Origin of the sequence: Paralcaligenes ureilyticus (assembly GCF_004346225.1) — a bacterium.
Taxonomy (GTDB): Bacteria; Pseudomonadota; Gammaproteobacteria; order Burkholderiales; family Burkholderiaceae_B; genus Paralcaligenes; species Paralcaligenes ureilyticus.
Genome location: NZ_SMAJ01000009.1, coordinates 1 through 57,671, shown reverse-complemented (window position 1 = coordinate 57,671; position 57,671 = coordinate 1). Strand labels below are relative to the sequence as shown.

Sequence of the window (57,671 nt, the reverse complement as noted above, 5' to 3'; positions counted from 1 at the left end):
TTGCTTCGCCGCTGACATGCAGGCCGGCCGATTCGTGCGGATGGGACGCGCCCAGTGGCGTGCCGACCGCACTGGCCGCAGTCACGACTTGCACAGGCATAAAAGCTTCGGATCGAACGTTCATGATGCCTCCTCAGACCGTCGCCGCGGCGGCAAAAACGCTGACTTGTTGCGAAGACAGCGGCGCCTCGCTGCGGGTTTCCAGAAAGAAGCGATACAACAGATTCTGCGCCGCGGTCAAACGATAGCCGCTGCTGGCCCGCATATCGGACAGCGGAGCATAGTCTTGCCGCAGCGCCTCCATGGCCTGGCGAACATGGGCTTCATTCCATGCCTTGCCCTCGATCGCCTGTTCGGCCTGCGAGGCGCGTTTGGGTGTGGCGGCCACACCGCCGAAGGCAAAACGCGCGCCACGCGCCGTCGTGCCATCGAGGGTAAGGGAAAATGCGGCGCATACGGCCGAAATATCCTGGTCGAACCGTTTTGAGAGCTTGTAGGTGCGAAAGCGCAGCGTAGGCGCGCGCAGCGGCACGCGTATGCCTTGCACGAATTCGCCCGCGTCCAGCGCGGTCTTTTGATAGGCGAGGTAAAAATCTTCCAGCGGCATTTCACGCAGCCGCTCGCCCTGGCGCAGCACAATGCGGGTGCCCAGGGCAATCAGGGCGGGCATCGAATCCCCGATGGGCGAACCGTTGGCGACATTGCCGCCCAGGGTTCCCGCATTGCGAATCGGAAACGAGGCAAAACGCTGGCGCAATTCGTCAAGCTCGGGGTAGAGCTCAACGAGCGCGTCAAACGCCTCGTTAAGGAGCGCCCCCGCCCCAATGTAAAGATGGCGGCCGTCGCTCGCGATTTCGCGCAATTGCGCGACCTGGCCGATATAGATCAGCTGCGGCAGATCGCGCATTTGCTTGGTGACCCACAGGCCCACGTCCGTGCTGCCCGCAAGCAGACGGGCGTCCGGATAGGCAAGACGCAAGTCGGCAAGCTGGCCAAGCGTGCGCGGGGCATAAAAAATCTGATCACCCGCCTGATAGGTAAAGGATGAGTCGCGTTGCAGCGCTTTAAGGGTCCGGGCCAGCGCCTTGCGGTCGAACTCCACCCGGGGCAGCTCGAACATGGCCTGGGCCGCATCGATAATGGGCCGATAACCGGTACACCGGCACAAATTGCCCGACAAAGTTTCGGTAATTTCGCTGCGCGAGGGCGCACCCGCCTCCACATCGTGATTGAGATACATATCCCACATCGACATCACAAAGCCGGGCGTGCAAAATCCGCACTGCGAACCGTGACAATCGACCATTGCCTGCTGCACCGGATGCAGCGCACCATCGGCAAGACGCAGGTCTTCGACGGTGAATAGCGCCTTGCCATCGAGCGCAGGCAAAAACTGGATACAGGCGTTGACCGCGCGCAGATCCACGCCGCCCGCATCGTTCAATTCGCCAATCACCACCGTGCACGCGCCGCAATCGCCTTCGGCGCATCCTTCCTTGGTGCCCGTACAACGCAGATCTTCGCGCAGGAACTGGAGGATTGTTCGCGTTATGGGCTGACCTGTTACCTCTTGCACCTGCCCGCGATGATAAAAGCGGATAGCTTGCGTCTCCATGATACGAATCCTGTTATTTGAATATATTCATCAACATAGCACCATCGCAGGCATTGTGCATGCGTATTCAATGATGATGACTATCACGGCGACCCAATAAGCGCAGGCAACGGGCAAGCACGCATGGACAACGCGCCGGGCGCCCCTGATAATAGCCCGATGCAACGATATCGCGAACAGCTCGAAACCCATTTGCTACGTGTACTCCAGGCCCTGCTGACCGAGCAGAGCGTGTCGCGCGCCGCGCTCAAGCTGGGCCTGTCCCAGCCCGCCACCAGCAATGCCTTGCGGCGCCTGCGCGAAATCACCGGCGACGCCATCCTGGTACGCAGCAAATCGGGCATGGTGGCCACCGAACGGGGCCGGGAGCTCCTGGCTTTTGCCACCGACGCCCTGACGGCGATGGACCGCATCGTGCATCGGCCGGGCGAGTTTTCTGCCCAGACATCGACGCGCGTGTTCCGGCTGGGCGCTCCCGACTATCTCGATGCGGTGTTCCTGCCCAATATTGCCGAAGTGCTGTGCCGCTGTGCGCCACAGGCCAAGATGATCGTGCATCCGATCAACGCCGATTTCGATTACGAACATGCGCTGGAGGGCGGCGCACTGGATGTGGTAATCGGAAATTGGCTGGAACCGCCGCCGCAATTGCACATGTCGCGTCTTTTCGACGATGAGGTGGTGTGCATGCTGGGCATCAAGCATCCGCTCGCGGGGAAGGGCATTTCGATGAAGCATTATCTGGAATTGCGCCACCTGGCTCCTACCCCGTATGTGTCGGAACGCGCCAGCTTTATCGACGGCTGTCTGGCCGAGCAGGGTCTGCAGCGCAATATACAAATGACCATCCCCTATTTCGGGCTGGTGCCCTACATCCTGATGTCGACCGACCTGGTGTTCACGACCGGGCGCCAGCTGGCCGAGCACTATGCACGCTACCTGCCGATCAAGGTCGTGCCGTCTCCATTCAAGTTTCCGCCGATGCGGTTTTACCAGCTGTGGCATTCGCGCTCCCACGAGGCGCCTGAAGTTACCTGGCTGCGGCGGCGCATTGCCGAGGTGGCGGCCGGCCTGGACACAGGCCTGCGCACGCCGCTGCCGCCCGCACCGTAACCGGGTTTGCAGGCGGCGCCATCATTAGTGCATTTTCGGTTGACGTGTTTACGGAACTGAACGCGTTTCGTGCCGCGCTTTTTTTAGCCGTTTGGGGTGGGGTCATTGTTTAGGGTGGGGGTCACTCTATTAAGACGCCGCAGGGCGAGGGGTGGGTACCGTCCGGTCCGTCCAGCGGTCGTGGCGCTACGCGCCCCGACTCCCCGGGTCTGCCTCGTCCAGGCGGGCGTCGGGCGAACTTGTATAGTTTTTTTAGCGCGTTTGGATCAGACTAAAGGCGCTGGGGTGGAGGGACCAATCGCGAACCATTGGCCGGTTTTTTCTGGACCAACTGAGAGAGACAACTCCCACCCCGCCGGCCCATCGTCGATGAAGAATCTAGCCGACTGACAGGTTTCCCTGGCGGCACGGCCGATTTAAGACAAGCTCACGAGCTCCGGCCAATCTCACCCCAGCGTTTGATTATTGTCCAACCGGAGTAGTGTTCATGCAAGAGCTTTTTGATATTGGCGTAGATGTGGCCAAGGCGAACGTGGTCATTGCCGTGCAGGATCATCCCGAATTGGCGTGCGAGCTGGTGAACGAACCGGGTGCGCTACGTCGTTGGCTTGAATCGGTTCCCCCTGAATCGCGTCTGGCGGTGGAGTCCACCGGCCGGTATCACGGGCTGCTGGTGCATTTAGCGCAGCAAGCGGGGTTGCGCGCGTATGTGCTCAACGCCTGGGATGTGTCGATGTACGCCAAGGCGCTGGGCATGCGCGGCAAGACCGATCGCACCGATTCGCAGGTGATTGCGCGCTATATCCGCGAACACCATGCCCGGCTGCATCCGTATGAGCCGGGCAGCGCGGCCCAGCAGGCGATCGATCAGTTGATTCGTCAGCGGGCTCGCGTCCAGGTCAAGCAGCAAAGCTTAATGCGCATCTTGCAGGATCTGCCCGCGTTGGATCCGCAACGCCAGGCCGTGGCGCAAAGCCTGCAGGCGGTGATTCACACGATGGATGCCCAGATTCTGGCGTGGATGCACAGTGAGCCCGCACTGGCCGAGCCGTTTGACCGGCTGCAGACCATCCCCGGGGTGGGCGTACAGAGTGCGGCCTTGCTGACCAGCTTGCTCGGGCGCATCGGCTTTACCAACGCCGACGCGCTGGTGGCCTTTAGCGGCCTGGATCCACGCCCCAAGGACTCGGGCCAGAAGAAAGGCCGACGCCGTTTGTCCAAGCGCGGCGCGGCCTTGATCCGGCGCCAGATGTATATGTGCGCTTGCTCAGCGAGCCGCACGCCGGCCTTTAAACCGGTCTATCAGGCGCTACGCGCGCGCGGGCTGAGCGGTATTGAGGCGATGGTGATCCTGGCTCGCAAGCTGCTGCGCGTGGCGTTTGCCTTATGGCGCCATCAGTCGGTCTTCGACTCGGAGCGTTTTAGGCCAAAAATGACTTGACGAAAACTATAGAATCTCTCTCCGCCTCGCAAAAAGCGCGAGGCTCCGTTCAGACAGCGCCCGACGACACCCCCCGCCTTCCCTTCGTCAGCACCCGGCGCTGGCCGAATGACCGGACGGTACCCACCCCTCGCCCTGCGGCTGCGTTGATGACATGCACCGGGGGATGTGGAGGCCGGCGGGGGTTTGGTCGAGTGAAGTCTACGGGCAACGTCGGAGACAGGCTGCGGGCAACGCAACAGAGACAGGCCGCCGGCAAGTGAATTCCTGACAATACCGTGACGCGAGCCGTCTATGGGGGCCGGGGCGGGGCCGGCGTAAGGCGTGCTCCAGATGCTGACGAAGGGAAGGCGGGGGGTGTCGGCGGGCCATGTTTGAGCGGAGCCGCGTCAGCGGCGTAGCGAGTTTGGCCCGACGCCCGCCTGGACGAGGCAGATCCGGATCAAGCACGCCGTGCCGGCCCCGCCCCGGCCCCCATAGACGGCGTCTTCAAATACCCAAACGTCCCATGCTGGATACAGGTTGACCAAAAACACTCTAGCGCCCGACCCGACAATTATCAGCGCCGGGTAATAAGTAACATCATCTCCATCAGAACTCCCTGGCGCAGCAAGTCCCTAGAATGGCCTGGCATAAAACGCGACCTTGTACAGGAAGATGCAACCGACCATGAAGCGGTTGCCAGACAGCGAAAGGAGACAAACTAATGACTGACCAAGAATACATATTGCCTGCCGCGCAAAATGCGCCCGCCTTGCCAGGCTTCAAACAACGCCTGGAAACCTATTTCGACATGCCACGGCGCGGCAGTTCGCTGCGTCAGGAAACGCTGGCCGGAGCCACCACCTTTCTGACCATGGTGTATTCCGTTTTCGTCGTGCCGGGCATGTTCGGGGAAGCCGGCTTCGATAAAAGCGCGGTCTTCATTGCCGTATGCCTGACCAGCGCTTTTGGCTCGCTGCTGATGGGCCTGTGGGCCAACCTGCCCATCGCGATTGGCTGCGCCATCTCGCTCACCGCATTCACGGCTTTCGATCTGGTCCTGGGAAAAGGCCTGACGCCACCCGTGGTGCTGGGCGCCATATTTTTGATGGGCGTGATATTCACGACCATTTCGGTCACCGGCGTACGGTCATGGATTTTACGTAATCTGCCCGCGGGCGTGGCGCACGGCACGGGGGTGGGCATCGGTTTATTCCTGCTGTTGATTGCATCCAACGGCGTCGGCCTGGTGATCAAGAACCCAGGGCCTGGATTGCCCGTAACGCTGGGACATCTGGCGGGGCTGCCCGCACTGGCCTCCATCGTGGGGCTGGCCGCCATTTTCGGGCTGGAGCGCCGCCGCGTGCCGGGCAGCATCCTGATCGTCATTGTCGTTCTGTCGGCATTGGGCCTGATATTCGACCCCAAAGTCACCTTCAGCGGCATCGCCGCGCTGCCGTCCCTTGCCATGTCGGGGCACGCCTCGCTGGTCGGCTCGATGGACCTCAAGGGCGCGCTGACTCTGGCTGTCATCCCCAGCGTGCTGGCGCTGGTGATGACAGCGGTATTCGACGCCACCGGCACCATACGCGCGGTGGCCGGACAAGCCGGGCAGCTCGACGAGAACGGGCAAATCATCAACGGCGGCCGTGCGCTCGCCACCGATTCGGCCAGCTCGATTGTCTCCGCTTTTCTGGGTGGAGCGCCCGCGGCGGCGTATATCGAATCGGCGGCCGGCGTGGCGGCCGGGGCAAAAACCGGCTTTGCCTCGGTCATGGTGGGCCTGCTTTTCCTGGCGCTGATCTTTCTTTCGCCCCTGGCCGCCCTCGTGCCGGCCTATGCCACCGCTCCGGCACTCATGTATGTCGGCCTGCTGATGTTGGGCAGCATCAGCAAACTAAGCATGGACGACAGCGTCGACGCCATGGCGGGCCTGGTGTGCGCCGTCTATATTGTGCTGACCTGCAATATCGTGACGGGCATCATGCTGGGCTTTTGCACGCTGGTGATCGGCCGCATCGTGGCCGGGGAATTCAACAAGCTGAACGTCGGAACGGTGTCCATTGCCGTGGTTTTGGCGGTATTCTATTTGGGCGGCTGGGCCATTTGAGTGTTGGCCGGCCACGCCACATTCCCTCCAGCAACGATAGAAGCGGCATCATGACGTCAAATCAAACTTCAGCGCCATCCATGGCCGAGCTGTCCCGCCTGCCTCAAGCAGAATTCACGGCTTGCCTGGAAGGCATTTTCGAGCACTCCGCGTGGGTGGCCGAACGCGCCTGGTACGCACGTCCTTTCAGCGACCTTCAAACGCTGCACCAGACTTTGCTGGAGGTTATTCATGCGGCAAGCCACGCCGATCAGCTTGCCTTGATCCAGGCCCACCCGGAGCTGGCGGGAAAAGAAGCCGCTCGCGGCACGCTCACGCAAGCGTCCACCCACGAACAAAAAGGGGCCGGCCTGGATCAATGCAGCGCCAGTGAAATCGCGCGCTTGCGCACTCTGAATGCCGCCTACCGCAAGCGTTTCGGATTCCCGTTCGTGATCGCCGTCAAAGGCCTGCATCGCACCCAGATCATGGACGAAATCGAAGCTCGATGCCGGCACGATCCCGCCACCGAATTTTCCACGTGCTTGCGCGAGATCGGCAAAATAGCGGGCTTTCGCCTGGATGCGCGGTTCAAACCGTCAACGCAACAAGGCTCTTGCGCCGCGGCGCCGAACCTGGCCCTGGAGCCCCTTTCTGCACCCGCCTTCACACCCTTTGGCGATGTCATCGAGATATCAAATGCGGTCCGGCATTTCACCATCAACGATGGCAACACCGAACGCTATCACGACCTGGCCCATATCGACCCGGGCGCAGACGGCCGCGCCATCGTATCCCTGTTTCGGGGCCTGCCGCGCGTCCTTCCCTTTGAAGTAAAAACAATGGAACGCCATCCGCGCGGCAGCCAGGCCTTCATCCCGCTATCGAACCGTCCCTACCTGGTGGTCGTCGCCCCCGCCGGCCCCGCGCCGGGCGCCGGCGACCTGCGTGCCTTCCTGTGCCGGGGCAATCAGGGCGTGAACTATGCGACCGGCGTCTGGCATCACCCCCTGCTGGCACTGGAGAATGTATCGGATTTTCTCGTCATAGACCGCAGCGGCCCGGGCGAGAACTGCGACACCATCACGCTTGCGCAGACGGCGTACCTTCCCAATACCCTTCCTGCTGGTAGATCTCGCGCAGATAGTCAATGAAATAACGCACCTTGGCGGGAAGGTAGCGCTGTTGCGGATAGACCGCCTGTATGTCGTAATGGGGCAAGGCGAATTCGTCGAGCACCGTCACGAGCTCTCCACGCTTGAGTTCGGCCTGTATTTCCCAGGTAGACCGCCAGCCTACGCCCAGCCCCTGCCTGGCCCAGCCGTAGAGCAACTCACCATCGTTGCAGGCCAGGTCGCCATCGACCCTGACGGCAAAAGGCCGGCCCTCACGGATAAAGATCCAGCCGCGCTGCTGGCCCCCCTGCAGATTGAACGCCAGGCAATTGTGATGCGCGAGGTCTTCGGGAACCTGCGGCATGCCATGGCGTTCAAAGTAGCCGGGTGTGCCGCACACCACCCGCCGATTGGGAAACAGCCTCACCGCGACATAATTGGGGTCCCTGACCTCGCCGATGCGTATGGCAAGGTCATAGCTCTCGCGCACCAGATCAACCACGCTGTCCGTAAAGTTGAACGACAGGCGAAGATCTGGATAGCGATCCCGAAACGCCGCCGCATAGGGCGCAACGTGGCGGCGCCCGAATGCGGCCGGAGCGGACACCACCAGATGGCCTCGCACCGCGCGGCGTCCGGCGCTGATGCTGCCCTCGGCGGCGTCAAAATCACGAATCAATTGCTGGCAATTTTCCAGAAACTGCTCGCCCAGATCGGTCAGCGACAAGCCGCGGGTGGATCGGTGCATCAGCTGCACGCCCAGGCGGCGCTCTAACGCGCTAAGCCGGCGCCCCATGACGACAGGCGTCACACCCTCGATCAGCGCGGCCGCCGCAAAGCTGCCCTTCTCCGCCACCAAGGCAAAGCTGCGAATTGCCATGTAACGATCCATTCCGTACCTCAGATAATGGCTGCGAAAAATAATAGCTGTACTGAGCTCAACTTTAACATCACGCCGCCCAATAAATACCGGAAGTATCGATAGAAGTGATGCGTACAGGTCTTCAAACCGCCCGGCGTTTTCTTTATTCTGAATTCCAGATCAATCACCACCCCATCGAGGAGCAATCATGGCTCGAATGAGAGCAGTCGACGCCGCCGCGGCCGTTTTGCAAAAGGAAGGCGTACGCGTTTTATTCGGCGTACCGGGCGCCGCGATCAACCCTCTGTATTCGGCCCTGCGCGACAACGGCCAAATACAACATATTCTGGCGCGCCATGTAGAAGGCGCCGCCCATATGGCCGAGGGCTACACCCGCAGCCAACCCGGCCATATCGGAGTGTGCCTTGGCACCTCGGGGCCGGCAGGCACCGATATGCTGACCGCACTGTACTCCGCATCAGGCGACTCGATCCCCATTCTGTGCGTTACGGGGCAGGCGCCCCGATCCCAGTTGCACAAAGAAAGCTTCCAGGCGGTGGACATCGAATCGATCGCCAAACCCGTCACGAAATGGGCCGTTACCGTCCGCGAGTCGGCGCTGGTTCCCCGCGTATTCCAGCAGGCCTTCCACATCATGCGGTCCGGGCGTCCCGGCCCTGTGCTGATCGACTTGCCGTTCGACGTTCAAATGGGCGAAATCGAATTCGACCTGGATACGTATGAGCCTCTGCCTGTCTACAAACCCTCTGCGACCCGCGCGCAGGCCGCTCGTGCGGTCGAGATGCTCAATAACGCCGAACGCCCGGTGATTGTGTCGGGCGGAGGCGTCTTCAACGCGGACGCGGCCGACCGGTTGCGAGCTTTTGCGGAACTGGCCAACGTGCCGGTCATCCCGACGCTAATGGGCTGGGGCGTTATCCCCGACGACCATCCGCTGATGGCCGGCATGGTGGGCCTGCAGACCGCGCACCGCTACGGCAACGCCACGCTGCTGGCCGCCGATTTCGTCCTGGGTATCGGAAACCGCTGGGCCAACCGCCATACCGGCTCGATCGACGTCTATACCAAGGGCCGCACATTTGTGCATATCGACATCGAGCCTACCCAGATCGGCCGGGTATTCGGCCCCGATTACGGCATCGCATCCGATGCGGGCACCGCCCTGGATCTGATGATCGAAGTAGCGCGCGAGCTCAAGGCGGCGCACCGCCTGCGTGATCGCAGCCAGTGGGCGGAACAGTGCCGCGCCCGCAAGCGCGAAAAAGACATGCAGCGCAAAACCCACTTCGACGCCGTGCCGCTCAAGCCGCAGCGCGTCTACGAAGAAATGAACAAGGCCTTTGACAAAAACACGCGCTACGTCAGCACCATCGGCCTGTCGCAAATCGCCGCCGCGCAATTCCTGCACGTCTACCAGCCGCGCCACTGGATCAATGCGGGGCAGGCCGGCCCGCTGGGCTGGACGGTGCCTGCCGCGTTAGGCGTGTGTGCGGCCCTACCCGAGGCGGAAGTGGTGGCCATATCGGGCGATTACGACTTCCAGTTCATGATCGAAGAGCTGGCGGTCGGCGCCCAGTTCAAGCTGCCCTACCTGCACATCGTGGTCAATAACGCCTACCTCGGCTTGATCCGCCAATCGCAGCGCGGGTTTGACATGGACTATTGCGTACAGCTGTCCTTTGACAATATCAACGCACCGCAAACCAAGGGCTACGGCGTGGATCACGTTGCCGTGGCCGAAGGCCTGGGGTGCAAGGCGCTGCGCGTACACACGCCCGAGCAGATTCAATCGGCCATCGCCCAGGCGCGAGCGTGGATGAAGGAATTCAGGGTGCCGGTCGTCATCGAATTCATTCTCGAGCGCATCACCAACATCTCGATGGGCACGGAAATCGACAACATCAAGGAAAGCGAAGAGCTGGCCCAAACAAGCCTCGATGCACCTACCGCCATCGCCTTGCTGGACTAATTCCATTTCCAAATCAACCGTGAAAGCGCAAGTGTAGCGGCAGCCCTTGTGGCTGCCATCAATACAGCCGCTACATCTGCGTTCCGCTTTCGCGTTCACGATCGATCGAGAAACGGACCACACCATCATCTGCTGTAAAGGAGCCAAATAAACATGCCTAAACTTGCCGCCAACCTATCGATGCTATTTACCGAGGTCGATTTCCTCGACCGATTCAAAGCCGCTGCCGCTGCGGGTTTCAAGGGTGTCGAATATCTCTTCCCCTATGCCTACAAGGCCGACATGCTGGCCGAACAGCTCCACACCCACGGCCTGACCCAGGTTCTGCACAATTTGCCCGCCGGCCGCTGGGAAAACGGCGAACGCGGCATTGCCTGCCATCCCGACCGGATCGGTGAATTCCAGGACGGGGTCGGACAAGCCATCGAATACGCCACGGCGCTGGGATGCAGACAAGTCAATTGCCTGGCGGGCATTGCCCCGGCCGATGTGAATCGCGACACCACCCGCGCCACCTTCATCGACAACTTGCGCTTTGCCGCCGAAAAACTGCAATCGGCGGGGATCCGCCTGCTGATCGAACCGGTCAACACCTTTGATATTCCCGGCTTTTACCTTAACCGCAGCGACCAGGCGCTGGGCCTTATCGCCGAAACCGGCTCGAACAATATTTTCCTGCAATACGACATCTACCATGCCCAGCGCATGGAGGGCGAACTGGCCGCCACGATAGCCAGACACTTGCCGCAAATTGCCCATCTGCAACTGGCCGACAACCCGGGACGCCACGAACCGGGTACCGGCGAAATCAACTATGCCTGGCTGTTGCGCCACATCGACAGCCTGGGCTACGACGGCTGGATCGGCTGCGAATATAAACCGACCGCCAGGACACAAGAGGGCTTACGCTGGATCAACGCCCTGGCTGCCTGAACACACATTACTTTCATTTGAAACTGGAGACTACGACATGGCGAACATCGGCTTTATCGGACTGGGCATCATGGGCGCGCCCATGGCCGCCAATTTGATCAAGGGCGGCCATACGCTATTCACCTACACGCGCGGCAACACACCGCAAAGCCTGATCGACGCCGGCGCCACGCAGTGCGCCAACGGCGCCCAGGCAACACGCCACGCCGACATCATCATCACCATGGTGCCCGACACCGCCGATGTCGACGCGGCGCTGTTTGGCGAAAATGGCGTAGCCAGTGCGCTCACCCCTGGCAAAACGGTCGTCGACATGAGTTCCATATCGCCGGTGGCCACCAAGGATTTTGCCCAACGGATCAATCAGCTGGGTTGTGAATACCTGGACGCGCCGGTATCGGGTGGAGAAGTGGGCGCCCGCGCCGCAAGCCTGACGATTATGGTCGGGGGCCGCGAAGCTACGTTCAAAGCCATCAAACCCTTGTTCGATCTGATGGGCAAAAACATAACGCTGGTCGGCGCCAATGGCGACGGTCAAATCACCAAGGTCGCCAACCAGATCATTGTGGCGTTAACCATTGAAGCCGTGGGCGAAGCCTTGCTGCTGGCCTCCAAGGCCGGTGCCGATGCGGCCAAGGTGCGCCAGGCCCTGATGGGCGGGTTCGCCAACTCGCGTATCCTGGAAGTTCACGGAGAACGCATGGTCAAACGCACGTTCGATCCCGGCTTTCGCATCGCGCTGCATCAGAAGGACCTGAACCTGGCGCTCGTCACCGCCCGCCAGGTTGGGGTATCCTTGCCCAGCACCGCCTTGGCGCAAGAGCTTTTCAATGCTTGCGCTGCACACGGCGGATCGGGCTGGGACCACTCGGGCATGGTGCGGGCCCTGGAGAAAATGGCCAACTTCGAAATCGGCCAAAAGCCTTAACCTCGACACCAACCCGCCTATTACTTCACGCCTGGAGGCTTGATATGAAACCCCTACGCCGCGCCCGCATTGTGGCCACCCTCGGGCCTGCCAGCTCAAGCCCCGAAAGTATCCGCGCGCTGATCGAGGCCGGTGTCGATGTATTCCGGCTGAACTTCAGCCACGGCACTCACGAGGACCACGCACAGCGCCTGAACACCATCCGCGAGGCCGAGCGCGAAGCGGGCCGCCCCATAGGCGTGCTGATGGATCTGCAAGGCCCCAAGCTTCGGGTGGGCCGCTTTACAGGGGGCCGCGCCGTGCTTGCCGCCGGGCAGCCATTCCGGCTCGACCTCGATCCGGCCGAAGGCAACGCCTCGCGCGCAAACCTGCCTCATCCCGAAATTTTTGCGGCGCTTGAAAAGGGCGCCGACCTGCTGCTCGACGATGGCAAGTTGCGGCTGCGCATCGACGATTGCGGCCCCGACTTCGCCCATTCCACCGTTGTGGTGGGCGGCCCCCTGTCCGATCACAAAGGCGTCAACGTGCCCGGAGTCGTTCTGCCCATTTCACCGCTCACCGCCAAAGATTTGACCGATCTCGATTTTGGCCTGTCGCTTGGCGTGGACTGGGTCGCCTTGTCTTTCGTACAGCGCCCGGAGGATATCGCGCAGGCCCGCGCCATTATCGGCAAGCGCGCATGGATCATGGCCAAGCTGGAAAAGCCGGCAGCCATCGAACATCTGGAGGCCATTATCGATCAGGTCGATGGAGTCATGGTGGCCCGCGGCGACCTGGGCGTGGAAATGCCGCCGCAGCAAGTGCCCGTTCTGCAACAGCGCATCGTGCGCGCCGCGCGCGCGGCTGGGCGCCCGGTGGTCGTGGCCACCCAAATGCTCGAATCCATGATCAACTCTCCGGTACCCACGCGGGCCGAGGCCTCGGATGTAGCCACCGCCATTTACAGCGGCGCCGATGCGGTCATGCTGTCGGCAGAGTCGGCCTCGGGCCAGTATCCGGTCCAAGCGGTCGCCATCATGCGGAGCATCATCGGCGAAGTCGAAAACGACCCCGCCTGGCGCACCGGCCTGGAAGCCAGTCACGGCCCGGCGCGGGCCAACACGCCCGACGCCATCTGCAGCGCACTGCGCAGCGTGGCCGAACTGATCGCGCCGGCCGCCACGGTGGCCTATACCGCAACAGGTTTTAGCGCCCTGCGCGCGAGCCGGGAACGCCCCACAACACCCATATTGGCCCTGACTCCGGATCTGGCTACCGCAAGACGGCTCACGCTGGCGTGGGGCATACACCCGTTTCCCTTCGACACGCAGCTCGATAACGTCAGCGATATGATTGCGCACGCCACCTTGATCGCCGTGCAAAAGAAGATGGCGGGAGAACAAGACAAAATCGTTGTCATCGCCGGCCTGCCCTTCGGCCGCAGCGGCAGTACGAATCTGCTGCATATTGCCACGATCAATACAGCGCAATAAAAGCCGGACCGCTGCAAGTCATATAATCACCCGAGACGCAGCATCTGCACGCGCGCACGCGCCGTGGGGATGCCTGCAGGCTGCTTATTCATCTTGCACAAGGAAAACCATGATCAAGCGAACACCCTGCAAACGGCTGCAGGTGGCCGACGTACTGTATCAATTCATCGAGAAGGAAGCGCTGCCCGGCACGGGCGTATCATCCGAAGCCTTCTGGTCGGGTTTCGATCAGCTGGTGCACGACCTGGCGCCTAAAAACAAAAAACTGCTGGCCGAACGCGATCGCCTGCAAGCCGAGCTGGATAACTGGTACCGCCAGCATCCGGGCGCAATCAAAGACGCCAAGGCCTATCAAGGCTTCCTGAAGCAAATCGGTTACCTGCAGGACAGCCCGGCCGCCGTCGCCATCAAAACCAGCAAGGTCGACCAGGAAATCACTCGCCAGGCGGGCCCCCAACTGGTCGTGCCGGTGACCAACGCCCGCTACGCGCTAAATGCCGCCAACGCACGCTGGGGCAGTTTGTACGATGCCCTGTACGGCACCGACGCCATCTCCGAAGCCGATGGCGCGACGCGCGCCGGCGGCTACAACCCGGTGCGCGGCGCCAAGGTCGTCGCCTTCGCACGCCATTTCCTCGACGAGCACTTCCCCCTGTCGCAGGGTTCGCACCTCGACGCGACCGCCTACGCCGTGGTCCATGGCGCACTGGGCGTAACGCTGAAGAACGGCGCCGCCACCGGCCTGGCCGACCCCAAGCTATTCGCGGGCCACCGCGGTGCGGCGCAGACGCCCGAGGCCATCGTGCTCCAGCATAACGGCCTGCACGTCGAAATCCAGATCGACAGAAAACACGCCATCGGCCAGCACGATGCGGCCGGTGTCAAAGACCTGCTGCTGGAAGCGGCCATCACCACCATCATGGATTGCGAAGACTCCATCGCCGCCGTCGACGCCGATGACAAAGTGGGGGCTTACCGCAACTGGCTGGGATTGATGCAAGGCACGCTGACCGAGCAAGTCTCCAAGGGCGGAAAGACCTTCACGCGTGCACTCAACCCCGACCGCAGCTATACCGACGCCGCAGGCCACACCCAGACGCTGCCGGGCCGCTCGCTTATGTTTATCCGCAACGTCGGTCACCTTATGAGCAACCCGGCGATCCTCGATGAGCACGGGGGCGAGATTCCCGAAGGCATCCTGGATGCAATGCTCACCAGCCTGATCGCCATGCACGACCTCAAGCGCGAAGGCGGCAACTCGCGCAGCGGCTCCATATACATTGTCAAACCCAAGATGCACGGACCGGATGAAGTGGCCTTTGCAAGCGAAACCTTCGCCCGCGTCGAAGCCGTGCTGGGCCTGGCGCCCAACACCATCAAAATGGGCATCATGGACGAGGAGCGCCGCACCAGCGCCAACCTTAAAGCCTGCATCGCGCAAGCCACGCAGCGCGTGGCGTTCATCAATACCGGCTTTCTGGATCGCACCGGCGACGAAATGCATACCTCCATGGAAGCCGGCGCCATGGTGCGCAAGGGCGAAATGAAACGCAGCGTCTGGATCGACGCCTACGAGCGGAATAATGTGCAAGTAGGTCTGGAGTGCGGCTTGCGCGGCCACGCCCAGATCGGCAAAGGCATGTGGGCCATGCCCGACCTGATGGCCGACATGCTGGTCCAGAAAGTGGGTCAGTTGAAAGCCGGCGGCAATACCGCCTGGGTGCCCTCGCCCACCGCGGCTACCCTGCACGCCCTGCATTATCACCAGGTCGACGTGCAAGCGGTGCAAAAATCCATGGAAGGCAAGTCCGAGCCCCTGCTCGACCGGCTGCTTGCCGTCCCCGTGGCCGCCGACACCAACTGGTCGGCCAAGGAAATCCAGGAAGAGCTCGACAACAACGCCCAGGGCATACTGGGCTATGTGGTGCGCTGGATCGACCAGGGCATAGGCTGCTCGAAAGTCCCCGACATCCATAACGTGGGCCTGATGGAAGACCGCGCCACTCTGCGTATTTCCAGCCAGCACATGGCCAATTGGCTGCGCCATAAAATCGTAACGCCGGCGCAAATCACCGAAACCATGCGGCGCATGGCGGCCGTGGTCGATGGCCAGAACGCGGGCGACCCGGCCTACCGTCCCATGGCGCCCCATTTCGATGATTCGATCGCCTTCAAGGCCGCGTGCGACCTGGTCTTCAAAGGACTGGAACAGCCCAACGGCTACACCGAACCGCTGCTGCACCGCTGGCGTCAGGCGGCCAAAGCGCGATAGGCCGCGGCCGCCTCAGGCGGCCGTAAAAAACTGCGGGTGGTCGGCGCGGATCTGGCCCATGTACTCCAGGGTTCCGGACAAATGGGTGCGCAGATGCTGCTGTGCACCCGCCGCGTCGCCGCGCTTGATGGCTTCGAAGATCTGGCTGTGATCGCTGACAATCCGGTTGATCTTTCCCGCAGCCGGCAGGTGCAGGCGCCGCAGGCGATCGATGTGGCCGCTGCGGCTGCGCACCAGCTTCCATAAAGCTTCTTTGCCCGTCGCTTCATACATATACCGATGGAACGCCTGGTCGGTTTCGGCAAAGCCGCTCAAATCCTGGCTATCCCGCAACAAAACCTGCCGATCGAGCAGGGCTTTCAAATCCGCAAGCAACTCCGCCGTGTTGTGCAAGGCCAGGTCGCGCACGATTTCAAGTTCAATTGCCCGCCGTAAGAAATGCGCCTCTTCCGCAATATGGGTGTCGATGAGGCTGACCCGTGTCGCCGACTGAGGAAACACATCGATCAACCGTTCCTCGGCAAGCCTCAGCAACGCCTCCCTGACCGGCGTCTGGCTGACACGAAATTGGGCCGACAGCTCAACCCGCGACAGCGGCGTCCCAGGCGGCAGCTCCAGCGAAACAATCTTGTTTCGCAACAACTCGTACAGCTGCGGCGCCACTTGCCGGTATCGATCCAATTCTGTCGGTGTTTTCATAGTTGAAATCAATTAAAAAATTGATAGTTATATATTTTTAATACTTCCTTCTTAATATACTAATATATTAGTATGCTTTCTGGCAAGACATAGTATTAAAAATTTCCATTTACGTGATCAGGAGACAATATGAAAATCACCCAACATATCAGTGCCATTTTAATGGCTGCGCTCACCACTGCGGGCGGCGCGGCTTACGCCCAGCAAGCCCACGAAATAACCATTACCCGGCAGCCGGGCATTTTGTACTTGCCCGCCCTTGTCATGGAAAAGCAGGGCCTGATAGAAAAGGCCGCAGCCAAAGAAGGCGTGAAAGACCTCAAAGTGAACTGGCGATCATTCAGCAGCGGCGGCGCCTCTACCGACGCCCTGCTCTCGGGCAATGTGCAAATCGTCAACAGCGGCGTGGGCAACATGCTGCTGCTTTGGGATCGTACCAAAGGCAAGGTCAAGGGGATTACGACCAATTCGGCCCTTCCTTTGGAGCTGATCAGCCGCGACCCGAAGATCAAAACCCTGAAGGACTACGGCCCCCTGGACAAGATTGCCGTTCCAACCGTCCGGGTGTCGACCCAGGCCATCCTGCTGCAAATGGCATGCGAACAGGTGTTCGGCAAAGACAAATGGTCTCAACTGGACGCCAATACGGTACAGCTCGGCCACCCCGATGCCTCCGCCATGCTGGCCAACCCCAATGGCGAGATCACCAGCCATTTTTCGGCCCCCCCGTTCTTCACCAAAGAACTGAAAATCCCAGGGGTACACGTAGTTTTAAAATCCACCGACATTATCAAGGGCGGGCTGTCGCAATCGACGCTCTTCACCACCACGAAATTCGCCGACGCCAATCCCAAAATCATCAAGGCGGTACTGACGGCATCGAAAGAAGCCATCGATTACATCAAGGCCAACACCGAAAAATCGGTTGAAATCTATCGCGAAATCAGCGGCGACAAAACCAGTGTGGCCGACTTGATGGCCATGCTGAAAGAGCCCGGCATGATGGCTTTCCAGATGGCGCCTGCGGGCTCGATGCAATTTGCGCAGCATATGTACAAAGTCGGCATCCTGAAAACCCTGCCTAAGAAATGGACCGATTACTTCCTGCCCGTTTCCGCTTCGCTCAACGGTAGCTAAAAACAGGAATCCGGAGACCAGAATGTCGCATTTGCTAGAAGTCGATACCGTCACGCTGCGGTACAAAACGCCCGATAGTATTGTCACCGCCACCAACCAGGTCAGCTTCAATGTCGACAGCGGAGACCGCTTCGTATTGCTGGGCGCCTCCGGTTGCGGCAAATCCACCTTGCTCAAGGCGGTGGGCGGCTATCTGACTCCGGAAGAAGGCGAAATCCGCATCAAGGGCAAAACCGTCAAGCGGCCGGGCTCCGATCGCATGATGGTGTTCCAGGAATTCGACCAGTTGCTGCCCTGGAAGACCGTCCTGGAAAACGTCATGTTTCCCCTGATCGAGGCCCGCAAAATGCCCAGAAAAGAAGCCGAGGCACGCGCCCGGGCCTATGTGGAGAAGGTGCACCTGGACAAATTTGCAGACAGCTACACCCACACGCTGTCGGGCGGCATGAAGCAGCGTGTGGCTATCGCGCGCGGCATGTCGATGGAACCCGATATTTTATTGATGGACGAACCCTTTGCCGCCCTGGACGCCCTCACCCGGCGGCAAATGCAGGACGAGCTTTTACAGCTTTGGGAAGGCACCCGCTTTACGGTCATGTTCGTCACCCATTCGATTGCCGAGGCCATACGCGTGGGCAACCGGATCCTCCTGCTTTCGCCGCACCCCGGCGAGGTCAAGGCCGAAGTCAACGACGTCGAGGCCGTGTCGTTCGAAGACGGCTCGGCGGCGGCGCTCGAACAGGAAATACACGAATTGCTTTTTAATCAAACCAACGGGGTGCATGCATAATGGGCCGCGCAACGATCACCATGAAACAAAGCGCGGCCGACAACCCGGCCGCGGGCAAAAGCGCCGTACTGGTACGCCAATTATCGTCCTGGCAAAAGCTCTGGAACAATACGTTTCTTCGCAAAACACTGATCATCGTGCTGCTGGCCGTAGCTTGGGAAGTCTACGGACAGTTGCTCGACAATCCCCTGCTGTTTCCAACGCTGTCGGATACGGTCCGCTCCTTCATCGACAGCATCGGCAGCGGCATCCTGCTCGATCGCGCCTGGACCTCGATCAAGGTCCTGCTGATCGGCTACGTCATAGGCATAACCCTGGCCGGGGTCATCACCGTGCTGGCCATCAGCACCCGCATCGGCACCGACTTCCTGGAAGTCATGACAGCCATGTTCAACCCGCTGCCGGCCATTGCGCTGCTGCCGCTGGCCCTCATCTGGTTCGGGCTGGGCACCACCAGCATCGTTTTCGTACTGCTGCATTCGGTGGTGTGGGTGGTCGCGCTCAATACCCAGGCGGGCTTTCTGGCGGTATCGCATACCCTGCGCATGGTCGGGCGCAACTACGAGCTGCGCGGCTTGCGCTATGTGGCCAAGATTCTTATCCCCGCCGCCTTCCCATCGATATTGACCGGCCTGAAAATCGGCTGGGCTTTCGCCTGGCGCACCCTGATCGCGGCCGAACTCGTGTTCGGCGTGGCGTCGGGCAAGGGCGGCCTGGGCTGGTACATCTTTGAAAATCGCAATCTACTCGATATACCCGCTGTTTTCGCCGGCCTGCTGACCGTCATCATCATCGGACTGATTGTCGAAAATTTCGTGTTCCGCCTGATCGAGAAAAGAACGGTTAGACGTTGGGGCATGCAAAGCTAAACCCACCAGGACAATCAATGAAAACCCCAGATTCACTACGCAGCGCCCGCTGGTTCGCGCCCGACGACCTCAGAGGCTTCGGCCATCGGTCCAGAATCATGCAGATGGGCTACGGCCCGGACGACTGGGCGGGCAAGCCCGTCATCGGCATCATCAATACCTGGTCGGACATTCAGCCCTGCCACGCACACTTCAAGCAACGCGTCGAAGACGTCAGGCGCGGCGTACTGCAGGCGGGCGGCTTTCCCATCGAGCTGCCGGCGCTGTCGCTGGCCGAGCAATACGTCAAGCCCACCACCATGCTGTATCGCAATATGCTGGCCATGGATACGGAAGAACTCATACGCTGCCATCCCATCGACGGCGTCGTGTTGATGGGCGGCTGCGACAAGACCACTCCGGCGTTGCTCATGGGTGCCACCAGCGCGGGCGTGCCCGCCATTTATATTCCCGCGGGCCCGATGCTGCGCGGCAATTGGGAAGGCAAGGTGCTGGGCTCGGGTTCGGACGCCTGGAAGTTCTGGGACGAGCGCCGCGCCGGCAAGATCACGCCCACGCAGTGGCTGGGTATCGAGGGCGGCATCGCCCGCAGCCACGGGCATTGCATGACAATGGGCACGGCCAGCACCATGACCGCCATCGCCGACGCGCTGGGCATGACCCTGCCCGGGGCCTCGTCGATTCCCGCCGCCGACGCCAACCATATCCGCATGTGCGCGGAAACGGGCCGGCGCATCGTCGACATGGTCTGGGAAGACTTGACGCCGGCCAAGATCCAGACCGTCCCCGCCTTCAAAAACGCCATTGCGGTGGCCATGGCCATGGGCTGTTCCACCAACGCCATCATCCACGTCATTGCCCAGGCCAAACGGGCGGGCTGCGACATCAGCCTGGACGACTTCGAACTGGCCAGCCGCAAAATCCCCGTCATCGCCAACGTGCGGCCCAGCGGCGATAAATATCTGATGGAAGACTTTTATTATGCGGGCGGCGTGCTGGCGCTGATGAGCGAGCTGCGCCCTCACTTGAACCTGGATGTCATGACCGTCACCGGCAAAACGCTGGGTGAAAATCTGCAGGGCGCGCAAGTCTACAACCACGACGTGATCCGCAGCCTGGACAACCCTATTTACGCCGAGGGCTCGCTGGCGGTCCTCAAAGGCAATCTGGCGCCCAACGGCTGTGTGATCAAGCCGGCCGCCGCCGAAAAACGTTTCCTCAAGCACACGGGCCGCGCCCTGGTTTTCGACAGCTACCCGGCCATGAAAGAACAGATCAATCGCCCGGACCTCGACGTGACCGCCGACCACGTGCTGATCCTGCGCAACGTCGGCCCCCAGGGCGGCCCCGGCATGCCCGAATGGGGCATGATCCCGATTCCGCAAAAGCTCATCGAACAGGGCGTGCGCGACATGGTGCGCATTTCCGACGCGCGCATGAGCGGCACCAGTTACGGCGCCTGCATCCTGCACGTGTCGCCCGAAGCCTATATAGGCGGGCCGCTGGCGCTGGTTGAGAACGGCGATGAAATCTCGGTGGATGTCGCCAAGCGCACCATACATCTGCACGTTGCGGACGACGAGCTGGCCCGCCGCAAATCGGCGCGCGCCATCCCCGAACCACGCTACGAGCGCGGCTACGGCTGGATGTTCAACCGACACATACAGCAAGCCGATCAGGGCTGCGACTTCGACTTTCTGCAAACCGGATTCGGCAAAGCCGCCGGCGAGCCCGATATCTTCTAGGAGAACCACACATGGCAGTCCTCAGTACCCTCATCATGGATCAGCTTCGACAGGTAAGCGTGGCAACCGTTACCACCACCCTGTACAAACGGGGCTTGCGCAATCAGCTGATTCAGGGCGTCTACCCCGTGGGCGCGGGAAAAAAAGAACGCCTGATCGGCCCGGCCTACACCCTGCGGTATATGCCCGCGCGTGAAGACCTGAACAAGCTCGAAGTGTTCCGCGATCACAGCCACCCGCAACGCAAGGCCGTGGAAGAGTGCCCGGCCGGGTACGTGCTGGTCATGGACAGCCGCAAAGACGCCCGCGCCGCATCGGCGGGAAGCATTCTGGTCACACGGCTGCAACAGCGCGGCGTGGCCGGCGTCGTCACCGATGGGGGCTTTCGCGATTCGCCGGAAATTGGCGAACTGAACATGCCCGCCTACCATCGCAGCCCCGCGCCCCCCACCAACCTGACGCACCATCAGGCCATCGACATCAATGTACCCATAGGCTGCGGCGACGCGCCCGTGTTTCCCGGAGACATTATTTTCGGCGATGAAGAAGGCGTCGTGGTCATCCCCGCACACCTGGTGCAGGAAGTCGCCCAGGAAGCGTTTGAAATGACCGCCTTCGAAGATTTCGTCACCGAAAAAGTGAAGGAAGGGCGCTCAACCCTGGGGCTCTACCCCGCCACCGATCCCAAAACGCTGGATGAATTTGCGATCTGGAAAAAGAAACATAACCGTTGATGACGTAGCGGCGCATACGTTTGAATGGCGTATGCGTTTGTAGCGGCAGCCCTTGTGGCTGCCATTTTCAATAAACAGGGTGCAGGTTATTGCACAAATGGCAGCCACAAGGGCTGCCGCTACAAAACCGCCCGACACGCGAAAATACCCCCTACCCGCGAACCTTCTGCACAACCTCGTCCAGGCGCTTCAACATCAGGTCGACTTCATCGGCCGTCACATTCAGCGCCGGCATGAAACGCAGCAGGTTCGGGCGCGGCGAATTCAGCAGCATGCCGTCGGGCGTCATTAAACGCGCCGCTTCCACAATGGCCGCGCCATCGTCGCGATCGAGCATCAGCGCTCGCAACAAGCCCACGCCGCGCTCGCCCTTCATGCCCCATTTGGCCGATAGCGCAAGCAAACCTTTGGACAACTGCTGGCTGCGGGCATTGACCGACTCCATGAAGCCCGGCGCGGTCAGCGTGTCGAACACCGCAACACCCGCGGCCGTCATCAAGGGATTGCCGTTATAGGTTCCACCCTGGTCGCCATGCACGAAGCACGACACCTCTTCCCGCGCACACAATGCCGACAGCGGCACGCCTGCGCCTATCCCTTTGCCCAGGGTCATGATGTCGGGCGTGATGCCCGCATGCTGGTAGGCGAATAGTTTGCCGGTGCGCCCCATGCCGGTTTGCACCTCATCGACGATCAGCAGCAGCCCTTTTTCATCGGCCAGCTTGCGCAAGGCCTGCAGAAATTCGGTCGTTGCCGGAATGACACCGGCTTCGCCCTGTACGGGTTCGAGCATGATGGCGACCGTCTGATCATCGACCAGTGCGCGCACCGAAGCAATATCGTTCAAATCCGCTTTCGGAAAACCATCGACCTGAGGCGCAAAAATCTTATCCCAGCCGGGTTTTCCGGAGGCCGACATGGTGGCCAGCGTACGCCCGTGAAAGCTGTGATCGAAGGTAATAATCTTGTAGGCGCCTTTGCGGTGCAGCTGACCCCATTTGCGGGCGAGCTTGATCGCGCCTTCGTTGGCCTCGGCGCCGCTATTGGCAAAGAATATGCGGTCAAAGCACGAGGCGCCCGTCAGGCGTATGGCCAGTTCGATCGAAGGTTCGTTGTAAAAAGCCGGCGAAGGATTCAACAAGCGCGTCGACTGATCGGCTATAGCCTTTACCACCGGCGCCGGACAATGCCCCAGGCAATTTACCGCCCACCCCTGCACGAAATCCAGATATCGCTTGCCATTGTGGTCTTCAAGCCAGGACCCGCTGCCACGGACAAACACCAGCTCTGGACGCGAGGTAATTTCCATGAGCGCATTCACGTCCGACCGACTAAATTTCATTTTCAAATCCTTGAAGAAAAAGAAGGGAAAAGGGGAGACCAGGCACTTTACAAACTTCGAACCATTGTGAATTTTAACAATCTTGCCAAAGACCGTATTAATGGGCGCCTGCGACATGTAGCGCCACCCCTTGTGGGTGGCATTCCCCCAACATATCCAACCCCCTACACACGCAACAACCTGCGCACTTGCCGAAGACCAAACACATTCACGGCCAGCCCCAGCATGACCACGGCGCCGCCCAGCCACTGGATCAAATCCAGACGCTCGCCCAGCAAAAACGACGACGACACCAGGCCTATCACCGGAATCAGCAGGCTTAAAGGCGCGACCTTGCTTACCGGGTGCTTGCCCAACAAGCGCCCCCACAACACATAGCCGACAATGGTCGCGACCAGCGCCAGATACGCGACCGAGCCAATTCCCACCACGCTGATATCCTGCAGGCTGTGCCGCATGCGCTGCGGCCCCTCGAATATCCAGGACAGGATCAGGAAAGGAATGGGCGGCAGCAGCGCCGTCCACACGACCAGCCCCAGCATATCGACGCGGCCGATGCGCTTGACCACGATATTTCCGCAAGCCCACGACAACGCCGCGCACAGTGACAGAATGAATCCCAGTACCGGCACGCTACCAGGCTCGGCGCCCATTTGAATCATCACCAGCCCCAGCACCGCCACCGCGATACCCAGGATGTTATGCCGGAACACGCGCTCGTCCAGGACGAGCGCCGCAATCAGAACGGTAAAGAACGCCTGCGCCTGCAGCACCAACGAAGCCAGACCGGCCGGCATTCCCACATAGATGGCCGTAAACAGAAAAATAAACTGCCCGAAACTTAACGTCAACGCGTAAAGGAACAACGCGCGAAACGGCACCGCGGGGCGCTTGACGAAGAACACGGCAGGGAAGGCCACAAACGCAAAACGCAAGGCGGCCAGCAGCAAGGGCGGTATCTCGTGCAGCCCAACCTTGATCACCACAAAATTGATTCCCCAAGCCGTAATCACGGTCAAGGCAGCCAGCCAATCGGTAAGGGGCATCCTGAATCTCGATTATTTTTCAGACCTTATTGTGCCCCAGTCCAAAAACCCCCGCTCGGCGAAGCGGGATTCAAAACAGTAAAATCGATTCGTATGTTGAACGGCAGCCACAAGGGCTGCCACTACAAAAGCGTACCCGCTGAAAATGTAGCGGCACCCCTTGTGGGTGCCATTCAACGTCAGATCCCAAACCTTTCTCACAAGCGCCCCCACCCGCCATGCCAGTCACCGTTCTGAGCCTGCACAGCTACCCCGTCAAATCCTGTGCGGGGCTTACCCACGACCAAGCGCTGATCACTCAGGCAGGCCTGAATCTCGATCGCAACTGGGTGATTGTCGACGAGTACGGCATTTTCATGACTCAGCGCACCTGCGCCAGAATGGCGCTGATTCAGCCCGCCCTCGACGCCCAAACCCTAAAGCTCAGCGCACCCGGCATGCCCGCGATAAACGTCCCTTTGCAGGCTCCCGCCGCTCCGCCCGCGAAAGTGCACGTCCGCATCTGGAGCGCCGACACCCTGGGCTACGATGAGGGCGATACCGTCGCGCAGTGGCTAGGCCAATTCCTGAACCTGCCCTGCCGCCTGCTGCGCGTACACCCGTCCGCGGCCCGCATCGCCAGCGTTGAACACGTCGACGCGTGGCGCAGCAAGCATCAAGAGCTGGCGCCCGGCTTTGCCGCCCGTCATCCATTTGCCTTTGCCGATGGGTTTCCGTTTCTGGTCACCAACCAAGGCTCGCTCGATGAATTGAACGGGCAACTACAGGACAGGGGCCAGCCGGCCGTAGGCATGAATCGCTTTCGCCCCAGCATCGTGGTGCAAGGGCTGGACCCTTACGAAGAAGACTACCTGAGCGGCATGCGCATCGGCTCGCTTCGCTTCGCCTTCGTCAAGCCCTGCGCCCGCTGCCCCATTCCCAATATCGACCCAGCCACGGCGATTTCGGCCGACGAGCCCGGCCGAACCCTGGCCGCGCGCCGCAGCTTTGCCGCCGGTGTGCTGTTCGGGGTCAATGCCGTCGTGGACGGTATTGGAAGGCAGCTGAAAACAGGCGACCTGGTCGAGCCCGAATTCGACGTCTAAACCAGTTGACTGCGTCCGAAGTATTTTTCCAGGCGGCTCTGGACGCGTTCCAGGCCCAGGCACAGCACCCAGTAAATAGCCGCCGCGGCCAAATACAGCGGCAAGGGCTGAAACGTGGTGGCAATGACGTCTTTGGTGGCCAGCAGCAGCTCGGTGACCGTAATCACCGACACCAGCGAAGTGTCCTTGATCAGGCTGATAAGCGTGTTGCTCATCGACGGAACCGCCAGGCGCAAGGCCTGGGGCATCACTACATAATACAGATTCTGCCCATAGCTCAAGCCCAGGCTGTAGCCCGCCGACCATTGCCCACGCCCTATGCCCAGAATCGCCCCGCGCAGGCTTTCTGAAATATAGGCGCCGGCATTCAGGCTCAAAGCCAGAATGCCGGCCGTCAACGGGTCAAACGAAATGCCTATGCTGGGCAGGCCGTAATAAACAATAAACACCTGCACCAGCAACGGCGTACCGCGCATGGCGCTGACATAAAAGGTTGCCGGCCACTGGCTCCAACGGCTGGGCACGACGCGCGCCACGGCAATCAGAAAGCCGATCAGCAACCCGCCCAGCATGGCGGCAAAGGCAAAAATCAGCGTATAGCCGGTTCCTTTTAGAAGAATCGGCGCCGCTACCTCCATCAACTCGAAAAAATTCATTTCGACGGATGCGCCTAGCCGGCCTTGCGCACCTTGCTCACGTCAATGCCAAACCATTTCGTGGAGATCTTGGCAAACTCGCCGTCTTTGAATGAATCCTGCAAAGCCTTGTTGATAGCCGCCTCAAACTTGGGATTGCCCTTTTTGAAGGGAATGCCGTTGAATTTGGGATCGCCCACAATAGCGCCGCCCTTGATGGGGATATTGGACGTCTTGACCAGATAGGCCGTCATCAACTGATCGTTAAGCGCGGCATCGACACGCTTACCAACCAGATCCGACAAGTATTCAGGAGCACCGGGATAGCTCTTCACAACCACGCCAGGCTGCGCCTTGGCCATGGCCTCGTAGTTGCTGCCTTGCGACACGCCCAGCTTCTTGCCCTTGAGATCGGCGAAACTCTTGTACTGGCTGTTGTCGTCCTTGCGCAAAATCAATTGCGGGCTGGAAGCGACATAAGGCACCGAGAAATCAAAGGTTTTCTGGCGTTCAGGAGTAATCCCCACCTGGTTGATGATTACGTCGAACTTGCCCGATTCCAGGCCGGCGAGAATCCCGCTCCATTCGGTTTTGACAAACTGCACCTTCACGCCCAGCTTGTGCGCAATCAGTTTGGCCACATCCACATCGAAGCCGTCCAGCTGCTGGGTTTTGGTGTCCACGAAATTAAACGGTGGGTAGGTTCCTTCCATGCCCACGATCAGGGTGCCGCGCGCCTTGACCGTGTCCAGCAAGCCTGCGGCATGCGCAGACGCCATGGCCAGCCCCGCAAACGCCATCGTCCCGGCGGCCAGCGCATTACGTACGTATTTTGACAATTTCATTTCTTATCCTGCAAGAAAAAGTGAATGCCAGGCATCCGGCGCGCCCGCGCCGGAACTATCCGTGGCACATAGGCCTATGCTAACAACATTGCAGCAACTTGAGAACGATTCGATCATTACTTGAATATAGCCACAAGATATATAAAATACCTTATAACAGCCTGAATGTTATGTTTAGCCGGCCGGCAGCCATTGGGCCGAGCTGCTGCGCAAGGCACAGGCGGGATAATCCCATTGCATGGGCGCCCCCTGAATCTCGCAGGGCGGTTTAAGGCGATGAGCCGGCCCCCAGGCGGTGCGTTCGACTTCAGCACAACAGTCTTGCGGCGTTTCCGGGCCGAGTTCATCCACCGCCCCAGGCCCAGGAAGCGAAGCCAACAGCACCGCGGTGCGGGCCAGCGAAAGGCGCGTCGTCGACCCCTGGCCCACCGCCCGCCGCCGCGTCAGGCCACGCAGCACGGCCGCCGCCATCAGGTAGCCGGTTGCCTGATCCAGCGCCTGGACGGGCAAGGGCGTTGGCCGGTCTGTCCCAAAGCGCTGCATGCCCGTGTGCGCAAAGCCATTGCTCATCTGCACCAGGCTGTCAAAGCCCCGCCGCCCGCTCCACGGCCCGGTCCAGCCATAGGCGTCCAGGCACACATCCACCAAGCCAGGCCGTATCCTCTGACGAGCCTGCGCGCCCAGACCCAGCCTTTCGAGCGCGTCGGGCCGATAGCCGTGCACCAGAACGTCAGCCTCGCCGAGCAAGGATTTGAAGCGCTCCCACTGCGCCGGATCGCGAAAATCCAGCAGCGCGCAGCGTTTGCCCAAGATCACTTCAGGCACCATGCCCGGCTCCACCCAAAAGGGCGGGTCGATACGCAGCACCTGCGCGCCGTAGGCCGCCAGAAAACGCGTCGACACCGGACCCGCCAGTACGCGGGTCAGATCCAGCACCTTGAGCCCGGCCAGTGGCCGCGCCAACGTACCTCGCAGTTCATCGGCCAAACCGCGACCGCCCTGCTCATAATGAAAGAGGGGCTCGCCACTCACGGCCAGCCCCTGCGGATGACGCGCCCATTCCTCCTGCGTACGCATCATGGCCGCGCAGCCGCCGGCCTGAACGATCGCGGTTTCCAGCGCCAGCGCATCCCACGTCGAAATGGCCCGCCGCAGCGTCTGCGGCTCAGGCTCCACCCCCAACACCCGCAGCTCCGCGGCGCGATGCGGCGGCATATTGGCATGCAGGCGAATCCAGCCGTCCCGGGTCCGATAGTCGCCCGTCACAGGATCCCTGGCATCGGGCAACACCCAACCCTGAGGCCGCAGGGAAGTATGAAACCAGAAAGACGCCAGGCGGCGGTCTACGGTGGCGGGCGGGCGCCGGCCAAAGCACATATTCATGTATTCGGTCATAGCCAGGGCCGCCGAGCCGATCGCGGCAACCGCCAACTCGGTGACCGCAAAAGCCGAAGGCAGGGAACCCGACCCGGTGACTTCAAGACGGCCGGCATCAAAGCCGGCAGGCGCGCCCTCGCCAGGCTGCGCCGCCATCGCCTGCAAAAACGCGGAGATCAAAGAAGGACTATCCATGACAAGCTTCCTGAAAACCCATGCCAAACGCTAACACAGCGTCAGTTGAACCCCGTGCTTGAACGCCTCCGTACTCTGCTCCGCATCGGTCTTGTGCGACAAGGTACCGACCCGCACGCCCAGCAGACGGATCCGGTGATCCAGGGTGATGCGCTTGAGGCAAACGCCGGCGGCATGATGGATCGCCTGCGCATCCGCCGTGGCATCGGGCAGGGTGATATCCCGCGTTACCGTGCGAAAATCATCGAAACGCAGCTTGATCCCTATCGTGCGCCCCACATAACCCTTGCGCTGCAAGTCGGCGGCCAATCGAGTGCACAAGTCGAGAAAAATCCCCGACAGGACAGCACGATCGCGCACTACATGCAGGTCGCGCTCAAAGGTAGTCTCGCGGCTTAATGACTTGGGCTCGGAATAGGTCACCACCGGCCGCTCGTCAATGCCATGAGCCACCTCGACCAGCCAGCGCGCATAGCCCAGGCCGAAGTGCTTCTGCAGCAAGGCCGGCGCCGCCTGCGCCAGCTCAGCCACGGTGTTGATCCCCAGACCGACCAGGCGCGCTCCGGCCTTGGGCCCAATGCCATTGATCTTGCGCACCGACAAAGGCCAGATGCGCCGCTCCAGGTCATCCATGCTTAAAATCGTCAGACCATCGGGTTTTTCCAGATCCGAGCCGATTTTCGACAAAAGCTTATTGGGTGAAATGCCAATCGAGCAACACAGGCCCGTTGCCTCCTTGACGGCCGCCTTGATGCGCTGCCCCAGTTCGCGCGTCGGATCGGGGTGGGCCGTCAGATCGATATAGATTTCGTCGATGCCGCGATCCTCAATAGCCGGCGCCACCTCAGCCACCGCCTCTTTGAACAGGCGCGAATAATGGCGATAAGAGGGAAAATCCACAGGCAGCATGATCGCATCGGGGGCCAACCGCGCCGCCTTCATCATGCCCATCGCCGAAAACACGCCCAGCGCACGCGCCTCGTAAGTCGACGTCGTAATCACCCCGCGCCCCACATAGTCGCGCAAGCGGGCGAACACGCGCGTGCCATCGGCCTGCACCTGGGGCTCGGCATGGCTGCCGGCGCCTATCACCACCGGCAGTCCCCTCAACTCCGGATAGCGCAACAACGCAACGGAAGCGTAAAACGCGTCCATATCCAGATGGGCGATGCGGCGCGGCGACGCGGGCGCAGGAGGCGAAATGGGGCTCATGGGTGTGGGGAAGCGGGGCTAAACCTCGTCAAACCGGGCAGCTTGTTTTGATTATTATGGCTCAATTGTTATGTGTGGCGCGCTGAGCGGGTTCTGGCTGCGGTTTGCAACGGTAGTGGCCTGTTCCGACTTGCGAGTGGCATGCGTTGGAACAGGAAATAAACCAAGATGGTTCTGAGCTACTTCATGCTGCTTGCTGCCAAGAAAGGGGTCGCGACCAGCGTTTTATTGCTGGACCGGATGTTGGGGCCGTTCCCTGATACTGATACTCGTTGTGGCCCGACATGGAAACGGTTAAATGGCCGAGTTAGATTGATTGTCTCAAGTGTGTGATTCGTAACTGGCTGGATTCGGCCGAGGCTGTGTGAAAACGTTAAAAAATCTGAGGCGCTAAAAAATCGACCTTTCAGATTGACTGCTATTCAATTTTTTTAGCATTAGGAATGGTCTCCCTACCCACGAATTTTCACGATATTTGAGTTTTCACACAGCCTCGGCCAAAAGCGGCCGTCGTGATGGCACCAAGCGATGTCCGCTCTAGGCTGTAAGCTGAATCACCAATGGCCGCTTTGCGGCACCCCAAAAAATAGTCTGCTTCATTTCCTGCCTGCGGGCTTCCTTCGCACACTCACGCCTCTTGGGCGACCTCTACCATCTCATCAAAGTGCTTCTTGTCTACCTCTTCAATCCATTGGAAGATGTTATTCAGCACACTATGACTCTCTCCCGCAAGGTTCTCAGCGGATTCTTCTGTGATTTCAATAACGTCGCTATGAGAATACTTATTAATGAACCTATAAATCTTTTCCTTCAGTTCGGTTGTGGTGATAGTGCAGCCCTCAAGCCCAGCATCCATTAACTGACTCAGACTCGCGCGACCACGGGGAAACTTGAAGGTAAAGAATGACTCCAACAGCTTTCGGGCGAGGTTGGCGGTCAAGAAGGCTTCATCGCGATCAAGCGTAACCTTTTCCCTATATTTGTATAGCTTCTTGAAGGTGTAGTGATACTCAGACCCGTAATTCTTAAGCGAATCATCAGCTTCAACAAGCAGGGAATGACGGGGTGAGCCCGGCGGGGCATCCAGCCGGTAAAAGAACGCAGTCGCAGGTTTGCTCTTCTGTGCCCTGTTCTTGTTCATTGTCGTAAACCAATCCCTTATCAACTTGAAGTAAGTAAAGTTATGGGTGAGGACAAACAATTGCTTGGCATCTATGCACTGGGTTTTGAGGAAGGAGTAGGCATGAAAAAGATGATTTGAGTCAAAACTTGAAACAGGGTCATCCACAACAACAATTGTGTCTCTGATGTTGTTCCCGTTCTCCTTGAGCTTCGTGATGAAGTAAACGAAAGCAATCGCCGTCTTCTCCCCTTCACTCAGATTTCCATCATGCTCCCCAAGCCCGTTTCTAATAATCTCATAACCCTTCTTGGCTTGATTAAAGCTCAAGCACAGGTCCGAGCGGCCAATAAAGCGATGAAGAACATCGTTGAACTCCTTAGCCCCAACAGTTTCATTCGATAGAAGAGCCTCAAGATTCCCCACCTCTAAGGCAAGCCCATCAATCGCCGTCTTGTCAGCTGCTGTGGTTGCCTCCAAATCTTTGCACTGATTCTCATTGCCCGCATAGTCAACCTCTTGAATCTCCGCCGCGGCAAAATGAAGCTCAAGAGACTTCTTAGCTTTAGAGGTTTCCGAACTGAAGTTGTCCGTCTTATTGTTGTGCTTCTTCACTAGGTCAACAATGGACGACAAGACGGCATTGAAGTACGCCACATCATCCTCACGTACATCCGCAATCTGAATGTCTGTTTTTGAGGGGTCCATGATTTTTGCCTTCAGGGCTTCCCGCCAGCCTTCAATTTGTTCATTGATTTTCTGGGCGGCTTGCTTGTATTTCTCTTCTAGCTTCGTCGCTTCAGTAGCGTACTCTTTATAAAAGCTCGTTGATGCAGGAAGACTATTAGCGGGAGCACCTTGGGATTCAATCCAAGCCGCCGCATTGTTCAATCTCGTTTGAAAGTCAGTGAACTCCTTGCTGAAATGCGCGGCTAAGGCTTCCGCACGGGGTTTAGTAAAAGGTTCGCCGCAGAACTCGCAAGATTCTGACTTGTGGTGCTCATGGATTGCCAAGCCCTCTTGCACCCAATCACGGATATCAGGATTGTCCGTGAGCCGCTCTATCGCCTGATTAATTGCTGTTGTTCCAATCAGGTCGCGGATACGACCGGCAGCCTTATTGAAGTAGCCTTCCTCAATTGCTGCTGAGACGAAGGTAATGCTTAGCAGGAGGTCCGGCTTTGCTGCATTTGTTAGCTCAATGACTTTCTCATCGGAAAGCACCGATTCTCTCTTTAAAACCGATTCACCATTGCTCTCAATAAACTTTGAGAGCTTGCGACGGTCATAGTTCAGATAATAGCTATCGCTGGTGTCAATCGCCTGAAGACCCGTCTTCATCTTTTTAGCCGCACTGGTAAGAAATTTATCCTGCGCTTCCGTCTTTGTGCGGATTTCCGTTAGCTTTGTCGCGTACGCTTTTTGCTTTTCCCCAAGCTCACCCTTCTTCTTCTCCAAAGTCTGAAGGTCATCAATCTTCTCCTTGGCAATGAGAAGAATGCTCTTTACCGACCTGTCCCAATCAATGTTCTCGTGGATGAACCGTTGATTGAATACGTGGATGTTCAGTGATGAAGACGCCAAGGTTGCGTCAGTGAGCGAAGTCCCATCGTCCAGTGCAATAGAGAACTGAGCCCCAGCAAAACGAGGGATCAATGAACGGCTCTCAAGGCAAGAAAAGACATTAGAAAGTGTTGACTTCCCAGTGCCGTTCCAACCGTAGATAAGGTTGTACCTGCCAAACTGCTGAATGCCAGATCCATTGAAGTCGGTGAAGATACCGAACTGCCGAAGGCGATTGATGCGAAGAATCACGTTTAGAGGCTCCCTCAATAGTGGGCCCGTCACGTGCAGGCATCACCAAGTTTTGCTCCCTAAATGTAACCAGGCAGGGTGATTCTGTAACTATCAAAGGGCTAACGTTAACCCTAAGAAGAGTCACACTTTTTGATTCAACTCGTGGAGGGAGGGCTAACCCGCACTGTTGCTCTTGGCCATTGTTGCCTTCGCGCGACCAGTCTTTGGCATGTCGGGCGTTGAACGACAGCTATTGGGCGGCGAGTTCGACGATTTGAGCGACGGCAAGCGCTGGTCGGCAGTGGTTGGTGATAAGCCATCCAACTTCCGCTTTGGGTCCTTAGTCGACTAGTTAAAGCTTATTGGTGCAGTAGTAGGTATAAGCATCTAGTAATTCTGGGCAGTGAGTTCGGAAAAATGTGGAGACCCCGACTTCTTCTTTTCCTTTGGCAGAGGAGATGCGCCGGACTCGATCCAATGCGTCTGACAGGTTCAGTGCAGATAGCCAATTGATTACTTCATCTGCGCTCTTTGGCTCAGGGACGGCCTCATCAAGCATCTTAACGTATCGGATAGCCATAGCTGTCAGTGATGAGACATCCTTCAAGGTCGGAGCATTCTTCTCAAAGTTCTCAAGGGTTCGCTTCGGATCAAGATTTTTGTAGTTTTCGCCAATCTCCTTTACTGCGTCAACGAACATCTTCCGCTGCGCGTCCGTGAGATGTGCATTCGACTTTCGGTGAATAATCCGATTTCGCCAATGTTCAACAAGGGTCACTCCCATGAGGGTGAAATCGTCTTCTAGTCTCAACAGTCGCCAGACGGCCATCAAGCGATCTGCTTTGCTCTTGGAGTCCCAGTCCTCTGGCCTGCCTACGCTTGGGAAGGCTGTGAGGTGGTCCAGATAGGCATTGAGCTCCTCAGAGAGAAACACCAATGTGGATCGAAGTGCAAAAGTCCGCGCTTGACGGCTGGATGTCCGTGGGTCGAGTGGCGACCACGAGATGTCCATCGTTGCGGGCTTTACAGCTTTGCCTGCTTCGACCGCGCTGAGGCCCACCACAATAGCGTTCAGGTGGTGAACGATACGGCCAGTGGCATCTAAAAACGGCTGTAGGGCGGGTGTCGGCATTGGTGTGCGGCCAGGATTCGAACCTAGTCTCCGGCTTTGAGCGAGTTACTTTAATCGGCCGGCGTTTCAACCACTAACTCCCGCACGATCACAGTGTATCAATGGGTCTCGCCTAGTGTAAACCGCATGAGGTCGTAGGCCATATCATTGATTGTGGTCGAAATTGCAGTAGCTCAACATATCCCATCGCAAAGCACAACCGATAACCTTCAACCAAGATCAACCGACCGACGCACAGCTGCCAACACCGCCGCCAATGCCGGACTCTCTTCTTCATCCGCCCAGGCCATACCTATCGGGCCGACATCGTATTTCAATTCCAACGGCAAAACGGAAAAGGCATTGAGTTTGGCGTACAGCCGCGCGGCGCTCCGGGAGACGACATTCAGGCAATCTGTCTTCCCCAGAAGCACCAAGTTCACAGTCGACGAAGCCGATTCAATCCATGGCACCGGCAAATCGAGGCTCTGATCCAGGAAGGTGGCGTCGATCGCGCGGCGCAACTCGGTATGCCGCGGCGGCAGCACCCAAGGATAGCTCAAGGTGTCGCGCCAAACCACGCGTTTCTTTTTCAATAAAGGATGTTGCCGACCGACCACGACACAATGCGGATCCTGATACAAGGCCTCCACGAGCACCGCGCCCGTAAAAGCCCGTTCATCCAGCCTCCCGACGATCAGATCAATCTCCTGTCGTTCAAAGCGGGACCACAACCCGGATGCAATATCTTCGACCACTTCAAGCTGGATCAACTCGGACTGTTGCCTCAAACCAATAATGGCATTGGGCAGCAATTCCGTTCCCGTGACCAGCATCGTCCCGACGCGCACGATGCTTCGCCCTCCGAGGGCAAGCGTTTCAAGCTCGTTTTGCAAATGGTGCGAATTGTTGATCACACGGCGCACATATCTAAGAACCGCAGGCAGATAGGGCGTGGGCTTGATCTGCCGGCCTCGGAAAAACAAAGCAAATCCCAGCGCGTCCTCCGTCTCCGCCAATTGCTGCGATACGGCGGGCTGGCTGCTTCCCAATGCGGCCGCCGCCGCGGTCAGGCTGCCGTGTTCGGCGACCGCCAGCAACACCTCGAAGTGCCGCAACTTCAGCCGACGCAGCCTTAAAGCCATTTGACGCGGATCAGAATTCATATGATTCCTTTATGGTTCTATAGCTTTTTACCTCTATATCTTTATACAGAACAAGTTCATTATTGCCGAATCCACCCTTACAAGGACGAGACAATGAATCGGATCAGAAAATTATCGTTCGGCATCGCACTCGCCATGGCCGCCATCACATCGGCCTCCTATGCCGGAAACTATCCCGACAAACCCATCAAGCTGGTCGTTCCGTTTCCGCCCGGCGGTGGAACCGATATTGCTGCGCGCACACTGGCTCAGAAGCTGACGACCGAGTTGAAGCAAGCGGTTATTGTGGAAAATCGCAGCGGCGCCAGCGGGAATATTGGCGCGGCCGTTGTGGCCCACGCTAAACCCGACGGCTATACCTTGATGCTGACGGCGGCCCCTTTTGCCATTGGCCCGGCATTGTTCAAGACCCTAAGCTTTAATCCTGTCAAGGATTTCACCGCCATTACGCAAATTGCAACGGTGCCGCTGGTCGTTGTCACACGGGCCGATTCGCCGCTCAACACCATGGCCGACCTGATCGCCGCCGCCAGGAAAAAGGACTCGGATGTGACCTACGCCACGTTCGGCGTCGGATCCCCATCCAATTTGAATGGGGAAAAAATTCAGCAACTGGCCCATATCAAAATGACGCAGATCCCGTTCAAGGGTTCAAGCGGGGCCCTGCCCGCAGTCCTGTCTGGAAGAGTCACGGTCGGCATACTGGATGTGGTCTCCATGACGCCCCTGATTAAAAGTGGACGAGTGAAGGCGCTGGCCATCACCGGCCCGGTTCGCTCGCCCGAACTGCCCAATCTGCCGACCCTGAGCCAGGCCGGCGTGCCCTTTGACGCCGTGGGCTGGTTCGGTATGTTTGGGCCGGCGGGCATGCCGCCGGCGGTCGTCGAAACCCTCAACACCGCCGTGAATAAAATCTTCGCCATGCCCGATATGCGCCAGATGATCATCCGAAACGGCTCCATCCCCATATCCCCTCCCACCACGGCCCACCAATGGCAAACCATATTCAACAACGACGTGCAGGTATGGGGAAAAATTGTTCGCGATGCGGGCATCACCATCAACAACTAAGGATTTTGTCTTGAACACAACCCCGCCGGGCGCATCGAACCCATCGAAGCCCTATCAGGTCCAAGTCCGCAGAGACATTGTGTATGGCACGGGCGTGGTCGGCGCGGGCATTGATCGCGGAACGGCCCTGCGAGAGCTGAAGCTCGATCTATATCAACCCGTGCTAAACACCCCTGCCCACGACCGGCCCGCGCTCGTGATGGCCTTTGGCGGCGCCTTTCATCGCGGCTCGAAAGAGGACGACGCATACGGAGACGAGCCGCGGCGAAACAATTCCGTTGCCTGGTATTGCCACGAGTTTGCGCGGCGCGGCTATGTCGCCTGCTCCATCGATTACCGCCTGGTGCCGGAAGACCCGCAGCCCGGCAACACCCCAGTGACATTCAGTCCGAAGAGTTTCCCGCGGTCCAGAGTGGATGTGGTGCGCAAAATCATGGGGCTGCCCAAAGCAAGCGACGACCTGCTGTGGCGAGGCGTCGAGGCGGCCAGCGACGATATGGCCCTGGCCCTGCGGTATATAAAGGCCCAGTCCGCCGAATGGGGCATCGATCCGCAAAGACTGGCCATCGGCGGATTTTCCGCCGGCGCCAGAACCGCCTTGAATGTTGCCTTGGGCGAGAAGGAGCCCGTTGCGGCCGTCATCGCCTTGTCCGGATACATGGATGCACAAGACATTGAACAACACACAGCCTCGAGCCAGAGTTTCCCGCCGCTGCTCCTGATCAGCGCGGAAAACGATCTCGACTATGTTGCCCGCCACACGCCGGACATGGTGGCCCGTTTCAGGGCGCATGGCCTGCATTGCGAACATGTGAAAGTAAGCGGCGCTACACATTTCTATCCGGCGAATTCGCCCGCCGTGCACGACTCGCTCGGCGCGACGACCGTTGAATACGCCATGGCGGCATTCCTGGAACGCGTCATGCCCGCGTAAACGACAACATCCGGGAATGGTGGCAGCATTCCCGGCCAGCTTATACTGAAGCGAGGCAAGTCCGTTGATACGGACTCCGATCAATGCAGCCAAAGAGGAACCGACTCATCATGACCGACATGCCAAGCCTCAGGTCCCATCTTCTGACACTTGCCGCCTATCACGGCTGGGCAAATAAACGGCTGCTCGAACACGTGTCACAGGTCACAGACGCCGATTACCACGCACCCGCCGGGCTGTTTTTCAACTCCATCCACGGCACTCTGAATCATCTTTTGCTGGCTGACCGAACCTGGCTGGGCAGATTCATAGGCAAGCCGGAAAAATTCACCAGCCTGGCGCAGGAAATCGAAGCCGACCGCGAAGCGCTGGCCGAACAACTGGCCGGCCGGCACCTGCTTTGGCAAACGCTGATTGAATCCGCCTCTGCCCAAAGCATGGCGGGCTCTTTGCACTATACCTCCACAGCCGGAGAAAAATCCGCTGCTCCGTGGATGGGAACCATCGCCCACGTATTCAACCACGCCACCCATCATCGCGGGCAGATCAGCGCGGCACTGACCGGCTTGCATCACGCCTGCCCGGAGCTCGATATGATCTATTTTCTGCGGCAACACGGCCCGGCTGCGTCGGCCGTATAGAAAGAAACGCGGCCGGCTCGTCAACGAGCCGGCCGCGTCTCCATACACAATGAGTCAGTTCTTCTTCATGCCCACGGTCTGGGCGACTTCGCCCCATTTTTTGGTTTGATCGGCAATATAGGTTTTGAATTCGGCGGGCGTCATGCCTCCCGGATCAGCCCCCAAGGTATTGAAGACCTGAGCCAGTTTGGGGTCTTTCAAGGCCTCCACGGTGTCCTTGTAAATCGTATCGCGAATCTCTACCGGAGTACCGGTCGGCACCAATATCCCATACCAGGTCTGGAAATCATAGCCGGGCACGCCCGAGGCGGCGATAGTCGGCAAGGTGGGGAAATATTTGGATTGCTTGGCCGTGCTGACCGCCAGTGCCTTGACTGTGCCGGCCTTGATCTGTGCCCCTGCCGAGCCGCTGGTCTCGATCGCCATTTGAATCTGACCCGAAATCAGGTCTGCCATCATGGGAGCGCCCCCCTTATAGGGAACGTGAACCATATCGGTCTTGGTCATGGATTTGAACATTTCCCCGGCCAAATCCTCAGTGCTGCCTATGCCTGCGGATCCAAAATTAATCTGCCCGGGATGCTTCTTGGCATAGTCGATCAGCTCCTGCGTCGAATTGACCGGCAGCTTCTTGTTGACGATAAGAACATTAGGCACCGATGCGACGACCGTGATCGGCTCGAAGTCCTTTTCGAAGTTATAGGGCAGATGCTGATAGATGGCGGGCGCGATCGTATGGGCGATCGTCGCGAGAAAAATGGTGTAGCCATCGGGATGAGCTCGCGCCGCGTAACCTGCTCCCAACGTTCCGCCCGCTCCGGCGCGGTTGTCCACAATCACAGGCTGACCCAGTTCTTTGCTCAGCAGTTGGGCCAGCGGCCGCCCCACCATATCGGTCGTACCGCCCGGACTAAAGGGCACCACCAGCGTGATCGCCTTCTCAGGCCATTTTGCATAGGCCGACGCGCAGAATGCGCAGGCCGCAAGGGCGACCGCGCCCGTCTTTATCAAAGATATTGCTTTCATCGTCTCCGTTCCTTTCAAGTTAATCCGAGCCCAGCCGAAGATGGCCGGGTAGTCTTTTTTCAATTGAATTTTTCAACAAAGCTGCACAACGAAACACGCCATGCGCAAATTTGCCGTAAGGCATGGTCAGGAAAAACGCCATGACTGCCGCCAGATGTACCGCCAGCAACAAGGCCATGGCCGAGGTGTCGCGCAAGACCAGCAACAACAGGCCGGTCAGGCTCACCCAAAACAGCAGCACGATAAAACCCCGATCCATGGGTTTCTGGGCCGCATCGCCCTGCAAGGGATGCCGGCGTAAATTCAACCACAGCAGTCCGGCGGGCCCGATCAACAAGCCGACCCCGCCCGCTGTACCCAACGCCACGGGCGCGCTCAGGTACGGGTAAGGCGCCGGCCAGCCAAGAAAAAAATGATACACCGTCGCGACACTTGTGGCGGCGAAGCACAGCAAAAAACCGTAAAACGTCAAATGATGAAATCGCCGCCGCGCGAGCGAATAGCGATCGTCTTCGTCATTGCAACCCTCGCCGTGCCCGCCGTCCAAGTACTTAAGACTCAGGGCGTCGCCTGCGGCCTCGGCAAGGGCTGCGCCCTGGCCGGTTTGCAACGCCTCGGCCGGCGACACGTCGCGCCAGAATCGCCGCACGCCCAGCCCCAGCGACACCACGGCAAAAAGAAAGACCAGGCCAAACATCGTCGCCAGCAGATTATGCGGAAAAATGGCGTAGAAATTTCCCGCCATCGGCGCGTGAAACAACGAGCCGGTCATGGCCATCGCCAACACCAGGAACAGGGCCAGGCCCAGGGCGGACGCCACCACCAAGGTGACGCCGGCACGCTTGTATAACGCCCCTACGGAGCGAGGCCAGGCGTACTCCGTATAAGTATCGAGCCGAACCTGGGCCAGGGCCTTTGGCACGTTGACGCCGAACTCGTGCGGCGGTGCATACTGGCACGAGTGCAGGCAAGCACCGCAGTTATGGCACAGATTGGCCAGATAATTCACATCGGCCTTGGTAAAATCCAGGCGCCGCGTCATGGCCGGAAAAACTGCGCAAAAGCCCTCGCAATACCGGCAGGCATTGCAAATCTGCATGACGCGAGAAACCTCTTCCTCGTTGCGAGTCAGGTCGATGGGTTGCCAGGCCTGGGCTTCACTCGTCAGGTTCTGTAATGTTTGCATGATCGGCCCGGTTAAGCGAAAACGGCGGAAGAGTGTGCGGCCAGGGCGGCTTGGGCACCGGCAATCCGGCCAAAGGCCGTCCCGATCGACATGCCCACGCCCGCCGTATAGCCCTTGCCCAGTACATTGCCGGCCATGACCTCGCCCGCGGCGAACAGGTTGGCGCTCGGTTTCCCCGCAAAATGCACCCGGGCGCGATCGTCGACCTTGACGCCCAGATAGGTAAAGGTAATGCCCGGCCTGAGCGCATAGGCGTAAAAAGGCGCTGTATCGATGGGGCGCGCCCAATGGGTCTTGACCGGCGCAATGCCTTCGGTATGACAGTCGTCGAGCACCTCGTGGTCGAAAGTCCCGACGCGGCAGGCCTTGTTATAGGACTCGATCGTCGCCAGGAATTCCTTCTCCGGCAAGTCCAACTGCCGGACCAGCTCGGGCAGCGTATTGGCGACGATGCCGGGAAAGACCGGGGGCATGAAACGGCCAACCGCCTTGGCGTCGATAATCGAATAGGCAATCTGATTGGGCTGATGCGCCACCAGCCGCCCCCAGATCGCATAGCGCTTCGGCCAGAAATCTTCGCCTTCATCGTAGAAGCGCTGCGCCTGTTTATTGACGACGACCCCCAGCGAGACGCAATCGATACGCGTGCAAATGCCGCCGTCGTATAAAGGCGCGCGGGCATCGATGGCCACGGAATGGGACTGCGTGGGGTCGCCGATCGAATCGGCCCCGGCATCGAGCAGGTCTTTAAGCAAGACGCCCATATTGAAGCGCGTGCCGCGTATCAGGAAATTGTCGGCCACCCACTCGCCATTGACCTGGCCCCAGGCCTCGCGCAGCCATTGGCGATTCGATTCGAATCCGCCACAAGCCACCACACAGGCCCGGGCTTCGATCCGCTCTTGGCCCACTCGCGCCGCCACGAAACGATCGCCGTCAAGCTCAAGCGATTCCACCGTCGCGTCATAACGTATCTGCACCCCCAGGTTCTCTGCACTGCGATAATACGCATTGAGCAGCGCCTTGCCGCCGCCCATGAAAAAGGCATTGGTATGCGCCAGATGCAGGGTGCCCGACAAGGAGTGCTGGAAGCGCACCCCATGCTTTTGCATCCAGCCTCGACAGGTCGATGATGCCCGTATGACCAGCCGCGCCAGCGCCTCGTTGGTCTGTCCGCCGGTCACTTTCAACAGGTCCTGCCAAAACTCTTCTTCCGGGTAGGAATCGATCAGCACATCTTGCGGCGCGTCATGCATGCAGCGCAGATTTCGCGTGTGTTGGGAATTGCCGCCGCGCCACTCGCGCGGCGCCGATTCAAGCAACAGCACACTGGCCCCGGCCTCGCGCGCCATGAGCGCCGCGCACAGGGCCGCATTGCCGCCGCCTATCACCAACACATCGACCATAATCCCGTTCCCGAATGTCAACCCAAGACTCTATCGGACAGGCCGGTCGACCGCCAGATACCCAATGCTGATGAGGTCTTCACGATTCATGAAGGGTAGCCCCCATCCAGTGCCCTGCGGCGACCAGGGACTTGACCGTATCCAGCAAGACCACGCGCGCAGCCAGAGCCGCCGGAGACAACTCATCTTCGCTCAGACTGGCCAGGATATTGGGGCGCCTCACCTGCGGGTCGGAAATTTCCACCAGGCGCATGGCATCGCCGCTTAACCGCGCAATGGCGGCTCCCGGCTGGATGGTGGCTCCATAGCCGGCGCGCACGGCATCCATCAGCATGGTCAGGGAATCGATTTCCATCACGATGTTGGGCGTGATCTTGTGTCCGGCAAAGGCCGCATTCAGCGCCGCGCGCAGACCATGCGAACCCGTGGGCAAAATCAAGGGCAGATTTCCCACCCGATCAAGGCGAACCCGTTTGGTCTTCAGAGCCTTGGGCAAGGCGGGCGACGAAATCACGAACAAACGTTCGTTCAACAGGGGAATCACGCTCCAGCGCTGCGCCATTTCGGTGTGAAACACGACGGCAAGGTCCAACTGGCGCGAATTCAGCATGCCGGACAAATGCCCCGATAGCGTCTCGACCATATGCAGGCGCACGGCGGGATAACGCTCGCGCATGGCCTGCATGAACGGTATGCCCAATATCGACGCCGTGGTGGGAGCCAGCCCGACACTGACATACCCCGACAGGCGCGCCTGCTGCGCGGCCTGGCTGGCGTGCCCGATATGCCGCAAGGCCAGTTGCGCCTCGCGGAAAAAAGCCAGCCCCGCATCGGTAGGAATCACACCGCTGGGCGTGCGCTGCAGTAAACGCGTGGCCAGCTCACCCTCCAGCCGGCTGATCTGCTGGCTTAGCGCGGACGTGACGACACCCAGCTCGAGCGCTGCCCGGCCCAGGCTGCCGGCCTCTACCGCACACACAAAATATCGTAGCTGGCGCAATTCCATGTCGATCCTATCAAGCAGGGATAAGTGTAGTCAGATTCCGGACGCCTGCCCGGAGTCTTCTGGTAATTACCTAGCCCCAAGCGCGAGCCCGGTTGGCCCTATCCCCTTCAAGACGGGTTCCTTCAGGCCCACGCCTCAAGCGAAAATAAGCATGGCTTTCGATCACGCAAAAAAACTTGCTAATCGCTCAAAAGCACGGGTAGGATGATTAACACGGCGAGATAGCCCGATCGCGGGTAACAAGGCATGTCCTGATTCATTCATACGAATTTAATCCAAGGAGCCATCACCATGAGTCAACCCTCTCTGCACCCGGCCATCGATCATGGCATCAAACCGGGCAATCCGTCGTTTGCCGGCGGCAAGCTGCAATGCCTGTGTCCCGACAACAAAGTGGAAGTCCAGATCGCCTCGCAGGTCGCACACAACCACATGTGCGGCTGCACCAAGTGCTGGAAACCCAAGGGCGCCCTGTTTGCGCAGGTGGCCGTCGTGTCGCGCGACAAGGTCAAGGTGACCGCCCACGCCGAAAAACTGGCGGCGGTCGACGCAAACGCCGTTATCAAGCGCTATGCCTGCAAGGGATGCGGCGTGCATATGTACGGGCGCATCGACAACGAAAAACACCCCTTCTACGGCCTGGATTTCGTGCATACCGAGCTCTCGCCCGATAGCGGCTGGGCACCTCCCGAATTCGCGGCCTTTGTGTCCTCGGCCATTGAAGGCGGCGCCAAACCGGCCGATATGGCGGCGATACGGCGCACCCTGAAGGAAAAAGGGCTGGAGCCCTACGATTGCCTCTCGCCCACGCTCATGGACGCCATCGCCACGCACGCCGCCAAGGCATCAGGCGTACTGCATTAACCGCCACGCCTGTTATTTGTAGATGCCGTCTTGGCTGTCGACGATTTGGCAGCCACAAGGGCTGCCGCTACATGATTCACGGGTACGTTATGTAGCGGCACCCCTTGTGGGTGCCACCTCAGACGTACCGCACTAGCCACTATATGATTAACGAGCTGCCGCGCGGCAGCCCGCTTCCGGCGCAATAATGCCCCAATCAATCACAATCAATGGACTTTTCGCCGTGGACCAGCGCTGCTGCACCACGCCCTTGAAAACGGCCTGATCGTACAATTTCTTTATGCGCGGACCCGGCGCATTGCCATTGGTGGTTTTGCTGTAAGCCACCAGCATGCCGCATTTCATGGCGCCCGCCTTCAGCCATGGCGACTCCTTCAAGCTGCCGTCGATAAACACGTTGGCGGCAGGCTTGACGTGCACGGCGATATTGCCGCCCAGCCACGTGTCGGACGCGACCAGCGTCAACGGCACGCCCGGCACATGCTCACGCCAGACAGCCTGCATTTCCTCCGATATGGCCACGCCCGGAAAAGTGGAGTCTGTCTTGCGCCCCGTGTAATAACCCAAAGGCCCGCGACCCAGGGCATAGCCGCAAGCCATCAGCACATGGATGACGATGACGACGATCGCGGTGCGGCGCAGCTGCACGGCTTCATCGCCATAGAGCCACCAAAAGACGTAAAAACCAAACAAGACAAAAAACGTGCTGGCCCAGGAAGCGCCCAGCGCGGTTCCAAGTGCACCGGACACCAGCACCGTCAGCACGAAGGGGCTAAAGCCCACGATAAGCAGGAACGACCGATCCCAGGCGCTTAACGAAGCCGCATACCGCGATGTTTCCGGCACGGCATCGTGCCCGGCCGCCTTGCCGCGGCGGTCCCAGTAAAGCAAGGCCAGCCAGGCCACGAACATCGGCGCCAGGCGGCCCAGCTGCGTCGTGGCAAAGCCCCAGATATCATTCAGCGAGCTGAAGTTGGCCTCTATCGGCTTGATCGATTCATCCGCGTAATACAAAGGCTCGAACGAATGCTGGAACAGCCAATAAACGTGGGGTGAAATAACCACCAAAAACGTCAGCAGCGCCCACAACACCCCCTTGCAGACACCGGCCTGGCGATAATGTTTTTGCCTGATAAAAAACACAAAAAACGCGGCAAACTGAATCAATGCGCTGTACTTGGTAATAAACGCCATGCCGCAGGCTGCGCCCAGCCAAAGCCAATCCGATGTTTTCCCATAACGCAGCGCGCGATAGAACAACCAGGTCGAAGCGACGATAGACCACAACTGCACTGAGTTATGGTTATAGACTGTCGCCCGCACCGAGAAATAGGCGGTGACAGACACCAGCAACACAGCGATGAAGGCGCGCCTGGGCGTGGTGAACTCGCACCCCAGGAGCCACACAAACCACAAGGCAATGGCCGAGAACAGCTGCCCTGCAAAAAAGGTGAGCCAGATCGGTTTGCCAAACAAAGACGTCAGGCCATACATGAACCAGGCCGGCACCGGCGGATGCTTGTAATAGCCCCATTCGAAACTGGACGCCCAGACCAGTTCTTCCATATTGTCCAGGTCGGGCGACTTGTGGCTGATGCCGCACAAAATCGACCATAAAGCGACCATGCCGATTAAAAACAGCAGGACATAGAACTTTACAGGCCATGTTTTCTTTTCAAGCGCGATCGCGTCATTGACTGCGACGGTAGGGTCAGCCATAAAGTGTATTCAAGCCCAAATTGAAACGATTGTACGACCATAGCCATGAGAGCCCGGACGCTGCGGCCATGCCCGCCCGCCTCATCGATGCGCAGCCAACTGCTGATCGGGGTCGATACGCAGTTCGGAGAGCACTTCCATGGACTCGTCGTCAAGCGTCCCAGGCCCAAGCCGGGCACGATCGATCAGCGTTGCATCCCGCTGTTGCATCAGGCCGTCAATCTGCAGGCGGTAAAGCCTGGTAATCGCAACAATTACTTCATCGATCAGGGCGTGGCCGGTAGACAGGCGAAGGCCGGCTATCATTCGCACGGTTGAAGCCGCGCTCATCATCGCATCTCCCGTAACCCAGCTGTTCACGGTAAACAGGCTCTGCGGCACCCCTTTGGCGTCCAGGCCGATACACAATAGATGCCGGGTGCTCGCCTGCCGGCCTGCCATATCGAGCACCCTGGCGAACTCAGGCTCGCCCACGGCGTCGGCCCACGGCGCCCACGTAGCCGGGCGGGCGAAAACATGAATATGGCCATGTTCAGTCGAACCGGCGCGGTCGGACGGTGCATGGGAATGATAAAACCATTGGTAGCCGTGGCGTTCATCGATCGCATCGTCGGCCGGATAATGCAGCCACTGCTGGGGAGCCTTGCCGTAAAACAGACTATCGAGCAGGTGTGCACCCGTTTTCGCGAGCGTCCGATAACACGTCAACAACCTGGCGCCGGCGGCACGCTGGCCGGCTTCATGATGCCTGCCGATAGCCGTGTCGCCTGTCACTTCATGGAACCGCTCTTGGCGCCACACTTCGGCATGCACTTGCCCATTTTTTTCGCCGAGTGTTTGTCGGCCGGCATCATGGAGCTGCCCATCGCACCCCCCATCGTCCCGCACTTCGCACTACATTTTTTGCTGTTTTTCGCCGAACATTTTTGCATCCCCTGTTTGGGACTGCATTTCATCGTGGCGGCCGGCATATCGGCCGCGACCGCAGCCGCCGGCAAGGCCAGCGTCGCCGCGGTGAGCGCAGCCAGCGAAAGCTGAGTCACTCGGTTCTTCATGGTAGTCTCCTTCGAGTTAAAACATGACTGCGCCCTTTGCCCTACTCGGTCAGCTCGCGCCCCTTGGTCTCGGGCAACAGCAGGGTTGTGATGATAACCACCAGGTAAGCGCCGCCCGCGAACATGCCAATGGCCCAGGCCAGGCCATGAGTTTCACTCAAATAGCCAACCAGCACCGGGAAAAGCGCACCGATGCCGCGGCCAAAGTTATAGGAGAAACCCTGTCCATTGGCGCGAATCCGGGACGGGAACAGTTCCGTCAAATAAGCCCCCAGGCCGCTGAAAATACCCGAGGCGGCAAACCCTAAAGGGAAGCCCATGAACAGCATCTGTTCGTTGCTTAACTGGAAGGCCGTATAAAAATAAACGCTTAGCGCGCTCAGCACCGAAAAAATCAGTAAATTCGCCTTTCGCCCAAGCAGATCGGTCAAATACGCGCCCACCAAATACCCAACGAACGAACCCAGAATAATAACCATCAGGTAGCCGCCGGTATTTATCACGGACAGATGGCGCTCGAGTTTCAGATAGGTGGGAAGCCAGGTAGTGATGGCGTAATAGCCTCCTTGCGCGCCGGTGCATAAGATCGAAGCCAGGATAGTCGTTTTCAGAATATCCGGCGCGAAGATGGCCATCGGATCGATCTTTGCGTGAACCTTTTTAATCGCGCGCTGGAAGATCTCGGGCTCGGGCACGAATTTCCGGATATAGAGCACCAGAAAGGCCGGAAGAATCCCGACCCAGAACAAAGTCCGCCACGCCCAATTGGCGGGCAAAAGCGTAAAGATGATCGTATAGAGAATCGCCGCCAGGCCCCAGCCTATGGCCCAGCCGCTTTGAACCGTACCCACCGCCTTGCCCCGGTGCTTGGCGCGGACGATTTCTCCCATCAAAACCGACCCAACCGCCCATTCGCCGCCAAAGCCCAGTCCCTGCAAGGCGCGCAAGGCAAAGAACTGCTCGAAGTTCTGGGTAAAACCGATTAGCAAGGTGCAGATGGAAAACCACAAAATGGTTATCTGCAATATCCGGACGCGGCCGAACCGGTCGGCCAGCACCCCCGCTCCCCATCCGCCGATAGCCGAAAACAGCAAGGTAATGGTGCCTAACGCCCCTGCCTCGGCCTTGCCAACACCCCATAGCGTCATGATGGTGGCGATGACGAACGTAAAAACCATGTAGTCCAGCGCATCCACGGCCCAGCCGCCAAAAGTGGCAATGAAGGCGCGTTGTTCATTCTTGTTCAGTTCTTTATACCAACCCATCACAACCTCCTGTTTTTAAACGCTCTGTTCAAATCCGTATAAACGCGCCGGGTTATCGACCAGTATTTTTCGCCGCTGCGCCTCATCGGGCGACCAGACAGCCAATTGATTCCTGAGCGCTCCGGTATCGGGCATTTTGGCGATCGCAACATGAGGCCAGTCCGAACCCCACACCATGCGATCGGGGGCCAGGTCGATCAGCCTTTGCGCCAGCGGAACCACATCGCCAAACCGGCTGAAATCTTCACTGATTCGATATGCCCCCGACAGCTTGACCCACCACCCATGGTCGGAGACCAGATGAAACAAAGCCTGAAACGCCGGGCTGTCCAGGCCCTGGTTGACGGGGGTATGACCCATATGATCAATCACGCAAGGCACTTGCAAGGGAGCCAGGCGCGGCGTCAGCTCCGGCAAATCGCGGGCATCGATCAAAAACTGCATATGCCAGCCCAGGGGCTGGATTTTTTTGGCCAAAGTCTCGATGGCCTGATAGCCGACGCCCCCGCCAAACAGCGTATTGATCCGCAGCCCGCGCACGCCCAACTCATGCATGCGTTCCAATTCTTTTTCATCTATGTCCGCATCGACCACGGCAACGCCGCGCAAAGTCTTGGAGTTGTGCGCGAGCACGCGAAGCATATAGCGGTTATCGGTCCCGTACACGCTGATTTGTACCAGCACTCCGCGGCTCATTCCCTGCTTTTTCAGCATGCTCAGGTACATCGCCTCGTCGGCCGGATGCGGGGTGTAGCTGCGTTGATCGACCATGGGATACGACTGCGTTTGCGCCGACACCACATGCGCATGCGTATCGCAGGCGCCAACGGGTATGGCAAAGGTCGAAGCCTCCATGTCCGGTCGCGGAGGTAAACAGTATTCGGTACTGGCTTGGGCTTGCATTCTTGCGTGTCTATAAAAAAAGTCACGCTCTCGATCATAATCCGTTTTATTTTGCATGCGTTATATTTGTGATGCACGGATCAAAAAATCGCTACCACCGGAAAAAATTCATGAATAGTCTCGTTCTATACACCAATAGCCAATTCTCCAGCCCCTATGTCCTGTCGGTTTACGCAACGCTGGTTGAAAAAGGCCTGCCCTTCGAACTCAAGGCCGTTGATCTTAATCGCGGCGAGCAATTTTCAAAAGACTACGCGCAACTCTCGTTGACCTCGCGAGTACCAACTCTGGTGGACGGCGACTTTTCATTGTCGGAATCCTCGGCCATCATTGAATATCTGGAAGAAGCCTATCCGCGCCCTGCCTATGCATCGGTCTTTCCCGAAGATGCCAAGCCAAGGGCCCGCGCCCGGCAGATTCAGGCCTGGCTGCGCAGCGATCTGGGCGCATTGCGCGAAGAACGTCCCACCACTGTCATTTACGCGGCAAAAAACCCCAAACCCTTGTCAAGCCAGGCCCAGCAGGCGGCGCAAAAATTGCTGACCATTGCCGATATGCTGATCGGTGCCGAAGGCCAACCACTTTTCGGACAATGGTCGATTGCCGACGTGGACATGGCCGTTACGCTGAACCGGCTGGTGGCCAACGGCGACCCGACGCCCGAGAAAATCCGGCGCTACGTGGCCCAGCAAAGCAGCCGGCCATGCGTTGCTGATTGGTGGAAACGCGCAGCGCAGGCTCGCTAGGGCATTTTCGGTTGAAGTGCTTACGGAACTGAACGCGTTTCGCGTCGCGCTTTTTTTAGCCGTTTTGGGTGGGGGGTCATTCTATTAAGACGCCGCAGGGCGAGGGGTTGGCCAATGAGTTCCTGGCATGCCACGACGCGAGCCGTCTATGGGGGCCGGGGCGGGGCCGGCGTAAGGCGTGCGCCGGATGCTGACGAAGGGAAGGCGGGGGCTGTCGGCGGGCCATGTTTGAGCGTAGCCGCGCCAGCGGCGTAGCGAGTTTGGCCCGACGCCCGCCTGGACGAGGCAGATCCGGATCAAGCACGCCGTGCCGGCCCCGCCCCGGCCCCCATAGACGGCGTCTTCAGATACCAAAACGGCCAAGCCAAATACCCAAACATCCCGTGCCGTATACCGTTCGACCAAAAATGCTCTAAACGGACAAATGCCGGCGTACATCGTCGCTATCGAGTTGCGTCCTGTCGCCCGAGGCGACAACCTCGCCGCGCGACAACACCACGTACTGATCGGCCAGTTCGCGGGCAAAATCGAAATACTGTTCGCAAAGCAGAATGGCGATGTCGCCGCGTTCGCGCAGCAGTCGTATCACGCGGCCGATGTCCTTGATGATCGAAGGCTGAATCCCTTCGGTGGGTTCGTCCAGGATAATCAACCGGGGCTCGGACACCAGGGCGCGCGCGATGGCCAACTGCTGTTGCTGCCCGCCAGACAGGTCGCCGCCGCGACGCGCCAGCATGGCTTTCAGCACCGGAAACAGTTCGAAAATATCGCTCCTGATGCGGCGGGCGGCCGAGGCCGGCTTGGCCGCCATGCCCATCAGCATATTTTCTTCGACCGTCAGCCGTGCGAAAATATCGCGTCCTTGGGGCACATAGGCAATACCGCGCGCCGCGCGCTGATGGGGGGCCAGGCCCGTGATATCGTCGCCATCGAAGCTGACGCTGCCCGAAGCGACCGGCAGCACGCCCATCAGGCACTTCAACAGGGTGGTCTTCCCGACACCGTTGCGGCCCAGCAAAGCCAGGCATTCGCCGCGCTTCAACGACAGGGACACGCCACGCAGCGAGTGGCTGCCGCCGTAATAATGATGGATTGCGCGAACACTCAACATGTCAACGCCCCAAATACACTTCAATCACGCGCGGGTCGGCCTGGACCTCGCTCATCGTCCCCTCGGCCAGCACCGACCCTTCATGCAGCACAGTTACCTTGCCCTGGCCCGCGATACTCGCAACGAAATCCATATCGTGCTCCACCACCATGAGCGAGTGACGCCCGCGCAGTTCGTTGAGCAGCTCGCCGGTGCGCTCGGTTTCGGCGTCCGTCATGCCGGCGACAGGCTCATCCAACAGCAAGAGCTGCGGCTCCTGCATCAGCAACATGCCAATCTCCAGCCACTGTTTCTGTCCGTGAGAAAGCAGGCCGGCCGGCCGCCACGCCTCGTGCGTCAGACGAATCAATTCCAATGTGGCGCCAATCGCATCGGCCTGTGCGCCGCTTAGCTTTGAAAACAAGGTGGGTTTGACCCGCTTGTCGGTTTTCATCGCCAGTTCAAGGTTTTCAACAACGGTGTGATTCTCGAAAACCGTAGGCCGCTGGAATTTCCGGCCGATGCCGGCGTGCGCAATCTCGGCCTCGCCAAGCACGGCCAGGTTGATGTTCTGCCCAAAGAACGCCGAGCCCGCCGTGGGCCGCGTCTTGCCGCTGATTACGTCCATCATTGTGGTCTTGCCCGCGCCGTTGGGGCCGATGATGCAGCGCAATTCGCCTACGCCTATATCCAGGCTAAGCCGGTTCAACGCCGTAAAGCCATCGAAACGGACGGTGATGTCCTCCAGATACAAAATGACGCCGTGGCGGGTATCGACACCGACCGGCGCCACACGTCCGTAAGCCGCATCGCCGCTCGGGCCCCCGTCAAGCCTGAGCCCGGGTTCGCATTCCGCATCGAAGGCATTCATGGTTTTCTCCTGGAACGGCGCGCGGCCACCTGGCGCGCCAGGCCTACAATGCCTTGCGGCAGGAACAGCGTGGTCAACACAAAAATAAGACCCAGCGCATACAGCCAGAACTCCGGAAAAACGCTGGTGAACCAGGTTTTCACCGCATTGACGGCGCCGGCCCCCACGATGGGGCCTATCAATGTGCCGCGCCCTCCGGTCGCCACCCAGATCACCATTTCAATCGAGTTCTGGGTGGACATTTCCCCGGGGTTGATGATGCCCACCTGAGGCACATACAGCGCCCCAGCAATGCCGCACATCACCGCCGACACGGTCCACACAAATAGCTTGAAGCCCTGCGGGTCATAGCCTATGAACCGCAGCCGGCTCTCGGAATCGCGCACCGCCGTCAACACGCGGCCCAGCCTGGACTGAGTGATGGCACGCGCCAGGACCAGCGACCCCGCCAGTGCGGCCAGCGTCGTCCAGCACAGCGCCGCGCGCGTTGCGGGCGCTGTAATGTCAAAGCCCAATATGCGTTTGAAATCGGTAAAGCCGTTGTTGCCGCCGAACCCCGTATCGTTGCGAAAGAAAAGCAGCATGGCCGCGAACGTCAGGGCCTGGGTAATGATGGAAAAATACACACCCGTAATGCGCGAGCGAAACGCAAAATAGCCAAAGACGAAGGCCAGCGCGCCCGGCACCAGCACCGCCAGCAACATGGCATACCAGAAGTGCTCGGTAAACGCCCAGAACCAGGGATACGACTTCCAGTCCAGGAACACCATGAAGTCCGGCAGCGTGCTGTGATAGACGCCGTCGCGGCCAATGGCGCGCATCAGATACATGCCTTGCGCATACCCTCCCAGCGCGAAGAAAAGGCCATGTCCCAGCGACAGAATCCCGGCGTAGCCCCACACCAGGTCCAGGGCCAGGGCCGCAATGGCAAAGCACATGAACTTGCCCAGCAGCGCCACGATATACGACGACACGTGCAAGGCGTGGCCGGCCGGAAACGCCAGATTCAGCAAGGGCAACAAAGCCAGCACGATAACGGCGGCGGCCAGCCCGAGCCAGGCAGGCGCCGAAAAAAGACGCCTGCGGGCCAGCAAATCGGCTCGCGCGAACGGTTTGGCGGCAGTCATTCGACACTCCTGCCGCGCGGCGCAAACAGGCCCTGCGGGCGCTTTTGCACGACCAGCACAATCAACATCAGGATGGCGATCTTGGCCATGACCGCGCCTGCGTAAGGCTCAAGGAATTTGTCGATCCCGCCCAGCCCCAGCGCGGCAATGACGGTGCCGGCCAACTGGCCGACTCCGCCCAGCACCACCACCATGAACGAATCAACGATATAGCCCTGGCCCAGATCGGGGCCAACATTGCCCAACTGCGACAAGGCAATGCCCGCCAGGCCGGCAATGCCCGAACCCAGGCCAAAGGCCAGCATATCGACCCGGCCGGTCGGCACGCCGACACAATCGGCCATTCTGCGATTTTGCGTAATGGCGCGCACGAACAGGCCCAGGCGGGTATGGTTAAGCAACAGCCAGACAAAGACCACCACCAGCATGGCGAACACAATAATGGCAATACGGTTGTAGCTCAGCACCAATCCCCCCAACACGGTGACCCCGCCCGACATCCACGAGGGATTGCTGACCTCCACGTTTTGCGCCCCGAAAATCGTTCTGACTGTCTGCATCAGAATCAGGCTGATTCCCCATGTCGCCAGCAAAGTTTCGAGGGGGCGGCCGTACAGCCAGCGGATCACCGTGCGCTCGAGCGCCATGCCGACCGCGGCCGTCACCAGAAACGCCACAGGCAGCGCCGCCACCACGTACCAGTCCAGCCATCCCGGCGCGAGCCTCTGGAACAACCACTGCACCACATACGTGACGTAAGCACCTATCATCAGCAATTCGCCATGCGCCATATTGATGACGCCCATCAGGCCAAATGTGATGGCCAGGCCCAGCGCCGCCAGCAGCAGGACGCTGCCCAGGCTCAGGCCATAAAACAAATTGCCCAGCCACTCCAGCGTGGCCGTATGGCGATCGATGTCCTTGATGGCCAAAGCGGCGGCCGCGCGCACGCCGGCGTCGCGCTCAACCTCCGCGCCCTGCGCATCGCGGCCCAGCAGCCGCACGAGCACAGGCCGAAATTCGGCGTTGGCCGTGCGGCCCAGCATCGTCACGGCATGCTCGCGCGTCGCGGGCTCTGCGCTTTTCAATTCCAGCGTGGCCTGCGCCACCTGCAGCGCACCGCGCACCTGCGGGTCGGTTTCCTTTGTCAGGGCTTGCGCAATCAACGCCACCTGCGCGGCCTCGCCGCTTTGCTGCATGCGCCTGGCCGCCGCCAGGCGCACCGCCCTATCCACCGAGAAAAGCCGCGACTGCGCCAGCGCCCCTTCGACGGCGCGGCGCAAACGGTTATTGACGATCACCGTATCGGCGTCGGCCGGCAGGGTTACCTTCTCGCCGGTCGCCGGATCCATGGCGGACTGGCCGGAGCCGGCAATCAGGATCCGTCCTTGCGCGGTCACGCTCAGGGTGCCCCCATCGAGCGCTTCCAGCACTGCGGCGGCCAGCGGATCGCGCGACTGTCCAAGCTGCGAAATGGCGTGCAGCCGCGCCTGGGTATCCGCAGCCGAAAAAGGCGCCAGCAGCGCCGGATCAAGGCCGCTCGCGCCCGCCGCCTGGGCAAGCATGAGCATCAGCAGCGCCAGAATGAACCGGCGCCAATAGGATGCATAGGCGGCAATGCGCATAGCGAACCCGTCCAATTAAAGCTTCTGCTTGCTTTCGTTGCCTGCGAGATAAGGGCTCCACGGCTGGGCGCGAATCGGACCCTTGGTCTTCCACACGCTATTGAACTGGCCATCGCCCCGAATCTCCCCGATATAAACCGGTTTGTGCAGATGATGATTGGTCTTGTCCATTTCGACAGTGAATCCGTCGGGTGCTCCGAATGTCTGGCCGCCCATGGCTGCAATCACCTTATCCACATCGGTGCTCCTGGCTTGCTCGACGGCCTGCTTCCACATATGGATGCCGATATAAGTAGCCTCCATCGGGTCGTTGGTCACCGCCGTGGCCGCATTGGGCAAATTCTTTGCCTTGGCGTAGGCTTTCCATTTTTTGATGAACTCGGCATTCACCGGATTCTTGACCGACTCGAAATAGTTCCAGGCCGCCAAGTGCCCCACCAACGGCTTGGTATCCATGCCGCGCAATTCTTCCTCGCCCACCGAAAACGCCATGACCGGCACATCGGTCGCTTTCAGGCCCGCGTTGCCCAGCTCTTTATAAAAGGGCACATTGGAATCACCGTTGATGGTCGAGATCACCGCCGTCTTTCCGCCCATGGCGAACTTCTTGATATTGGCCACTATCGTCTGGTAGTCGGAATGGCCAAACGGCGTGTACACCTCTTCGATATCGCTGTCCTTCACTCCCTTGGAATGCAGGAAGGCGCGCAGGATTTTATTGGTCGTGCGCGGATAGACATAATCCGTGCCCAACAGCACAAAACGCTTGGCGCCCCCGCCGTCTTCGCTCATCAGGTATTCCACCGCGGGAATCGCCTGCTGGTTGGGCGCGGCGCCGGTGTAAAACACATTCTTTTCCATCTCTTCGCCCTCATACTGCACGGGATAGAACAACAGACCGTTGAGCTCCTTGAATACCGGCAATACGGATTTGCGCGACACCGAAGTCCAGCAGCCAAATACCACCGCCACCTTGTCCTGCGAGAGCAGCTGGCGCGCTTTCTCGGCAAACAAAGGCCAGTTCGACGCGGGGTCCACCACCACCGGCTCCAGTTGTTTGCCCAGCACGCCGCCCTGGGCATTGATTTCGGCGATCGTCATCAGCGCCACGTCTTTCAGGGATGTCTCTGAAATGGCCATGGTGCCCGAGAGCGAATGCAAGATGCCAACCTTGATCGTGTCGGCGGCGAAGGTCTGCGGCCCCCAGCCCGATAGCGCAAGCAGGCTGAAAAGCGTCAGTTGTTTAAGTACAAGTCTACGTTTCATGATGGCTCCTGATAGGATTGAGGTAGGGTCGGCACGGTCTGCGCGATCGAGATGCGCAAAGAACCTAAAGCAATCGGCGTGCCAGCTTTGCCGCGGCACGCCTGCGCCGCAGCCGACAAAGCCCTAATCAGGCAAGGCAATCAACGAAACCCGGGCGCCAGCGGCGCCCAAGTTTGAAAGAGATGGCTCAAGATGGTGCGCAAATCGCTTATGTAAACGCGATTTGCGCTAAGGCGGTGCGTAAAGCCGAGGGATGAAGCGCAGATTCAGGCAACTACGATTGTGCCGGTCATGCCCTCATGACCTGAACCGCAGAATATATCGCAGTGAAACGCAAACTCACCTGCCCGCTCGGGGGTGAAGCGGACTCGCGACACCGCCCCCGGCACGATATCGCAACGCACCCCAAAGTCCGGTGCGTTAAAGCCCATCACCACATCGAGCGTAGTCAATTCCAAAACTACCGGCTCTCCTCTTTTCAAGTGAATCTCGCCCGGCGTGAAATCAAATTTCTTGGCGACTACCTTGATGATGCGTTCCTGCGGCTGCGCCGCGACGATGGCCGCAAGTGTGCCCAACCCGCCGGCAACCGCTGCGGCCAGAAGCAGGCGCCGATTGTGGTCGATCTGCATGGCTACACCTTCCGTACCGGCAATTCAACGATTTTGTATTGAGTTTCCTGCCTTTGCGCCTCCACTTCGCGAAACCCGAGGCCGCGATAAGGATAGGCACTATCCCAAGGCAGAGGGGTACGCTTGGGCTGCGATCCGGGGGCGGGCAGCGGAAAAATGAGCGACTTGGCCGAGTGATGCGCAATATGCCCGGTCATATGGTGATTCTCTTGATGTATATGGCCATAGAACACGGTCACATGGGCATGAGGCATTAGCAGTGCCACCGCCTTGGCGCCGTCGCGCGTCGCCCAGTCCCATTGCGGGTACAGATCGAATAAAGGCCGATGGGTGAAAACCACGATTCTCGCGTCCGCCGGCTGTTCGGCAAGGTCTGCGGCCAACCATGCAAGCTGCGCGTCGCCGATGCTCCCGGCGGGGTCGGAAACATTGTCGAGCACAATGAAATGCACGCCTTTATGGTCGAACGTGTAGTGCGTTTCCCCAAAAAATTCCTGAAAGGCTTTCCCATAGTCAAGAGCGGCGTCGTGTTCGCCAGGCATGAAATGGGTGTTCTTCACTTTAAGGTCCGCCACGATTTTCTTGAACTCGGACAATCTCTTGCGGCGCTCCGCCGGATCATCGGTCGTATGCGTGAGATCGCCGGTGAACATAATGAAATCCGGCTGTGACTCAAGACCGTTCACCGCCGCGACGGCCTTCTGCAACGTGCCGCGCGCGTCCGGATTCGGGGGGCCTTCGAAGCCCCAATGGGAATCCGACAATTGAACAAAAAAGAAATCATCGTTAGCCACGCCCGGCTTTGTCTCGGCGGTTGCCCAGCCGCTCAAGCCCGAAGCGAAGATTGCGCCCCCGACGCCGGCCAACCCGAGGAAACTGCGTCTATTGATGGTATTGCCCATGACTGCCTCCATAGTTGCACCGATCATCTAATCGGTAACGTCCTATACCGGAGTACTCTGTTATTTATTCCCGGCCTGGCTTATTGGGAATAAAATTTTTGTGCGGGCAGTCTTATAGAGACAGAACCTGGAAACGCATGAATGATAGCCTCGGCAAAAAACAAGCGATTTCAAACACTGGTGCTGCCGCATCTGAACTCGGCATTCAATCTGGCGTGCTGGCTCACGCGCAGCCGCCACGATGCGGAGGACGTGGTGCAAGAGGCTTGTTTGCGCGCTTTCAAGTTTTTTGACGGCTTTCATGGCGACGATGGACGCGCCTGGCTGCTCACCATCGTGCGCAATACCTTCTACACCTGGTACCAGAAGAACCATGAACAAAAGCAAAACACCTTATTCGATGAAGATCTCCACAGCGCCGACGCACAGGACGCCGCAGGGATGGAGCATGCCGACAACAACCCGGAAACGCTGCTCATGCGCAAAGACAGCGAGCGCCTGCTGCAACAAGGGCTTGAAGCGCTGCCCCTGGAGTTTCGCGAGGTGATGGTAATGCGGGAACTGGAAGATCTATCTTATAAACAAATTGCCGGCGTCGTTGGCATTCCCATCGGTACGGTCATGTCCCGCCTGGGGCGCGGCCGTAAATTGCTGGCGAAAATCCTTGCGCCGTCGAACCCGGAGGCATGATGGACCACAAAGAAATACTGGAGCTGCTGCCCGCTTATGTGGACCAGGAACTCGGCCTGTCCGACATGCTCGCCGTCGAACGCCACCTTGCCGGCTGCGCCGATTGCCAACGCGAATACGCGGAGCAACGCTCGGTAAGCGTGGGGCTTAAAAAAGCGGCCCCCTACTTCGAGGCGCCGGCCAGCCTTGCCCAACGCATCAGCGCCAGCCTGCCGCAGGAACAGCTGAACCCGGCACCTCGTTACAGATCCTGGAGCTTCAACTGGCTTAATGCCGGTATTGCAACGTTGTCAGTGCTGGCGATAGTCTGGAGCGCCGGCTTATATCTCGGCCTGCCGTCCGCCCAGGAACAGCTTACAGAAGAAGTCGTCTCGAACCATGTTCGCTCACTGCAGGCCAACCACCTGGCGGATGTGGCGTCCTCCGACCAACACACCGTAAAACCCTGGTTCAACGGCAAGCTGAATTTTTCTCCGCCCGTCGTTGACATGGCGCCCCAAGGCTTTCCCCTGGAAGGCGGGCGGCTCGACTACCTTGACGGCCGCCCGGTGGCGGCGCTGGTGTATCGCCACAACAAGCACCCGATCAATCTTTTTATATGGCCAAGCACCGGCAAGGACGCCGCGCCGCGGGCGCAGGAACGCCAGGGCTACCATCTGGTGCACTGGGTTTTTGGCGGCATGGATTATTGGGCGGTATCCGATCTGGCCGCCAATGAACTGGATGATTTTGTAAAAACCGTGCAATCCGAGGTGGGTAAATAACCTCTTTATGCCGGTGGCAAGGCTATTCAAAAGTGCAATTGTTCTGGCAATTATTGGACAATAGTGCCGGTTCTATTAAGACGCCGCAGGGCGAGGGGTGGGTACCGTCCGGTCCGTCCAGCGGTCGTGGCGCTACGCGCCCCGACTGCCCGGGTCTGCCTCGTC

Annotated in this window: 51 protein-coding genes, 1 tRNA gene and 1 pseudogene (1 of these 53 running past the window's edge); 23 read left to right on the top strand and 30 right to left on the bottom strand. The window is 59.2% G+C overall.

What is annotated here, in order from left to right:
• A protein-coding gene (gene xdhB, locus EDC26_RS12640; RefSeq protein ID WP_132583129.1) for a xanthine dehydrogenase molybdopterin binding subunit crosses the window boundary here: on the bottom strand, window positions 1-124 show its 5' portion. The gene continues 2,243 nt to the left of window position 1, outside the view; 124 of the gene's 2,367 nt are visible here — the first part of the coding sequence; the start codon lies at window positions 122-124; its stop codon lies beyond the left edge, outside the window.
• Between the two features lie 9 nt (window positions 125-133).
• The gene (gene xdhA / locus EDC26_RS12635) at window positions 134-1,615 is read right to left on the bottom strand and encodes a xanthine dehydrogenase small subunit (RefSeq protein ID WP_132583127.1); all 1,482 of its coding nucleotides are present in this window, start codon (window positions 1,613-1,615) and stop codon (window positions 134-136) included.
• Window positions 1,616-1,738: 123 nt separating this feature from the next.
• Here xdhA and EDC26_RS12630 point away from each other — a divergent pair, with 123 nt between their 5' ends.
• The 5 genes and pseudogenes from EDC26_RS12630 to EDC26_RS12615 all read left to right on the top strand — a co-directional run bounded on the left by EDC26_RS12630 (window position 1,739) and on the right by EDC26_RS12615 (window position 7,394).
• On the top strand, window positions 1,739-2,728 hold the full coding sequence (locus EDC26_RS12630) for a LysR family transcriptional regulator (protein WP_243700908.1): 990 nt from the start codon (window positions 1,739-1,741) through the stop codon (window positions 2,726-2,728).
• A 487-nt stretch (window positions 2,729-3,215) separates the two neighbouring features.
• Window positions 3,216-4,169 carry an IS110 family RNA-guided transposase gene (locus EDC26_RS12625; RefSeq protein ID WP_132583125.1) on the top strand — a complete coding sequence of 318 codons (954 nt, stop codon included), beginning with the start codon at window positions 3,216-3,218 and terminating at the stop codon, window positions 4,167-4,169.
• Window positions 4,170-4,875: 706 nt separating this feature from the next.
• Window positions 4,876-6,261 carry an NCS2 family permease gene (locus EDC26_RS12620; protein ID WP_132583123.1) on the top strand — a complete coding sequence of 462 codons (1,386 nt, stop codon included), beginning with the start codon at window positions 4,876-4,878 and terminating at the stop codon, window positions 6,259-6,261.
• A 50-nt stretch (window positions 6,262-6,311) separates the two neighbouring features.
• Window positions 6,312-6,815: pseudogene (gene uraD / locus EDC26_RS20400) on the top strand (2-oxo-4-hydroxy-4-carboxy-5-ureidoimidazoline decarboxylase); the annotation flags it as partial.
• Window positions 6,816-6,818: 3 nt separating this feature from the next.
• A complete protein-coding gene (locus tag EDC26_RS12615; RefSeq protein WP_425012653.1) occupies window positions 6,819-7,394 on the top strand; it encodes an ureidoglycolate lyase in 576 nt (191 codons plus the stop codon).
• On the opposite strand, the gene EDC26_RS12610 is transcribed toward EDC26_RS12615, so the two are convergent.
• Entirely contained in the window at window positions 7,324-8,247 is a 924-nt protein-coding gene (locus EDC26_RS12610; RefSeq protein ID WP_132583121.1) for a LysR family transcriptional regulator, read from the bottom strand. The two genes, EDC26_RS12615 and EDC26_RS12610, sit on opposite strands and share 71 nt — an antisense overlap.
• Before the next feature lie 178 nt (window positions 8,248-8,425).
• Between EDC26_RS12610 and gcl the strand changes: the two genes are divergently transcribed.
• From gcl to EDC26_RS12585, 5 genes are all read left to right on the top strand, one after another.
• Window positions 8,426-10,207, top strand: coding sequence for a glyoxylate carboligase (gene gcl, locus EDC26_RS12605; protein ID WP_132583118.1), 1,782 nt, complete (start codon window positions 8,426-8,428; stop codon window positions 10,205-10,207).
• Between the two features lie 153 nt (window positions 10,208-10,360).
• Window positions 10,361-11,140 (top strand): hydroxypyruvate isomerase, encoded by a 780-nt coding sequence (gene hyi / locus EDC26_RS12600; RefSeq protein ID WP_132583116.1) that lies wholly within the window; start codon window positions 10,361-10,363, stop codon window positions 11,138-11,140.
• A gap of 37 nt (window positions 11,141-11,177) precedes the next feature.
• Window positions 11,178-12,068, top strand: coding sequence for a 2-hydroxy-3-oxopropionate reductase (locus EDC26_RS12595; RefSeq protein WP_132583114.1), 891 nt, complete (start codon window positions 11,178-11,180; stop codon window positions 12,066-12,068).
• Window positions 12,069-12,112: 44 nt separating this feature from the next.
• On the top strand, window positions 12,113-13,540 hold the full coding sequence (gene pyk, locus EDC26_RS12590; protein WP_132583112.1) for a pyruvate kinase: 1,428 nt from the start codon (window positions 12,113-12,115) through the stop codon (window positions 13,538-13,540).
• Between the two features lie 109 nt (window positions 13,541-13,649).
• The gene (locus tag EDC26_RS12585; protein ID WP_132583110.1) at window positions 13,650-15,812 is read left to right on the top strand and encodes a malate synthase G; all 2,163 of its coding nucleotides are present in this window, start codon (window positions 13,650-13,652) and stop codon (window positions 15,810-15,812) included.
• A 12-nt stretch (window positions 15,813-15,824) separates the two neighbouring features.
• Here EDC26_RS12585 and EDC26_RS12580 read toward each other — a convergent pair whose 3' ends face one another.
• Window positions 15,825-16,511 (bottom strand): GntR family transcriptional regulator, encoded by a 687-nt coding sequence (locus tag EDC26_RS12580; protein WP_132583108.1) that lies wholly within the window; start codon window positions 16,509-16,511, stop codon window positions 15,825-15,827.
• Between the two features lie 129 nt (window positions 16,512-16,640).
• On the opposite strand from EDC26_RS12580, the gene EDC26_RS12575 reads away from it, so the two are divergent.
• The 5 genes from EDC26_RS12575 to EDC26_RS12555 are packed head-to-tail and all read left to right on the top strand — an operon-like array spanning window position 16,641 to window position 21,786.
• On the top strand, window positions 16,641-17,648 hold the full coding sequence (locus tag EDC26_RS12575; RefSeq protein ID WP_165931025.1) for an ABC transporter substrate-binding protein: 1,008 nt from the start codon (window positions 16,641-16,643) through the stop codon (window positions 17,646-17,648).
• A 22-nt stretch (window positions 17,649-17,670) separates the two neighbouring features.
• A complete protein-coding gene (locus EDC26_RS12570) occupies window positions 17,671-18,438 on the top strand; it encodes an ABC transporter ATP-binding protein (protein ID WP_132583106.1) in 768 nt (255 codons plus the stop codon).
• Window positions 18,439-18,458: 20 nt separating this feature from the next.
• Window positions 18,459-19,307 carry an ABC transporter permease gene (locus tag EDC26_RS12565; RefSeq protein WP_243700907.1) on the top strand — a complete coding sequence of 283 codons (849 nt, stop codon included), beginning with the start codon at window positions 18,459-18,461 and terminating at the stop codon, window positions 19,305-19,307.
• A 17-nt stretch (window positions 19,308-19,324) separates the two neighbouring features.
• Complete coding sequence (gene araD / locus EDC26_RS12560; RefSeq protein WP_132583102.1) at window positions 19,325-21,052, top strand: L-arabinonate dehydratase; 1,728 nt, start codon at window positions 19,325-19,327, stop codon at window positions 21,050-21,052.
• Window positions 21,053-21,063: 11 nt separating this feature from the next.
• The gene (locus EDC26_RS12555) at window positions 21,064-21,786 is read left to right on the top strand and encodes a ribonuclease activity regulator RraA (protein WP_132583101.1); all 723 of its coding nucleotides are present in this window, start codon (window positions 21,064-21,066) and stop codon (window positions 21,784-21,786) included.
• 151 nt (window positions 21,787-21,937) lie between these two features.
• Here the strand turns inward: EDC26_RS12555 and EDC26_RS12550 are convergent, their stop codons facing one another.
• Both EDC26_RS12550 and EDC26_RS12545 read right to left on the bottom strand, forming a co-directional pair.
• Window positions 21,938-23,128, bottom strand: a complete 1,191-nt coding sequence (locus EDC26_RS12550) for an acetylornithine transaminase (protein WP_132583099.1) — start codon at window positions 23,126-23,128, stop codon at window positions 21,938-21,940.
• 164 nt (window positions 23,129-23,292) lie between these two features.
• Window positions 23,293-24,174 carry an EamA family transporter gene (locus EDC26_RS12545; protein ID WP_132583097.1) on the bottom strand — a complete coding sequence of 294 codons (882 nt, stop codon included), beginning with the start codon at window positions 24,172-24,174 and terminating at the stop codon, window positions 23,293-23,295.
• A gap of 218 nt (window positions 24,175-24,392) precedes the next feature.
• Between EDC26_RS12545 and EDC26_RS12540 the strand changes: the two genes are divergently transcribed.
• Window positions 24,393-25,259, top strand: coding sequence for an MOSC domain-containing protein (locus EDC26_RS12540; RefSeq protein WP_132583095.1), 867 nt, complete (start codon window positions 24,393-24,395; stop codon window positions 25,257-25,259).
• On the opposite strand, the gene EDC26_RS12535 is transcribed toward EDC26_RS12540, so the two are convergent.
• The 8 genes from EDC26_RS12535 to EDC26_RS12505 all read right to left on the bottom strand — a co-directional run bounded on the left by EDC26_RS12535 (window position 25,256) and on the right by EDC26_RS12505 (window position 34,717).
• Window positions 25,256-25,915 (bottom strand): amino acid ABC transporter permease, encoded by a 660-nt coding sequence (locus tag EDC26_RS12535; RefSeq protein WP_132583093.1) that lies wholly within the window; start codon window positions 25,913-25,915, stop codon window positions 25,256-25,258. The genes EDC26_RS12540 and EDC26_RS12535 overlap by 4 nt on opposite strands.
• 14 nt (window positions 25,916-25,929) lie before the next feature.
• Window positions 25,930-26,739, bottom strand: a complete 810-nt coding sequence (locus EDC26_RS12530) for a cystine ABC transporter substrate-binding protein (protein ID WP_132583091.1) — start codon at window positions 26,737-26,739, stop codon at window positions 25,930-25,932.
• Between the two features lie 174 nt (window positions 26,740-26,913).
• Entirely contained in the window at window positions 26,914-28,311 is a 1,398-nt protein-coding gene (locus tag EDC26_RS12525; RefSeq protein ID WP_207915138.1) for a CoA transferase, read from the bottom strand.
• Between the two features lie 30 nt (window positions 28,312-28,341).
• Complete coding sequence (gene dinB / locus EDC26_RS12520) at window positions 28,342-29,523, bottom strand: DNA polymerase IV (RefSeq protein WP_132583089.1); 1,182 nt, start codon at window positions 29,521-29,523, stop codon at window positions 28,342-28,344.
• 628 nt (window positions 29,524-30,151) lie between these two features.
• Window positions 30,152-32,458 (bottom strand): ATP-binding protein, encoded by a 2,307-nt coding sequence (locus EDC26_RS12515; protein WP_132583087.1) that lies wholly within the window; start codon window positions 32,456-32,458, stop codon window positions 30,152-30,154.
• 334 nt (window positions 32,459-32,792) lie between these two features.
• The gene (locus EDC26_RS12510; RefSeq protein ID WP_132583085.1) at window positions 32,793-33,572 is read right to left on the bottom strand and encodes a hypothetical protein; all 780 of its coding nucleotides are present in this window, start codon (window positions 33,570-33,572) and stop codon (window positions 32,793-32,795) included.
• Window positions 33,573-33,658: transfer RNA gene (locus tag EDC26_RS20165), tRNA-OTHER, on the bottom strand. It abuts the gene before it with no gap.
• A gap of 123 nt (window positions 33,659-33,781) precedes the next feature.
• Window positions 33,782-34,717, bottom strand: coding sequence for a LysR family transcriptional regulator (locus EDC26_RS12505; RefSeq protein WP_132583083.1), 936 nt, complete (start codon window positions 34,715-34,717; stop codon window positions 33,782-33,784).
• Between the two features lie 93 nt (window positions 34,718-34,810).
• Here EDC26_RS12505 and EDC26_RS12500 point away from each other — a divergent pair, with 93 nt between their 5' ends.
• The 3 genes from EDC26_RS12500 (at window position 34,811) to EDC26_RS12490 (ending at window position 37,363) form a co-directional block, all read left to right on the top strand.
• The gene (locus EDC26_RS12500) at window positions 34,811-35,788 is read left to right on the top strand and encodes a Bug family tripartite tricarboxylate transporter substrate binding protein (protein WP_132583081.1); all 978 of its coding nucleotides are present in this window, start codon (window positions 34,811-34,813) and stop codon (window positions 35,786-35,788) included.
• 10 nt (window positions 35,789-35,798) lie between these two features.
• On the top strand, window positions 35,799-36,722 hold the full coding sequence (locus EDC26_RS12495) for an alpha/beta hydrolase (RefSeq protein WP_165931024.1): 924 nt from the start codon (window positions 35,799-35,801) through the stop codon (window positions 36,720-36,722).
• A gap of 110 nt (window positions 36,723-36,832) precedes the next feature.
• Window positions 36,833-37,363 (top strand): DinB family protein, encoded by a 531-nt coding sequence (locus tag EDC26_RS12490; RefSeq protein ID WP_207915136.1) that lies wholly within the window; start codon window positions 36,833-36,835, stop codon window positions 37,361-37,363.
• A gap of 54 nt (window positions 37,364-37,417) precedes the next feature.
• Here EDC26_RS12490 and EDC26_RS12485 read toward each other — a convergent pair whose 3' ends face one another.
• The 4 genes from EDC26_RS12485 to EDC26_RS12470 form a co-directional block, all read right to left on the bottom strand.
• Window positions 37,418-38,389, bottom strand: coding sequence for a Bug family tripartite tricarboxylate transporter substrate binding protein (locus tag EDC26_RS12485; protein ID WP_132583077.1), 972 nt, complete (start codon window positions 38,387-38,389; stop codon window positions 37,418-37,420).
• A gap of 19 nt (window positions 38,390-38,408) precedes the next feature.
• Complete coding sequence (gene tcuB, locus EDC26_RS12480) at window positions 38,409-39,575, bottom strand: tricarballylate utilization 4Fe-4S protein TcuB (RefSeq protein WP_132583075.1); 1,167 nt, start codon at window positions 39,573-39,575, stop codon at window positions 38,409-38,411.
• A gap of 11 nt (window positions 39,576-39,586) precedes the next feature.
• Entirely contained in the window at window positions 39,587-40,981 is a 1,395-nt protein-coding gene (tcuA, locus tag EDC26_RS12475) for an FAD-dependent tricarballylate dehydrogenase TcuA (RefSeq protein WP_132583073.1), read from the bottom strand.
• Between the two features lie 79 nt (window positions 40,982-41,060).
• Window positions 41,061-41,987, bottom strand: a complete 927-nt coding sequence (locus tag EDC26_RS12470) for a LysR family transcriptional regulator (RefSeq protein WP_132583071.1) — start codon at window positions 41,985-41,987, stop codon at window positions 41,061-41,063.
• A gap of 291 nt (window positions 41,988-42,278) precedes the next feature.
• Between EDC26_RS12470 and gfa the strand changes: the two genes are divergently transcribed.
• Complete coding sequence (gfa, locus tag EDC26_RS12465) at window positions 42,279-42,851, top strand: S-(hydroxymethyl)glutathione synthase (protein ID WP_132583069.1); 573 nt, start codon at window positions 42,279-42,281, stop codon at window positions 42,849-42,851.
• 147 nt (window positions 42,852-42,998) lie between these two features.
• On the opposite strand, the gene EDC26_RS12460 is transcribed toward gfa, so the two are convergent.
• The 5 genes from EDC26_RS12460 to EDC26_RS12440 form a co-directional block, all read right to left on the bottom strand.
• Complete coding sequence (locus EDC26_RS12460) at window positions 42,999-44,570, bottom strand: glycosyltransferase family 39 protein (RefSeq protein WP_132583067.1); 1,572 nt, start codon at window positions 44,568-44,570, stop codon at window positions 42,999-43,001.
• Between the two features lie 81 nt (window positions 44,571-44,651).
• Window positions 44,652-45,344, bottom strand: a complete 693-nt coding sequence (locus EDC26_RS12455; protein ID WP_132583065.1) for a DUF6969 family protein — start codon at window positions 45,342-45,344, stop codon at window positions 44,652-44,654.
• Entirely contained in the window at window positions 45,341-45,625 is a 285-nt protein-coding gene (locus EDC26_RS12450; RefSeq protein ID WP_132583064.1) for a hypothetical protein, read from the bottom strand. Before EDC26_RS12450 ends, EDC26_RS12455 begins: the two co-directional genes overlap by 4 nt.
• A 41-nt stretch (window positions 45,626-45,666) precedes the next feature.
• Entirely contained in the window at window positions 45,667-46,890 is a 1,224-nt protein-coding gene (locus EDC26_RS12445; RefSeq protein ID WP_132583062.1) for an MFS transporter, read from the bottom strand.
• 15 nt (window positions 46,891-46,905) lie between these two features.
• Window positions 46,906-47,745, bottom strand: a complete 840-nt coding sequence (locus tag EDC26_RS12440; RefSeq protein ID WP_132583060.1) for an amidohydrolase family protein — start codon at window positions 47,743-47,745, stop codon at window positions 46,906-46,908.
• Window positions 47,746-47,903: 158 nt separating this feature from the next.
• Between EDC26_RS12440 and yfcF the strand changes: the two genes are divergently transcribed.
• Window positions 47,904-48,539 carry a glutathione transferase gene (yfcF, locus tag EDC26_RS12435; protein WP_132583058.1) on the top strand — a complete coding sequence of 212 codons (636 nt, stop codon included), beginning with the start codon at window positions 47,904-47,906 and terminating at the stop codon, window positions 48,537-48,539.
• 412 nt (window positions 48,540-48,951) lie between these two features.
• Here the strand turns inward: yfcF and urtE are convergent, their stop codons facing one another.
• The 7 genes from urtE to EDC26_RS12400 all read right to left on the bottom strand — a co-directional run bounded on the left by urtE (window position 48,952) and on the right by EDC26_RS12400 (window position 56,052).
• Entirely contained in the window at window positions 48,952-49,650 is a 699-nt protein-coding gene (urtE, locus tag EDC26_RS12430) for an urea ABC transporter ATP-binding subunit UrtE (RefSeq protein WP_132583056.1), read from the bottom strand.
• Window position 49,651: 1 nt separating this feature from the next.
• The gene (gene urtD / locus EDC26_RS12425; RefSeq protein WP_132583054.1) at window positions 49,652-50,500 is read right to left on the bottom strand and encodes an urea ABC transporter ATP-binding protein UrtD; all 849 of its coding nucleotides are present in this window, start codon (window positions 50,498-50,500) and stop codon (window positions 49,652-49,654) included.
• Window positions 50,497-51,627, bottom strand: coding sequence for an urea ABC transporter permease subunit UrtC (gene urtC, locus EDC26_RS12420; RefSeq protein WP_132583052.1), 1,131 nt, complete (start codon window positions 51,625-51,627; stop codon window positions 50,497-50,499). The genes urtD and urtC overlap by 4 nt, the downstream gene beginning before the upstream one ends.
• Complete coding sequence (gene urtB / locus EDC26_RS12415; RefSeq protein WP_132583261.1) at window positions 51,624-53,252, bottom strand: urea ABC transporter permease subunit UrtB; 1,629 nt, start codon at window positions 53,250-53,252, stop codon at window positions 51,624-51,626. The genes urtC and urtB overlap by 4 nt, the downstream gene beginning before the upstream one ends.
• 15 nt (window positions 53,253-53,267) lie before the next feature.
• Window positions 53,268-54,518 (bottom strand): urea ABC transporter substrate-binding protein, encoded by a 1,251-nt coding sequence (urtA, locus tag EDC26_RS12410; RefSeq protein ID WP_132583050.1) that lies wholly within the window; start codon window positions 54,516-54,518, stop codon window positions 53,268-53,270.
• Between the two features lie 266 nt (window positions 54,519-54,784).
• Window positions 54,785-55,150, bottom strand: coding sequence for a cupredoxin domain-containing protein (locus EDC26_RS12405; RefSeq protein ID WP_132583048.1), 366 nt, complete (start codon window positions 55,148-55,150; stop codon window positions 54,785-54,787).
• A 2-nt stretch (window positions 55,151-55,152) separates the two neighbouring features.
• Window positions 55,153-56,052, bottom strand: a complete 900-nt coding sequence (locus tag EDC26_RS12400) for a metallophosphoesterase family protein (RefSeq protein WP_132583046.1) — start codon at window positions 56,050-56,052, stop codon at window positions 55,153-55,155.
• 141 nt (window positions 56,053-56,193) lie between these two features.
• On the opposite strand from EDC26_RS12400, the gene EDC26_RS12395 reads away from it, so the two are divergent.
• On the top strand, window positions 56,194-56,742 hold the full coding sequence (locus tag EDC26_RS12395; protein WP_132583044.1) for a sigma-70 family RNA polymerase sigma factor: 549 nt from the start codon (window positions 56,194-56,196) through the stop codon (window positions 56,740-56,742).
• Window positions 56,739-57,506: an anti-sigma factor family protein gene (locus EDC26_RS12390; RefSeq protein WP_132583042.1), complete on the top strand. Its 768-nt coding sequence runs from the start codon at window positions 56,739-56,741 to the stop codon at window positions 57,504-57,506. Before EDC26_RS12395 ends, EDC26_RS12390 begins: the two co-directional genes overlap by 4 nt.
• Window positions 57,507-57,671: the final 165 nt, after the last annotated feature.

Bases quoted from the DNA above. Each gene is read 5' to 3' on its own strand.
- xdhA (WP_132583127.1), bottom strand. From the start codon at position 1,615: ATGGAGACGCAAGCTATCCGCTTTTATCATCGCGGGCAGGTGCAAGAG.
- EDC26_RS12630 (WP_243700908.1), top strand. From the start codon at position 1,739: ATGGACAACGCGCCGGGCGCCCCTGATAATAGCCCGATGCAACGATAT.
- EDC26_RS12625 (WP_132583125.1), top strand. From the start codon at position 3,216: ATGCAAGAGCTTTTTGATATTGGCGTAGATGTGGCCAAGGCGAACGTG.
- EDC26_RS12620 (WP_132583123.1), top strand. From the start codon at position 4,876: ATGACTGACCAAGAATACATATTGCCTGCCGCGCAAAATGCGCCCGCC.
- EDC26_RS12610 (WP_132583121.1), bottom strand. From the start codon at position 8,247: ATGGATCGTTACATGGCAATTCGCAGCTTTGCCTTGGTGGCGGAGAAG.
- gcl (WP_132583118.1), top strand. From the start codon at position 8,426: ATGGCTCGAATGAGAGCAGTCGACGCCGCCGCGGCCGTTTTGCAAAAG.
- hyi (WP_132583116.1), top strand. From the start codon at position 10,361: ATGCCTAAACTTGCCGCCAACCTATCGATGCTATTTACCGAGGTCGAT.
- EDC26_RS12595 (WP_132583114.1), top strand. From the start codon at position 11,178: ATGGCGAACATCGGCTTTATCGGACTGGGCATCATGGGCGCGCCCATG.
- pyk (WP_132583112.1), top strand. From the start codon at position 12,113: ATGAAACCCCTACGCCGCGCCCGCATTGTGGCCACCCTCGGGCCTGCC.
- EDC26_RS12585 (WP_132583110.1), top strand. From the start codon at position 13,650: ATGATCAAGCGAACACCCTGCAAACGGCTGCAGGTGGCCGACGTACTG.
- EDC26_RS12580 (WP_132583108.1), bottom strand. From the start codon at position 16,511: ATGAAAACACCGACAGAATTGGATCGATACCGGCAAGTGGCGCCGCAG.
- EDC26_RS12575 (WP_165931025.1), top strand. From the start codon at position 16,641: ATGAAAATCACCCAACATATCAGTGCCATTTTAATGGCTGCGCTCACC.
- EDC26_RS12570 (WP_132583106.1), top strand. From the start codon at position 17,671: ATGTCGCATTTGCTAGAAGTCGATACCGTCACGCTGCGGTACAAAACG.
- EDC26_RS12565 (WP_243700907.1), top strand. From the start codon at position 18,459: ATGAAACAAAGCGCGGCCGACAACCCGGCCGCGGGCAAAAGCGCCGTA.
- araD (WP_132583102.1), top strand. From the start codon at position 19,325: ATGAAAACCCCAGATTCACTACGCAGCGCCCGCTGGTTCGCGCCCGAC.
- EDC26_RS12555 (WP_132583101.1), top strand. From the start codon at position 21,064: ATGGCAGTCCTCAGTACCCTCATCATGGATCAGCTTCGACAGGTAAGC.
- EDC26_RS12550 (WP_132583099.1), bottom strand. From the start codon at position 23,128: ATGAAATTTAGTCGGTCGGACGTGAATGCGCTCATGGAAATTACCTCG.
- EDC26_RS12545 (WP_132583097.1), bottom strand. From the start codon at position 24,174: ATGCCCCTTACCGATTGGCTGGCTGCCTTGACCGTGATTACGGCTTGG.
- EDC26_RS12540 (WP_132583095.1), top strand. From the start codon at position 24,393: ATGCCAGTCACCGTTCTGAGCCTGCACAGCTACCCCGTCAAATCCTGT.
- EDC26_RS12535 (WP_132583093.1), bottom strand. From the start codon at position 25,915: ATGAATTTTTTCGAGTTGATGGAGGTAGCGGCGCCGATTCTTCTAAAA.
- EDC26_RS12530 (WP_132583091.1), bottom strand. From the start codon at position 26,739: ATGAAATTGTCAAAATACGTACGTAATGCGCTGGCCGCCGGGACGATG.
- EDC26_RS12525 (WP_207915138.1), bottom strand. From the start codon at position 28,311: ATGGATAGTCCTTCTTTGATCTCCGCGTTTTTGCAGGCGATGGCGGCG.
- dinB (WP_132583089.1), bottom strand. From the start codon at position 29,523: ATGAGCCCCATTTCGCCTCCTGCGCCCGCGTCGCCGCGCCGCATCGCC.
- EDC26_RS12510 (WP_132583085.1), bottom strand. From the start codon at position 33,572: ATGCCGACACCCGCCCTACAGCCGTTTTTAGATGCCACTGGCCGTATC.
- EDC26_RS12505 (WP_132583083.1), bottom strand. From the start codon at position 34,717: ATGAATTCTGATCCGCGTCAAATGGCTTTAAGGCTGCGTCGGCTGAAG.
- EDC26_RS12500 (WP_132583081.1), top strand. From the start codon at position 34,811: ATGAATCGGATCAGAAAATTATCGTTCGGCATCGCACTCGCCATGGCC.
- EDC26_RS12490 (WP_207915136.1), top strand. From the start codon at position 36,833: ATGACCGACATGCCAAGCCTCAGGTCCCATCTTCTGACACTTGCCGCC.
- EDC26_RS12485 (WP_132583077.1), bottom strand. From the start codon at position 38,389: ATGAAAGCAATATCTTTGATAAAGACGGGCGCGGTCGCCCTTGCGGCC.
- tcuB (WP_132583075.1), bottom strand. From the start codon at position 39,575: ATGCAAACATTACAGAACCTGACGAGTGAAGCCCAGGCCTGGCAACCC.
- tcuA (WP_132583073.1), bottom strand. From the start codon at position 40,981: ATGGTCGATGTGTTGGTGATAGGCGGCGGCAATGCGGCCCTGTGCGCG.
- EDC26_RS12470 (WP_132583071.1), bottom strand. From the start codon at position 41,987: ATGGAATTGCGCCAGCTACGATATTTTGTGTGTGCGGTAGAGGCCGGC.
- gfa (WP_132583069.1), top strand. From the start codon at position 42,279: ATGAGTCAACCCTCTCTGCACCCGGCCATCGATCATGGCATCAAACCG.
- EDC26_RS12460 (WP_132583067.1), bottom strand. From the start codon at position 44,570: ATGGCTGACCCTACCGTCGCAGTCAATGACGCGATCGCGCTTGAAAAG.
- EDC26_RS12450 (WP_132583064.1), bottom strand. From the start codon at position 45,625: ATGAAGAACCGAGTGACTCAGCTTTCGCTGGCTGCGCTCACCGCGGCG.
- EDC26_RS12445 (WP_132583062.1), bottom strand. From the start codon at position 46,890: ATGGGTTGGTATAAAGAACTGAACAAGAATGAACAACGCGCCTTCATT.
- EDC26_RS12440 (WP_132583060.1), bottom strand. From the start codon at position 47,745: ATGGAGGCTTCGACCTTTGCCATACCCGTTGGCGCCTGCGATACGCAT.
- yfcF (WP_132583058.1), top strand. From the start codon at position 47,904: ATGAATAGTCTCGTTCTATACACCAATAGCCAATTCTCCAGCCCCTAT.
- urtE (WP_132583056.1), bottom strand. From the start codon at position 49,650: ATGTTGAGTGTTCGCGCAATCCATCATTATTACGGCGGCAGCCACTCG.
- urtD (WP_132583054.1), bottom strand. From the start codon at position 50,500: ATGAATGCCTTCGATGCGGAATGCGAACCCGGGCTCAGGCTTGACGGG.
- urtC (WP_132583052.1), bottom strand. From the start codon at position 51,627: ATGACTGCCGCCAAACCGTTCGCGCGAGCCGATTTGCTGGCCCGCAGG.
- urtB (WP_132583261.1), bottom strand. From the start codon at position 53,252: ATGCGCATTGCCGCCTATGCATCCTATTGGCGCCGGTTCATTCTGGCG.
- urtA (WP_132583050.1), bottom strand. From the start codon at position 54,518: ATGAAACGTAGACTTGTACTTAAACAACTGACGCTTTTCAGCCTGCTT.
- EDC26_RS12405 (WP_132583048.1), bottom strand. From the start codon at position 55,150: ATGCAGATCGACCACAATCGGCGCCTGCTTCTGGCCGCAGCGGTTGCC.
- EDC26_RS12400 (WP_132583046.1), bottom strand. From the start codon at position 56,052: ATGGGCAATACCATCAATAGACGCAGTTTCCTCGGGTTGGCCGGCGTC.
- EDC26_RS12395 (WP_132583044.1), top strand. From the start codon at position 56,194: ATGATAGCCTCGGCAAAAAACAAGCGATTTCAAACACTGGTGCTGCCG.
- EDC26_RS12390 (WP_132583042.1), top strand. From the start codon at position 56,739: ATGATGGACCACAAAGAAATACTGGAGCTGCTGCCCGCTTATGTGGAC.